Raw genomic sequence first — 54,651 nt, forward strand, 5'->3', positions numbered from 1 at the left:
GCGTGCGCTGACCCACCTCCCCTTTCCTCTTCTCTCCCTTTCCCCCGCAGCGGGAACGGAGAGGGCTTCCGGACGGGGATGAGCCGCCCACGAGGGAGAGTGACTCCCCGGGGGCCCGCGTGGTCCCGAAGCCCCGGGAGGTCCGGCAGCAGGACACGAGGGAGGTAGCGCCACCGCTGCCGGACGTTCAAGAGCCTGAGGGGGTGGCGGCTCCAGCGTTCGTGTGCGGGCCCCGGATCCCACACTCGTGTGACGCTGCTGGAGCCGCCCGCGATGGTCTGGTGCGTCAGCGGCTGCACCAAGGCCATCAGCGTTGGCCGACCGGGCTTCCAGGACGGTCAGCCAAGGGGTGTGGCTGCTCTCCGCAAAAGCGGGGCCCGAGCAGCCACCTCCCCTCCCCCCCCCCCCTTGGCGGGCACGGTTGCCTGCGCGCAACCGCCCGCCGGAGGGGTCCGGGTCCGGTAGCGGCACCCGCGATGATTGGGAGCGTGCCACTACCGGACGTTCTTTCAGTTCTCAAGAGTGGGCGGCCCCTTTCGCGCCTCGCGGCCTGTGCAGCCGTGCTCCGCACCCAGCGCAAATGGGAGGGCCGCCCACCGGTTGACCGGGCGGAAGGGGAACCGCCCGGTCGTTCCCGGAGGGTGGCTGACCGGACCTCCTCGGCTATCCGATCAGCCACCCCAGGGTGACCACGTCCGTGGTTGCCTGAGGCGCTCGCGGTCACCCGATTCTCGGGAGTGCGGCCGGGTGGGCCTGCGCGCCCGACCGACCGCATCACTCCCGAGAAGCCTTCAAATCTCGCGCGTCCCCTTATGGAGAAAGGGGGGCGGCCCCTCCCATCGCGGAGTCGGCGTGCGCGATGGTTTCCTCCCAGGTGAGGGACCGCCCCAGGCGGCGATCGACGCGAGCGGGGGACCCACGCGACACGCCACCCAGGCGGTGACCTGACCGGCAAGGACATCCGGCCAGCCACCACCGGTGACCACGCGCTGCACACCACGCGGCCACCCCGGACTCGAACAGGACACCGGCCACGGTCGCCCACCACCCGGTATCCCATCCGAGAAGCCACTACGAGTTGCCCTCACCCGCCCCGCCGCCCGGCCGGGATGCCACCGCCAGACACACCCAAATCGGAGGGAGCGCGGGTGAGGGCGCTGCCACCCACGGCCCCGCCCCACACGGACGGATCACGTCAGTGACAGGGCTTACGGCCGCCATTCCCCGGCCGCTGACGGCCACGACAGGCCGCGACACGGCGTCGACACCATCCGTGCCGGTCAGCGTGATCCCGTGCCGGTCAGGCGGTGTCCGGGGCCGCCACCGCCACCGACAACACCCGGCCCACACGATCGGCCGCCCGGTCCGGGTAGGCCACCTCAACGATCGGCTGCGCCCACGACCACCAGAACAACCACTCACCCTCCCGCGGCGAAGCCGAGACCACCTCGACCAGCGTGGTGGCCTCCGGATTGATCACCCGCAGACGCGGCAACCGCCCCGCATCGGTCAGCACCCGCGCGAGTAAGCCCCGCTCGTGCAGCACCCGTTGAAGGTCGGTCAGGTAGCGGGCGGCCTGCTCGGCTATCACCGAAGGAACGGGATCGGACATGGTCAACTCCGAGAACGGTCAGGAGAAGGGGGAAGGGATGGAGGGCCGCAGCGCGGTCGGCGGATGTACCGGGCGCGGGGATGACAGCTTCAGGCGGACGGCTGGTTCTGCTTGCGACGCCGCCACACCACGTAACCAGCCCACACCACCACCCCGACAACCCAGGCCACGATGAGACCGAGCACCATCAGAGCCACCGGCCGGACCACCCCAGCGGGAGCCACCACGGAGAAGACCGCGAAAGCGGCGGTGAAGGCCACCAGCAGCCCGTTGATCAGGTGACGACGGAACACGACGAACTCCAGTTCACGAAACGAAAGAGGGAAGGCGCGCAACCGGATGGGCTTGGGTGTGATTCAGGGGCCGAACAGCGAACGGCCGTGAAGCGCCTTGCGGCGCGACCGCCAGCGGCGCCCGAGCACGACCCCCGCGAACAGGCTCGGCCCGCCGATGAGCACCGCCACCGTCACCGGCATCGGGATGCTGCCGGGCGCGGCGGTGATCCAGCCGACGTGGGCGGCTGTTACCAGGGCCGGGGTAACCACGAGCAGGTGATGGCGACGCACGGTGCTTTTCCGCCCTTCTCGGTGGTTGGCTTGAGCGTGGAAGGTGGGAGACGAGGTCGGCCGGCTACACCGTGGCCGGGGCGAGGAACAGCTCTTCGATCTGGGCCGGGGTCGGCTCGACGTCGAGATGGCACCACACCACGCGCCCTCCGGATAACGGCAGCCGAAAGCTGCCCCACCGGTTACGCGACAGCGCCTGCACAATCGCCAGTCCCCGGCCCCGCTCCGCCTCCAAACTCGGCGCCTGCAGCGGGATAGCCGACGGCTTGGAGCAGGACGAGCCGGGATCGGTGACACCCAGCCGCAGGTAGTCGCTGCCCTGACACAGCTTGAGCGTGATCACGCCTTCTGGGTCATCAGCTGTTGTATCTGGGACGGAAGCCGTACCGCCGTTGGCGTCGGCGTACTTGACGGCGTTGGTCACCAGTTCCGAGGTAGCCAGTTGGGCGATCTCCGAGGCGGGATGCCCGATCCCTAGCCAGGCGTCGATCGCCTGACGGGCCAGATACGGCGCCCGCGCACTACACGCCAACTCAATCGCGCCGAGATTGTGAAGTTCAGAGGATGGGACGTGGAAGATCACCGCATTCGCCTCGCTAATCGTCGATCACCGCCCAAGCCGCTGCGTGAAAGCAATGATGGTGGTGTGGATAGAAGTTCATCCGATGGTGCGGTTGGCCGTGAACGTCAATCTGACCTGAAACGACGATCTCAGATAACCCCTGCGTGCGGGGTGTAAGGCCAAGCACTTCCCAGGCACGAACCAGGTGTGCTACTACACATGCCCCGTGCATTCTCGTGTGTCATGGAGACGGAGGCGTTTGGCCATGCCAAACATCGAGCAGGAGCCCGCGCTAATAGCACCCCGGGCAAAATTCGGCGTCCATCTCCGCGAATACCGCAAAATGGCAGGCATGCGGCAAAAGGCACTCGCCGCTGCGCTCGGCTGGTCGGTATCGAAGATCAGCATGGTCGAACGCGGCGAGCGCCCGGCCGACGAGGAATTCGCCCGCGCCGCCGACACCGCTCTGGGCGCGGGGGGTGGGTTGCTGGAGCGATGGCGCGAGACCGTGGAACACGCCGCCCATTGGCCGGTCTGGCTGGCCCAACTAGCCGAGATTGAACAGCAGGCGGACATCCTGTGTACCTGGCAGCCGCTTATCGTTCCGGGCCTGCTCCAGACCTCGGCCTACGCTCATGCCATCTTCAGCGGCAAGCCTTGCATCACCGACGAAGAAGTCGAGCAGAGCGTTGCTGCCCGCATGGAGCGCCAGCGCGTCCTGCATCGAGAAGGCAGCCCCACGCTATGGGCGATACTGGATGAGGGAGTCCTGACCAGACTGACAGGCGGCGAGGCGGTGATGGCCGAGCAGATGAGACAACTTCTCACATTGGACGAACACCCTCGCATCAACATCCGCGTGCTGCCACGAACTTCCTCGCTGACCACAGGCCTGCAGGGCGCCTTCATCTTGGCCGGCGGAACCGGGATGCCGGACATGGCATACCTGGAGTCGATCACAATGGGCCAGCTCACTGCCGACAGCGGACGAGTCCGAGAAGTCAGGTTGAAGTACGAGATGCTGCACGACGAGGCCCTGCCTCGAAAAGCCTCGATACAACTGATTAGGGAGATGGCGGAGAAATGGACGAACTGACCGAACAGCTTCTCAAGAGCGCCGATTGGCGCAAGGCCACCCGCTCAGGCGACAGCGGCGACTGCCTCGAAGTGGCCCCCCTGCCAGACGGCCGCGTCGGCTTGCGCGACTCCGAACGCCCAGACCAACCCGCCTACGTCGTCTCACCCTCCGTATGGGCCGCCTTCATCGACGGTGCCAAAAAGAACGAGTTCGACTTCTAGGCCCTGATACGACTGAAGCCACACATGCAGGGGTCCTCTGAACTCGACTGAGGACCCCCGCCCGTAATCGGCCGAGTTCACATTCACGCTGACCCGCCTAAACCAGCGCGCCCCGTTCACGCCTTTGCCAGCTCATGGACGCGCCTGCAATCAAACTGAGAGCAGACCTCCCTGCCCACCTTCCAGCCACACCCCGCCCACTACCCTTTAGTGATCCTGCCTTTACCCGGCGGGTTTGAGCGATCAGCAGCAGCCGAGTCGCAGCGAGGTGCACAGTCACAGAAGGGGCAAAAGGGTAAAAAGTGACAGGCTCAATCGGCTCCTACTTTGCCGCTGGTTGGTCGAGCCAGGAATCGCGCTAGAGCTAGAGCGCCCGCCCGTTCTTCCGCAAAGCCCTTCCCGTGAGCTTCTCTCGGGCCTGGCTTGACCTGAGGGGTCCTGGGGCCGCCCGCGCGCCCACCGTGGACCCGCCCGCATGCGCCGGACGCGTGCCGAAGAGCACTGTGCGGGCGCCGACTCGGCCATTTCCGGCCGCCAGAAGAAGATCGAGAATCGAGAAGCCCCAGGTCGGGCGCGGTTTCTGAGGGTGGGGTGCCCGGGGCTCGAGCTCGGAACCTGCGGATTAAGGTCCCCGGTTTGGTTCTCGTATGCCGGGGTGTGTCTGGCTGTGTCGCGGTGGGTTGGATAGTGATGCGCGAATCTATGGAAGTCGGGCATATGGGGAACTCGGGTGGGGTGATGGTTTGCCCTGGAATGTCTGGGTTTTGAGGTCGTGTGTGTGGTGGTTGCTCGGCTGACTCGGTGGTGTCTGTGCTTTCTGGGTTGACCGAGAGTTGGTTTGCCGCGTTGTCCTAACTCGGGTCTTCAGCTCGGTATTTAGATCAGTGAGGGGAGTTTTTCGCTGGCTGATCAAGGAGAGCCGTGGCCGGATCATTCCATGCTGGTGCCGCTGACTGTCTGAACGGCGTTCGTGCTGCTGCGTGCACAGCGCCAGGAGGCTGGGGTGCTGGGCGCTGTTGGTGTTCTTGCCGGCTGTGCCGGCTGAGGCGAGCATCGCCTCCTCATCTCGTCGGCATGTGTTTAGGGCGCGGGATTGTGACCAGCGGATATCGCTTGACACCGGGGATGGAGGTGGGCGTCGATACCGTCCGCCCCGGGTCGGGTGGTGCGCCTACGCGTTGCGCTGTGGGCCGCCTACGGCGGCGTGTGCCGGGGGTGTGGCCCGGTTGCGGGTGCTGGGGCGGTGACGCCCGTGGGGTGCCGCTGACGGTGTCCTTCGGGGCCGTCGGCGGGACCGATCACCCCCGCCGTGTGTTAGCCGGATCGCATCTGCCGGTGCGGCGATCAGCGTGCGGGGCGCTCGCCAGGGCGGCGACAGCAGACACCAGGAACGAGGAAAGGTCAGGCACCACGATGAACGGAACCATCTTCAAGACGTGTTCGTGCCGGGACGAGGCGACGGGCAAGAAGCTCGGCAAGGCCTGCCCCCGGTTGCGCCGAACCGGTGGGGGAGGAGAGCAGCGGAGTAGTAGCCATGGCCGGTGGGGCTATCAGTTGGAGTTGCCCGCTCATGCTGATGGGCGGCGGCGTAATCCGCTGCGCCGTCAGGGCTTCGCGACGCTGGTAGAGGTGGAGGCGGAGCTAGGGCAGGCTCGTGAGCTGCTGGCGTTGGATGAGGATCCGCACATCCGGCGCAGGGTGACGGAGTTGATGTTGTCGGTGCTGAAGGACACGCGGGCGCTGCCGGCGGTGGAGGAGGTGCGGCGTAAGGTCCGCACCCGACAAGACCTCAACCCGTCCGTCACGGTGGCGGCATGGATGGAGGAGTTCCTGCGCAGAAAGCGCAGGATCGACCCGACCACGCGCCGCTCGTATGAGGCGCACATCCGGCTCTACTTCATCCCCTACCTAGGCGAGATCCGGCTGGATCGGTTGCGGGTCTCCGACATCGCGGGGATGTTCGACGCGATCGAGGAGTTCAACGACGTCATCACCGCCGCCCGCGCCAGCAGCGACCCGATCCAGCGGGCGGAGGCGCGGCATCGGCGACCGGTCGGTCCGGCGACGATGCACCGCATCCGGGCCACGTTGCGGCACGCGTTGAACATCGCGATCAAGCAGGACCGGCTGATCGACTTCAACCCGGCCGCCGTGGTCGAACTGCCCGACGCCGCATCCCCGAAGGCGCTGGTATGGACCGACGAACGCGTCACCGACTGGAACCGCGGGTTGCAGCGGCGGCTCACGGCCGAGCAGGTGCGGCGCGGCGGCGCGCTCAGCCGGGCGGTGATGCTCAACATTTACGCCTCCACACCGCGTCCGTCTCCGGTGATGGTGTGGACGCCCTCGCACACCTATACCTTCCTCGCCCACGCCACCACACACCGGTTGTACGCGCTGTACCGCCTGATCGCGCTGCGGGGGTTGCGCCGGGGTGAAGCGGCAGGGCTGCGCTGGCGGGACGTCGACCTGAACGCCGGAACGGTGGGTGTGCACTGGCAGATCACCCAGCTCGGCTGGCAACCGGTCCAGGGCAAGCCCAAGACCGAGGCCAGCGACCGCACCATCGCGCTCGATGACGACACTGTCACGGCGCTGCGTGCTCATCGCAAGGCCCAAGCAGCCGAGCGCCTGGCCGCGGGGGAGGCGTGGGTGGACAGCGGATTCGTCTTCACCGACGAGATCGGCAGGCCGTTGCACCCGCAGCAGGTCAGCGACCAGTTCTACCTGCTGGCCTTCCACGTGGGGCTGCCGCCGGTGCGCCTGCACGATCTACGGCACGGGGCGGCAACCCTGATGCTGGCCGCCGGGGTCGATGTGAAGATCGTGCAGGAAACCCTCGGGCACGTCTCCTCCACCTTCACGCGTGACACCTACATCAGCGTCTACCCCGAGCTGGCCAAGACCGCCGCCGAATCCACCGCCGCCCTCGTCAACACCGCAGCACGAAACGGCCAGCGGGCGCGGTTGATCACCCTGCCAAGCAAGACCGGCGACACCATCTCCAGCTGAGCCATCCAGCAGGGGAAGCGGGCCCGCCGCACCTTGGGCGGGCCTGCTTCCACGTACGGCCGGCAACCGGAGCTACAAAGCAGATGCAGGCGCCGGCCAGACTCGCAGGCCGCTTTCCTCGGGGTGGTTGCTACCAGGGCCCGGTACCTTCAGGTACGGGCAAACGTCTTGCCGGACACGAAGTGCCGCGGCCCCGGCACGGGCGGCTTGGCGGATGCATGACCAAGCGGCAGGTCAATCATGACCGCCACACCTTCAACGGGCGTTCCGGCAGGGCGCTCGCGTGGTCGTCTTTGGGGTCTGAGATGACATTGGCGGTCTAGATGATCTACCGGGTGACGCGGTCCGTACACGCGAGCAATCGACGAGCGACCAATCATGATCAACATCGAGGTTCGAGGGGGCTGAACTTCGAGAAACCCCACGTCGAACGCGGTATGGGAGAGTAGGGCGGGTGGGACTTGAACCCACGACCCACGGATTATGAGTCCGATGCTCTGACCGGCTGAGCTACCGCCCCTGGATGGAGTTGTACGGCGGCGCCAGCAGCACCGCCTGGGACATCATTCCATGCCCCGCAGCCTAGATGGAGTCCAAGGCGATCACATTCGTGGCTTTCTCGGCGCTCGGCAGAGGTAGTTTCGGACTTATGGCGGTCAAGCTGATCTATGAGACGCATGCCATCACCGTGGACAACGAGACAGGGATCGCCACGGGCTGGCTGCCGGGGGAGTTGTCTGCGCGGGGGCGGGAGCTGGCGGTGGAGCTGGGGGTTCGGCGGGCGGGCGTCGATGTGGTGTACAGCTCTGACCTGCGGCGGGCCGTACAGACTGCGGAGGTTGCCTTTGGGGGTGGGCGGGAGATTTTGCGGGATGCTCGGTTGCGGGAATGTGACTACGGGATCTACAACGGGCGGCCGGTGGATGAGCTGGCGCGGCTCAGGCGGCGGCACATCGACGTGCCCTGGCCGGGTGGGCAGAGTTATCGGCAGGTCGTCGCGGAGACGGCCGCGTTTCTTGAAGAGGTGATGGAGCGCTGGCAGGGGCGGACGGTGCTGGTCATCGCGCATTCGGCCAATCGGTGGGCGTTGCAGAACCTGCTGCACGGGGTGCCGCTGGAGGAACTGGTGGATGCGCCGTTCGACTGGCGGCCGGGGTGGGAGTACTCGCTCGCCTGAGCCTTACGACCTGCGCTTATCGTGGCGCGGGCGAGCGAGTACTCGTATGGGGGACTATGGGCGGTTGAGGCCCATGGTGTACGCGCCGGAGCCGCTGTAGGCGTGGACGCGGTAGCGGTAGTAGCCGGCGGTGCCGTTGTAGCTCACGCTCTCATCGGGGTTGGCGCTGTCGCCGCGGGCCACGATGGACCAGGACGATCCGCTCCACTTCTCCAGGTACAGGTCGAAGTCGACGCCGTCGGGGCCGTCCAGGCAGCCGGCGTGGGTGCCGGAGACCGTGGACTGGTAGTAGGTGCCGTTCGGCTGGATCTGGTTCTGGTTCGAGGTGAGGGAGCCGGTGTACTTCTCCCGGTAGTTGGCGCAGCCGGTGGGCGGGTTCGGGTCGCCGCCTGCCGTGACCAGGGTCAGGCCGCCTACCGACAGCAGTTCGGCCAGGGGCTGGAAGTACGTGGTGCCGCCGCTGCTGCAGTTGCCGGAGCCGCCGGAGGTCATGCCCTGGGCCTGGTCGCCGGAGATGAAGGCGCCGCCGGAGTCGCCGCCCTCGGCGCAGACGTTCGTGCGGGTCAGCTGGTAGACGGTGCCCTCGGGGTAGTTGACGGTGGAGTTGAGTGCCTGGACGGTGCCGCAGTGCCATTGCGTGGTGGAGCCGGAGCGGCACACCGAGCCGCCGGGTTGCGTGACGGCGGAGCCGCGTACCGGGAGGATTCCGGCGCTGTAGCCGTTGACGACGCCGGGGGCGGTCCACTGGGAGTTCGTCTCCACCCACGCGTAGTCGTCGCTGGGGAAGGACGAGATGCGGAAGACGCCCTGGTCGACCCGGTTGTAGCCCTGGGTGGCGTCACCGACGTCGCCGCAGTGGCCGGCGGTGGTGAAGCCGAGGGTGGTGCCGCGGCGGGCTGCGAAGCCGACGGAGCAGCGGTAGCCCTTCGACGGGATGTAGTAGGCGTCGCCGCCGCGGATGTCGTAGAACGGCTTGGGCCGTTCGGCCGAGAGTTCTACGCGTACGGCGGCCGCGTCCACGCCGCTGGCGGTGATCCAGTCGCGGGCCTCCTGCTCGGAGGCGGCCTGGACCAGGACCGAGTTGTCGCGTGGCGACACTGCCCACGCGTGGACGGAGGCCGGTGGCCTGGCGCGGTCGAGGCCGTCCTTGACCGCGGTGAGCTGGGCCAGCGTCCTCGGAACCACCTTGACCTGGGCTCCGGCCGAGGTGATGGTCCTGGAGTCGGCCGCGTCGACGGTGGCCACGACGAGCGCGGCCTGCGGCCCCTCGTGCCAGGCGCCGGCGTAGCGCTCACCGAGCCGTTTCTGTAAGGACGGCATGGTACGGCTCGCGCGCGCCTCGCCGGCCAGGCGGTCGAGAGCCTGTTCCCTGGTGATGCCGAGGTCGCGCTGGAGGGCGCTGATCATGCCGTCGGACGGGGGTTTGGCGACGGCGGGCGTGGTCGTGACGACCAGGGCCCCGATCGCGATCGCGACCAGAGCCGGGGTGCGACGAAGCATGGTGTCTCCTCGCTGCTGGGGGTGCCGTCACGGTAGACGGGGCCCCAGGGAGCGAGGAGTATCAGCTTGCTCATATCACCGGGTTATGGCGCGGTACCGAAACCCGGATTTCTCACCAGCCAATCCTGGTAGACGGGGCTGCGCCGTACCGCGTCGGCGTGGGCGGCCTTGGCCTGGGCGAGGACCCACGCGGGGTCGGGGGCGGTGGGATGGCGGCCGAGGAGTTGCCGCCAGCGCAGGGGCGCGCCGGTCAGCGGCACCTTCACCAGGCCCGCGGCGGGCTGGTGGGTGGCCTGGCAGAGCACGACGGCGCGGCCGACCTGGGCGAGGTGCGCGCAGGTCGAGACGTCGGTCTCGTAGATGGTGCCGGGGGTGAAGCCGGCGCGGGCGCACGCCATGGCGAAGCAGTCGGCGAAGCAGCCGTCGCCGGGCGTGACCGACCACTGCTCGTCGGCCAGGTCGCCCAGTTCGAGCTCCTTCTCCTCCGACAGCCGGTGGCCGGCGCCGAGCAGGACGAAGACGGGATCGACGCTGATCGTCTCCCATTCGAGCGAACCGGTGGGCGCGCCGCTGTCACCGCAGGCGCCGATCAGCACGTAGTCGAGGCGGCCGAGGTCGGCCATGGTGGTCAGTTCGTGTTCCGACCAGGAGGTGTGGGTGGTGACGGGGCGCTCGGCGGCGAGGCGGTCGACGAGCCCGCCGAGGACGGGGCCGTTGGTGGCGCCGATGCGGTAGCGCACGGAGGGGGTGCTGGCGAATCGCAGGGCTTCATCCTGAAGTTCTTTGGCGGCGGGGAGCAGGACGCGGGCGCGTTCGAGTACCAGTTCGCCGAGGAGTGTTGGCCTGGCGCCGCGCCTGTCACGTTCGAACAGGGAGCCTCCGAGCACCCTTTCGATCCGTTTGAGCTGGGCGGTTAACGCGGGCTGCGCCAGGCCGAGCAGGTTCGCGGCCTTGCTCACACTGCCCGCGTCGGCGACGGCGCGGACGATTCTGAGGTGCCTGAGCTCGAGGTCCATAACGGGAAGGTAAGACGGCCTTTCTTGGGTCGCAATGGGGATAAGTCAGGAAATATGACAGATATTGTTGAGGCCTCCTAGGTTAGCCGGTTAAGCACGACTATACGGGGAGGATTTGCACATATGTGGGCATGACGTGCGGACCCGGTCCGACGTCGGCATTCATGTCCGCGTCACTTGCCATCGCCCCCGAAACTGGCGGCCACACCGCCGCTGACCAGAGCGGTGGTCTAGATGAGTCAGGGCCGCTGAAGAGCGCGCAGGACGGCCGCCTGCTCGGCGGTGACCCCCGCCGCCCGCTGGGCCGCCGCCTCCCGCGGCCCGAGCCCGGCGGCGCACCAGGCCGCCACCTCCTCCAGGGGCACCGCGCCCCACCAGCCGGCCAGCACCTCCATGGGCGGTCGTCCCAGACGTGCGGCTTCGGGCGCGGTGAACCCCATCGCCCGGAACACCTCCGCCTGCGCGGGCGGGATCCGGCGCTCGGCCCAGTCGCGGGCCGCGCCGCCGTCCCACCCGGCGTCGGTGTAGGCGCGCGCCACGTCCACCGGGACTCCCGCCCGGAGCAGGGTACGCAACGCCGCCGCCTGCCCGGGTTCGAGATCGCTCAGCCGTATCCCCGGAAACAGCCGGGCCATCAGCGGCACCCGGTGCGGGGGTTCGCCGGCCAGGTGGCGGGCGGCGGCCTCCCGGGGCTTCACCCCGTGCTCGTGCCAGCGCACCGCGTCCCCGGGCGTCAGCCCGCCGCGCTGCCAGGAGATGACGCTGGAGGGGGTGGCGCCGGTGGTGCGCCAGAGCCGCGCGTCGTCCGGATCCTCCACCCCGGCCTCCCGCCAGGCCGCCGCCTCCACCTCCGCGAACCCGGCCCGACGCCATCGGCGCGTCTCGCCCTGCGTGAACCCCTTCCAGGCGCTCACGACTCCACCCGCACGACGTGCGCCCACGCGGGGACCTCGACCGGATCGGGAGGGGTGATCAGGCAGATGACGACCGGGTGGCGGGGGCGGGAGACGGGCCAGGGGGTGTCTCCGTCGGTCAGGACGACGGTCAGGCCGGGGCGGACGGCTCCGGCCGCCTTCAGGCCTTCCCGCAGGTCGGTGCCGCCACCGCCGGTCAGGGTGACCTCGCTCGCCCGCCGTACCCGCTGAGGGGGGTGGGCGGCGGCGTCGCAGCAGATCACGTCCACCTGCGCGCCCGCCCGCAGCACGCCGTCCACCTCGGCCAGCACCCGGCGCAGTGCCTCCTCCCGGACGCTGCCGGAGGTGTCCACCACGACGGCCACGCGCGGGACGGGCTGGACCAGGGACGGCAGCACCACGGACGGGACGGATCGGCGTGACGGGCGGGCGTAGCTGTAGTCGACGCGGCCGGTGGCTCGGGCGAGGCCGTGGCGGACGAGGGTGGCCAGGAGGGCGCGCCAGTCCACTGCCGGGCGGAGCACCTGCTCTGCCCATCGCCGCCAGCCGCCGGGCGCCGTGCCGCGGTGGGCGTCGATGCCGGCGGCGACCGCGCGTACCAGCAGGGAGCGTTCGACGTCGGTCATGACGGCGGGGCCGGTGTACGGCGGCGCCGAGCACGCGACCAGCTCGGGCGGGACGTCGATCAGGTCGACCAGCTCCAGGTACCGCTCGGCGAGCAGCCCGGCGGGCAGGCCCAGGGTGTCGGGGGAGACGGCGGGAAAGGGCGGCGGCGGGAGGTCGTCGTTGACCTCGGCGTCGGAGGCCAGCGGCCAGGCCTCGCCGCGGGCACGGGCGGGATGGTCGCGCAGGAGGTGGCCCACGTGGTGGATCAGCCACCACCCGGCCTCCTCGGCGGGAAGGTCGCCGGAGAGGTGGACGTTCCAGTTGGGGTCCACGCTCAGGCCGGGCGGGCCGTCAGGGTGCTCGATGGGACGCAGGGCGAACAGGGCGGAGGCCAGGTACGGCGCCCGGGTGACGGCCCACAGGCGGGCGGCGGCGATGCTCATGGCATCAGGCCGGCGGCGCGCAGGATCGGGGCCAGCTCCAGCATCGCGGGCGGCAGCGGGGTGCCTTCCGGGCGGCGGGCGGCCAGCGAGCGGGCGGCCCCCGCGGCCACGTCCGGGGTACGGCGGGCCACCCGGGCGACCAGGTTCCAGGCACGTTGCCAGGAGTCGCCGCCACCGTCGGCGCGCACGTGGGCGACGACCGAGCCGAGTACCGCGTGCAGCCGGTCCACCCGGTCGGGCAGGGGCGCCGCCGGGTCGGACAGCAGGGTCTCGGGGTCGGGAAGGTCGAGGTCGCGTACCCACGACAGCAGTTCGAACCCGGCCGCCTCGCCCACCGCGCCCACCACCAGCTCGGCCCGCACCCGTTCCGCCCACTCGCCCGGCCGGGAGAAGGTGCAGGCGAGGGCGGTCGCGGCCAGTTCCCACGTGCGAGGGCTGGGCCACGCCCGCCCGCTCTCCTCCGGCACCGCGAGCACCAGCGACGGCCGCACCCGCAGAAACGCCCCCACCAGCGCTCGGGCCGCACCCACTTCCGCCGCGGTGGGCGCCCCGGCCCCCGCGAGATCCGGTACGGCGAAGCCCCCCATGAACCCGTCGGCCACCGAGGCCGCACTGATCGACCAGTCCAGATGAACCAGCCGGTTGGCCAAAGGAGCCGACAGATCCCACCCGTCGGCCGCCAGCGCCGGCGGATTGGCCGCGGCCACGATCCGCACCCCCTCGGGCAGCGCGAGATCCCCGACCACCCGTTCCAGTACGACCCGCAACATGGCCGCCTGTACGGCGGGCGGCGCCGTGGTCAGCTCGTCCAGGAACAGGATGCCGTGCCCGGCGGCGGCGAGTCGTTCGGCCCAGCGGGGCGGCGCGAACCAGGTGCCGCCGTCCCGTACGACGGGCAGCCCGGCGAAGTCGCTCGGCTCCCGGACCGACCCCACGACGACCTCGACGGGCAGCCCCAGCTGCTCGCCGAGGGCGAGCACCGACGAGGTCTTCCCGGTGCCGGGGGCGCCCCACAGGATCACGGGCAGGTTCGCGCTCACGGCCATGGCCAGCGCATGCATGCGGACTCCTCTCGCGTCAACCTTCATTGACGAGTCTAGGTCAACGTAGATTGACGCGAGGGCGGATGTCAAACCTCCAGGACGATCTTGCCGACGAAGTCCGAGCCCTGCGCCAGCTCGTGCGCCTTGGCCGCCTCCTCCAGCGGGAAGGTGCGGTCCACGTGCACGTTCAGCACCTTGGCGAGCTCGGCCAGCGCCGCGTGGTCCGGCTCCACCTGGAAGCGCCGCCACCGCACGCCCCGGGCCGCGTACCGGGCGCCGTCCTCGTCGGAGATGTCGGCCGCGCCGAGGTAGGCGCCGCCCTCCTTCACCAGCGGCAGCGAGCGCCGCGGGTAGTCGCCGCCGACGATGTCGAAGACCATGTCCACCGGCTCGACCGCCTGGGCGAAGTCCACGGCGCGGTAGTCGATCACCTCGTCGGCGCCCATGCGCCGGACGAAGTCGTGCTTGCCGGCGCTGGCCGTGCCGATCACGTACGCCCCGCGCCGCTTGGCCAGCTGGACCACCAGGTGGCCGACCCCGCCGGCCGCCCCGTGCACGAGCAGCCGCCCGCCGGGCCGTACGTCCCAGGAGTCCTCGAAGCCCTGCCAGGCGGTCAGGCCGGACATCGGCAGCGCCGCCGCCTCCACGTGGCTCAGGCCCGGCGGCTTGCGGGCGAACTGGCGGGGCCTGGCCACCACGTACTCGGAGTAGGCGCCGGCCGGGTTCGGGAACAGGATCATGCCGAAGACCTCGTCACCCGGCACGAACCTGCCCTGGTAGGCCCCGGACGCCTCCACCACGCCGGAGACGTCGAAGCCCGGGACCAGCGGCGGCGTCATCCAGTGCGGCGGGTACGGCCCGCGCCGCAACTTCCAGTCGGGCGGGTTGACCCCGGCGGCGTGCACCTTGACCAGCACTTCGTTCGCCTCGGGGACGGGCCGGTCGACGTCGGCGAGCTCCAGGACCTCGGGCCCGCCGAAGGAGCGGTAAACGATCGTTCTCATGGCTGCCATCGTGGCCGCGGGCGGTATCACTTGTGAAGAAGGCACCCTTTTGATATCCAGGTTCCTGATGGATACCACCTTTCCCGACCTCCGCGGGTACGGCGGCGCCGACGCGTTCCTGCGGGCCTGCAAGCCCCGCGCAATCCTCGACATGCTGACCGGCAAGTGGTCCACGCTGGTCATGGGCGCGCTCCTGGACGGCCCGCGCCGCTTCAACGAACTGCGGCGCATCCTCGACGGCATCACCCAGAAGATGCTCAGCCAGACCCTGCGCGCCCTCGAACGCGACGGCCTCGTCCGGCGCACCGTCTACCCGACGATCCCGCCGCGCGTCGACTACGAGCTGACCGAACTGGGCCGCAGCGCCGGCGGCCTGCTCGCGGCCATCGCGGAGTGGTCGGCCGAGCACGCCGACGAGGTCTTCGCCGCCCGCCGCGCCTACGACGAACGCGCCGCGGAGCCCGTCCAGCCCATCTGATCAAGACCCCGGCATCACCCGGGCAAGGATTGGCAAGCCGGCGCGCGCCGCTCTTCCGCCTGGGTACGGCTCGCCGTGTGAAAGCACAGGTTATCGGCGGTCTCCTGGCCGTCCTGGCGTTGGCGGCCTGCGGTACGGCGGGCCAGTCGGGCGGTGGCAGCACCGGCGGCCCCGCGCCGGGCGGCCCGAGCGCGATCGGCACCGTGGAACAGGGCTTCAAGATCGGCCTGCTGCTTCCCGAGTCGAAGACCGCCAGGTACGAGAAGTTCGACCGGCCGTACATCACCGCGGGCATCAAGGCCCTGTGCCCCAAGTGCGAGGTCGTCTACAACAACGCCAACCAGGACCCGAACCTGCAACAGCAGCAGGTCGACACCATGCTGACCAACGGCGTGAAGGTGCTGATCCTGGACGCCGTGGACGCCAAGGCCATCGCGGGCGCGGTCAAGAAGGCGACCGACCAGGGCGCCAAGGTGATCGCCTACGACCGGCTGGCCGGCGGGCCCGTCGACGCGTACACCTCCTTCGACAACATCCAGGTCGGCAAGATGCAGGGCCAGGCCCTGCTGGACGCCGTCAAGGCGGGCGGCGACCCCAAGCGCGGCCCGATCGTCATGATCAACGGCTCGCCCACCGACCCGAACGCCGGTGACTTCAAGAAGGGCGCCCACTCGGTGCTCGACGGCCAGGTGACCATCGGCAAGGAGTACGACACCCCCGACTGGAGCCCCGACCAGGCCAACACCGAGGCCAACGGCGCCTTCACCGCCCTCGGCGCGCAGAACGTCATCGGCGTCTACGCCGCCAACGACGGCATGGCCGGCGGCATCGCCAAGGCCATGCAGAACTCGGGCGTCAAGCCGGGCACCCCGCTGACCGGCCAGGACGCCGAACTCGCCGGCATCCAGCGCATCCTGCTCGGCACCCAGACCATGACGATCTACAAGCCGATCAAGCCGGAGGCGCGCAACGCCGCCGAGATGGCCATCGCGCTCGGCACCGGCGAGGACGTCAAGGGCACCGCCACCGTCAACAACGGCACGAACGACGCGATCCCCGCCCAGATCATCCCGCCGATCGTCGTCATCAAGCAGAACATCGACGACACCGTCGTCAAGGACGGGTTCTGGACCGTGAAGGAGATCTGCACCCCGCAGGTCCAGGCCGCCTGCAAGGCCGCCGGGCTGGAATGACGTGGCACCGGTCCTGGCCCTGGAGGGGGTCTCCAAGCGCTTCGGCGCCGTGCAGGCGCTGACGGAGGTCTCGCTGGAGGTCAACGCCGGCGAGGTCCTCGCGCTCGTCGGCGACAACGGCGCGGGCAAGTCCACGATGATCAAGGTCATCGCCGGCGTCGGCCCGGCCGACGAGGGGGAGATCCGCTGGCAGGGCCGCCCGGTCACCATCCACAGTCCGGGCGAGGCGCAGTCGCTCGGCATCGCCACCGTCTACCAGGACCTCGCGCTCTGCGACAACCTCGACGTCGTCGGCAACCTGTTCCTCGGCAACGAGATCCGGCGCTTCGGCGTGCTCGACGAGGTCGCCATGGAGAAGCGCTCGCGCGACCTGCTCAACACGCTGTCCATCAAGATCCCGAGCGTGCGGATCCCGGTCGCCTCGCTGTCCGGCGGCCAGCGCCAGACCGTGGCGATCTCCCGCTCGCTGCTCGGCGAGCCCAAGGTGGTCCTGCTGGACGAGCCCACCGCCGCCCTCGGCGTCGAGCAGACCGCGCAGGTACTCGACCTCGTCGAACGGCTGCGCGCCCAAGGACACGGCGTGATCCTGATCAGCCACAACATGGTCGACGTCAAGGCGGTCGCCGACCGAATCGCCGTCCTGCGGCTGGGCCGGAACAACGGCGTCTTCGACGCGCGGAGCACCACGCAGGAGGAGATCATCGCCGCGATCACCGGCGCCACGGACAACGCGGTCTCCCGCCGCCGGGCCCGTTCCGAGGAGGGCGAATGACGCAGGAGAAGCCGGCGGGCCCCGCGGCCGAGGCGCAGGTGGACCCCCGGCTGCTGGTGCGCGAGAAGGGTTTCGCCGGCTACCTCGGCGAGTTCAGGCGCCGGATCAAGGGCGGCGAGCTCGGCCCGCTCCCCGTGATCGTCGGGCTGGTCGTCATCTGGCTCGTCTTCCAGACGCTCAACGACCGCTTCCTGTCGCCGCAGAACCTGTCCAACCTCAGCGTCGACATCGTCGCCACCGGCCTGATCTCGGTCGGCATCGTCTTCGTGCTGCTCCTGGGCGAGATCGACCTGTCGGCGGGCGCGGTCAGCGGCGCCTGCGCGGCCGTGCTGGCCGTGCTCAGCGTCGGCCAGGGCTGGGACCCGCTGCCGTCGATGATCGTCGCGGTCGCGGTCGGCGCCGCGATGGGCCTGTTCCACGGCTTCTTCTTCGCCAAGATAGGCGTGCCCTCCTTCGTGGTCACGCTGGCCGGCATGCTCGCCTGGACCGGCTTCCAGCTCTGGGTACTCGGCCCGAACGGCACCATCAACCTGCCCGACGGCCTGATCTCCAGCCTCACCGACACCTACTTCGCCTACGTCATCGCCGCCTACGGCCTGGCCGCCGCCGCGACCGCCGGATTCCTGCTCGTCTCGCTCGTGGGCAACGCCCGCCGCCGCGCCGCCGGCGTCCCCTCCCGCACGGTCGGCGACATCGTCTTCCGTACGGCGGTGCTGGCCGTCGTGGCGTTCGGCGTGGCCTACGTCCTCAACCTCTACCGCGGCCTCCCGCTCGCCCTGCTGATCTTCCTGGCCGTCGTGATCGTCACCGACTTCGTCCAGCGGCGCACCAAGTACGGCCGCAGCATCTTCGCGGTCGGCGGCAACATCGAGGCCGCCCGGCGGGCCGGCATCAACGTGGCCTTCATCCGCATGTCCGTCTTCGCCATCTCCGGCGCCTTCGCCGCGCTGGGCGGCATCTTCGCCGCCTCCCGCATCTCCAGCGCCAGCCAGGCCACGGGGCAGAGCAACGTGCTCATGATGGCCATCGCCGCGGCCGTCATCGGCGGCACCTCCCTGTTCGGCGGCCGGGGCAGCGCCTACTCGGCGTTGCTCGGCATGCTGGTCATCCAGTCGATCGCCTCGGGCATGGCGCTGCAGGGGGTGAGCAACGCGATCCAGTTCATCGTGACCGGAGCGGTGCTGCTGGCCGCCGTGGTCATCGACTCGGTCAGCCGCCGCAGCCAGAAGGCCAGCGGCCGCGCCTGACCACCGCGCTCACGGCCGGGTCAGGGCGCGGGCGGCCGCGGCGGCGATGGTCGTCACCAGGGCCCACCCGGCCACGATCACCACCAGGCTGACCGCCTTGGCCAGGCCCAGCGGGTTCCAGACGCCGTCGTGGCCCAGGTTGGCGAGCGGGATCAGCAGGTCGAGGGTGTAGAGGAACGGGTCCCAGGCCGGATGCTCACCGGCCTTGATCGGGCACAGGGACGGGCAGCTGACCGTGGCGAAGTAGACCGTCCCCGCCGCCAGGATCGCCACGAACGCCACGACGGCCCGCCAGGGCTGGTAGCCGTACCCGAGCACGAGGTCCTGCAGCGCGCCCCACGCCCGCGCGAGACCACCCCGCGCCCGCGCGGTACGGCGCAGCTTCTCCCGCAGCACGCGCCCCGCCTCCCGGTGCAAACCGGCGGCGCGGTAGGCGGCGGCGAGCTGCTCGTAGGGCTGCGGCGTGCTCGGCGCCGCCCCGCGTTCCAGCCAGGCCAGGCGCTCGTCGGCGCACTCCGGCGACAGGGGGCCGAGCCGCTGGTAGGCGAAGCCGTCCAGGTCGGTCTCGTGGCCGGCGCCGGGCTGGTCGGCGTACGCGGTGATGCGGGCGTTGCGCAGCGAGACGCGGCCGGAGCTGCCGGGCGCGGGGGTGACGACGGCGGTGGCCACCTCCGCGTCCGCGAGGTCGATCATGGTGGGGTCGGACGAGGGGCGGATGAGGACGGCGTCGAGGTCGAGTTCCCCGGTGATCCGGGCGGCGCGCAGGCTGAGCGGGCCGCCGATCTCGGCCGTGGCGAGGCAGGCGTAGCCGATGACGGCGCCCCTGGCCCACACGCCGTCGCCGATCCTGGCGCCGTGCAGGTCGAGGCCGCCGAGCTGGGCGCCCACTAGGTCGAGCTCGCCGCCGATCGTGAGGCCGGGTCCGTCGTCGTCGTGGCGCGGGGAGGCGCGGCCGTTGAGCCAGCCGCCGGTGACGGCGAGGTTGGCGTTGAGGAACCCGGCGACGCGGGTGCGGTCCAGGTCGATGTCGATGTCGACCCGCGCGCCCTGGATCCAGAGGTTCCCGTCGAGCACCGCGTCGCGCATCATGAACGTCCGGGCCCTGAGCAGCTCCGCCGACAGTTCCGGGAGGTGGGAGTCGTTGAGGCAGATCGCGCCCGCGGTCGCCGTGGTCAGGTTCACGCCGTGCTCGAACGTGCAGCCCACCAGGGCCAGCGCGGGCTCGATGACGGCGCCCTCCAGGTCGAGGCGGCCCTGGATCTCGGCGCCGGTGAGCTTCAGCGCGGCGACCCTGCCGGGCAGCGCGTCCGGGCCGTGCAGGAGGAGTTCGGCGACGACGTCCGCGCGGACCTTGCGCTCGGCCTCGTCCAGGGCGCCGAGGTCGAGTTCGGCGCCCTGGCGGAAGGAGTGCCAGAGGCGGGTCTCGGCGGGGTTCCAGTCCGTTGGGGGCACGAGTCACTTTCTACTCGCGCCCGACCGAAAAGCCCAGGGGAGATGACATGCGGGAATCGGCGCTCGACCCGGCGCAGGCGCGGGCCAGGTTCAGGCAGGGGGAGCGGGTGCCCACGGCGGGCTGGTGCGCGGGCTGGACGCAGGCGAACCTCATCGCGCTGCCCGCCGCGTACGCCGCCGACTTCCGCCGGTTCGCCGAGCGCAACCCGAAGCCCTGCCCGATCCTGGACGCCGGTGAGCCCGGGGCCACCGCCACCCGGCTGTTCCCCGGTGACCTGCGTACCGACCTGCCCGGCTATCGGGTCTACCGAGGCGGCCGCCCGGTCAAGGACGCGACGGACGTGCTGGCCGACTGGCGCGAGGATCTGGTCGCGTTCCTGCTCGGCTGCAGCTTCACCTTCGAGGCGGCGCTCATGGCGGCGGGCGTCCCGGTCAGGCATGTGGAGCTGGGCGTGAACGTGCCGATGTACCGCACCGCCGTGGCCTGCGAGCCGGTCGGCGTCTTCGCGGGGCCGCTGGTCGTCTCGATGCGGCCCGTCCCCGAGGAGCTCGTGGAGGTCGCGCGGGAGGTCACCGGCCGCTACCCGGCGGTCCACGGCGCGCCCGTCCACGTGGGGGATCCGGCAGCTCTGGGTATCCAAGACCTGAAAAATCCGGACTTCGGGGATCGGGTGCCGGTTGGCCCGGGGGAGGTGCCGGTGTTCTGGGCGTGCGGGGTGACGCCTCAGCTCGCGATCGGCGCCGTGGACTTCGCCATCGGCCACCTCCCGGGGCACATGGCGATCATCGACGCCCGCGATGAGGACTTTCGAGTGACTTAGCGAGATATTTCGCCGTATGGGTGGAGGCGTCGGCCAGCTCGGCCGGCGTGCCCGTGAACACCACGCGGCCGCCGTGCTGGCCCGCCTCCGGCCCCATGTCGATCACCCAGTCGGCGTGCTTGACCACGTCCAGGTCGTGCTCGACCACGATCACCGTGTTGCCGCCGTCGACCAGCCGGTCGAGCAGCGCCAGCAGCGTGTCCACGTCGGCCATGTGCAGCCCGGTCGTCGGCTCGTCGAAGACGTACACGTTGCCGCTCTCGCGCAGCCTGTGGGCCAGCTTGAGCCGCTGCCGCTCGCCACCCGACAGCGTGCTCAGCGGCTGCCCGACGGTCAGGTACCCGAGGCCGAGCTCGCTCAGCGCGCCGAACATGCCGAACACGCCGTCGGCCTCCTCCGCCGTCATCGCCAGGACGTCGGCGATCGTGCGGCCCTCGTAGCGGTAGGACAGGGCCGCCGGGTTGTAGCGGCTGCCGCCGCAGGCGTCGCAGACCGACGTCACCGGGTCCATGAAGGCGAGGTCGGTCTTGATCAGGCCCTTGCCCTCGCAGGCCGGGCAGGCGCCCAGCGCGTTGAAGCTGAACCAGCCTGGCTCCACGCCGTTGGCGGCGGCGAAGAGCTTGCGGATGGAGTCCATGGCGTTGAGGTAGGTGGCGGGCGTGGAGCGGATCGAGCCGCCGATCTGCGACTGGTCGATCGCGATGCCGTCGGCGAAGGCCATGAGCGTGCTCTTGCCCGATCCGGCCACGCCGGTGACCGCGGTCAGCACGCCCAGCGGGACGCGTACCGAGACGTCGTGGAGGTTGTGGCGGGAGGCGCCCGCGATCGTCATCCAGTCCGACGGCGTGCGCACCTCCGCTTTGAGCCCGGTGGTGCGGCGCAGCATGCGGCCGGTGAGCGTCGTCGCGGCGCGCAGGCCCGGCACGCCGCCCTCGTAGACGACCTCGCCGCCGGACGCGCCGGCGCGCGGGCCCATGTCCACCACGTGGTCGGCCAGCTCGATGATGTCGCGGTCGTGCTCGACCACGATCACCGTGTTGCCGCTGTCGCGCAGCTCCAGCAGCAGCTCGCCGAGCAGGTGCACGTCGCGCGGGTGCAGGCCGACGCTCGGCTCGTCGAAGATGTAGGTGAGCCCGCTCAGCGAGCTGCCCAGGTGGCGCACGGTCTTCAGCCGCTGCGCCTCGCCGCCGCTCAGCGTGCTGGTCTGCCGGTCGAGGCTGAGGTAGCCGAGGCCGACCGTCTCGATGCGGCGCAGCGCCGCCACGGCCGGGCCCGCGACCGGGTTGCCGAGGCCCTCCAGCACGACGATCAGGTCGGCGACCTCCATCGCGCCGTAGTCGGCGATGTTGTGCGCGCCGATACGCGAGGCCAGCGCGGCCCGGTTGAGCCGGGCGCCGCCGCAGGTCCGGCACGGGCCCTCGGCCAGCATCTTCTTCGCCGACACCAGCTCCTTGTCGCGCTTGAGGTAGAGGCGGTCGAAGCGGTCGGCCACGCCCTCGTAGGTGCCGCGCTCCATCTTGAAGCTCTCGCCGTGGAGCAACTGGCGCGTCTCCTCGGGCGTGAACTCGCCGACCGGCTTGTCCATGTCGAACAGGCCGGACTGCTCATACAGCTTCCACGTCCACGAACCCACCGACCACAGCCGCAGCGCGCCCTCGTTGAGCGACAGGCTCTTGTCGATGGCCAGGTCCAGGTCGAGCTGGACGGTCTTGCCCAGGCCGTCGCACTCGGGGCACATGCCCTGGGGGTCGTTGAAGGAGTAGGCGCTCGCCGGGCCGGCGGAGGGCCGGCCGTACCGGGAGAAGAGCACGCGCAGGATGGGGTGGATCTCCGTCATGGTGCCGACGGTCGAGCGCGCGTTGCCGCCGACGGGCTTCTGGTCGACGACGACGGCGGGCGTCAGGTGGGCCAGCCGCTCGGCGCGCGGCCGCTCGAACTTGGGCAGCCGGTTGCGGATGAACGCGCTGTAGGTCGCGTTCATCTGCCGCTGCGACTCGGTGGCGATCGTGCCGAACACCACCGACGACTTGCCCGAGCCCGACACGCCGGTGAAGACGGTCAGGCGCTCCTTGGGCAGGCTCAGCGAGATGTCCTTGAGGTTGTTCTGCTTCAGTCCGGCCAGAATGATGTCCACGGGCACTCCTCATAGCTTTAGCTACTACCTATAGCTTATGCTATGGCTGTGACAGATCGTCGAGCCCGCCGCCGGACGGAGACCCAGGAGGAGATCCTGCGGATCTCCCTGGAGGTGATGGCCGCCGACGGCGTGGCCGCGCTGAGCATGACCACCGTCGCCCGACGGCTCGGCATCCAGCCGCCCTCGCTGTACAAGTACTTCCCATCGCGGGCCGCGGTCTACGACGCGCTCTTCGAGCGCGGTCAGAAGGGCTACCTCGACGCCGTACGGCAGGCCGCGGAAGGCCTGGAACCGGGCCTGGCCGCCATGGGCGCCTCCCTGGAGGCCGGAGCCCGCTGGATCATGGCCAACCAGATCCTCGCCCAGCTCCTGTTCTGGCGCCCGGTGCCCGGATTCACCCCTTCTGAGCGGGCCTACGCCCCGGCCCTCGCCATCCGCGGGCACTTCGCCACCCTGATCGAGGGCGCGGTCGCCCGCGGCGAGGTCGCCCCGGAGGCCGCGGGGGAGGAGGGCCTCGCCCTGGCCGCGAGCCTGATCGCCGGGGTCGTCTCCCAGCAGCTCGCCAACCAGCCCGGGGCCTCCTACGACGACGGCGTCTTCATGCGCCTGGTCCCGCGCCTGCCCGAGGTGTTCGCGGGGGCATACCCGCCGCGGTGAGCTGCTCGCCGACGCCGGGCGCGCCCCGCCGGTTGTCGATCTCCAGGTGGGGTACGGCCGGCGGCTCGTCCACCCGGATCGCCGCCAGGTAGTCCTCGAACGCGCCCAGCTTGCCGGCGTCCCGGTCAAGCCCCCGCGCCACCAGCCGCTCGCGCAGCGTCGGCCCGTCGGAGCGCACCCACACCAGCCGCGCCGGGCCGCCGCCGAGCTCCTCCACCCAGCGCTCCCACAACTCGGCCGAGTGCACCTGCGAGGTGAACGGGCCGTCCAGCATCACCGGGCAGCCGTGGCTCCTGATCGTCCGGGCCAGACCGGTCAGGCCGCCGTACTCGTGCCGTTTGACGTGCTCGTCGTACCAGGGGCCCTCGCGCTCGCCGGGCGGCCGGCCGTACGCCCGGAGGGTCTCGGTGACGAAGCCGCCGTAAACGGTGTCCTTGTCCAGCAGCGCCGGGACCGGCGTCAGGCGGGCCAGGAGCGCGGCGGCGACGGTGGACTTGCCCGCGCCCGGCGGGCCACTGATCACCCAGACAGGAACCACGAGGTCAGAGCCTACGCGGATCTGCGTATCCGACAGCCTCCTGCCGTCGGACGCCCTTCGCGCGGCGCATGGCCAGACTCGGCGCATGCTCACCCTGTTCGTGCGCGCGTTCCGCATCGCGGATCTGCGCCGGAAGCTGCTGTTCACGCTCGGCCTCATCGTCCTGTTCCGGCTGGGCCAGATCGTGCCCTCGCCGGGTGTGGACGTGGTCGCCGTGCAGCGGTGCCTCGGCAGCGTCAAAGGCGGGCTGGCCGAGATGGTGCAGTTGTTCAGCGGCGGGGCGATGCTGAAGCTGTCGGTGTTCGCGCTCGGCGTCATGCCGTACATCACGGCCAGCATCATCATGCAGCTCATGGCGGTGCTCATCCCGCGGCTGGACGCGCTGCGCAAGGAGGGCAAACAGCAGAAGATCACCCAGTACACCCGCTACCTCACGGTCGCGCTGGCCGTGCTCAACGCCACCACCGTGGTCGCGCTGGCCAGGAGCGGGCAGCTGTTCCCCGGCTGCCGGGAGCCGGTGCTGCGCGACGACGGCCTGCTGAGCATCGCGGTGCTGGTCAGCGTCATGGTCGCGGGCACCTGCGCGGTCATGTGGCTCGGTGAGCTGATCACCGATCGGGGAATCGGCAACGGCATGTCGATCCTGATGTTCACGCAGGTCGTCGCGGTCTTCCCGTCCTACATGTCGACGATCTTCACGATGAACGGCTTCGCCGCCGTCGTCATCCTCGTCTCCGGCGTCTTCCTGGTGGCGGCGGTCGTCTTCATGGAGCAGGCACAACGGCGCGTGCCCGTGCAGTACGCCAAGCGCATGGTCGGCCGCAGGACCTACGGCGGCACCAGCACCTACATCCCGCTGAAGGTCAACCAGGCGGGCATCGTGCCGGTCATCTTCACCTCCTCGCTGCTCTACATCCCGACGCTCTTCGCCGGCCAGGTGCCGTGGCTGGCGCCGTACCTCGAAGGCGACCATCCGCTCTACATGACCGGATACTTCGCGCTCATCGTGGCCTTCGCCTACTTCTACGTGTCGATCACCTTCAACGCCGTCGAGGTGGCCGACAACATGCGGCGCTTCGGGGGTTTCGTCCCGGGCATCCGGCCTGGCAAGCCGACCGCCGGATACCTGTCGTACGTGCTGTCGCGGCTCACCGCGCCCGGCGCCGCCTACCTCGGCGTGCTCGCCCTGCTGCCGCTGGTCGCCTTCGCGCTGCTGCGCGACCCGTCCACGCAGCAGAACTTCCCCTTCGGCGGCGCCAGTGTGCTCATCATGGTCGGCGTCGGCCTCGACACCGTGAAGCAGATCGAGGCCCAGCTGCAGCAGCGCAACTACGAGGGGCTGCTCAGGTAGGCAGGACCAGGCCCGCCCGCATCGCGAACACCACCAGCTGGGCGCGGTCGCGGGCGTGCAGCTTCACCATCGCCCGGCTCACGTGGGTACGGACCGTGTCCGGGCTGATCACCAGCTCCCCGGCGATCTCCTCGTTCGAGCGCCCGGTCGCCACCCACGCCACCAGTTCCCGCTCGCGCGGCGTCAGCGTCTCCACGCCCGCGACCGGCTCGGCGCCCGCGTGGCGGCCGAACAGGCCGATGACCTTGCGCGTGATGGACGGCGACAGCAGCGCCTCGCCGGCCGCCACCACCCGGATCGCGCTGACCAGCTCGTCGGGGGAGCTGTCCTTCAGCACGAAGCCGCTCGCGCCCGCCTGCAGGGCGGCGAAGACGTACTCGTCGACCGCGAACGTGGTCACCACCACGATCCGCGTGCCGCTCAGGCCCGGGTCGGCGGCGATGGCCCTGAGCGTCTCGACGCCGTCCATGCCGGGCATGCGGATGTCCAGCAGCAGCACGTCGGGGCGGGTGTCGCGGAGCAGTCTGAGCGCCTGCGCGCCGTCGGCGGCCTCACCCACGCACTCCAGGTCGCCCTCGCGCTCGATCAGCGCCCGCAGCCCCATCCGCACGACCGCCTGGTCGTCGGCCACGGCGACCCTGATCACGCGCCGCCTCTGTTCACGCGTCGTCTCGGTTCACGCGCTGTCGCCGGTGCGGGGGAAGTGGGCGATCACCCGGAAGCCGCCGCCCTCACGCGGGCCCGCGGCGAACCGGCCGCCCGCGGACTGCACCCGCGCGCGCATCCCGGTCAGCCCCCGGCCCTCCGCCGCGCCCGACCAGCCCGCGCCCCGGTCGGCCACCTCCACCACGTACACCCCCGGGTCCGCCGACAGCCGCACCAGCGCCCGGGTCGGGCCCGCGTGGCGCAGCACGTTCGTCAGCGACTCCCGCACCACCTTGTAGACGGCGCCGCTCAGGTCGGCGGGCACCTTCGGCTCCGCCGGCTCGACGTCCACCGGCAGCCCGGCCGCCCGCACGCCGTCGATCAGCCCCGGCAGGTCGCCTTCGGCCTCGATGCCGTCGAGGGCGGCCCGCAGATGGGCCAGCGCCTGGGTGCTGGTCTCCTTGATGGCCAGCAGTGAGGCGCGCGCCTGCTCGGGGTTCTCGTCGAGGGTGACCAGGGCCAGCCCCGCCTGCATGGCGATCGCCGCCAGGCCGTGGCCCGCCGCGTCGTGCACCTCTCCGGCGATCCTGGCCCGCTCCATCGCGACCGCGTCACGCCGCGCCGCCATGCCCCACGTCTTGTACGGCCCGGCCTGGCGGACCGTTTCGGCCGGCCGTACCGGATCGTCGGCAGGAGCGGCCCCGAGCGCCTCCACGACCGCGGCGCGCACCTCGGCGGCCGGGGCGCGGACCTCCGCGGTCAGGGCACGGACGTCGGCGGCCGGGGCGCGGACCTCGGCGGGAGCGGCGGCCTCGCGGATCTCGGCGGCGACGCGGGCGGGGTCGTGGGGGACGGTCTGGGCGGCGGCCTCCGCGGCGGCGGCCTGCGCCTGGGCGAGGCCGCTGAAGGACCACGGGACGGCCAGCCAGCCCGCCCACGCCAGCACGACGACCGCGGGCAGGTCGCTCAGCTTGGACAGGCGGGGGAGCTTGCTCACCCCACGATCCTAACCAGTCGTCAGCCGGTCCCGGTGAGCCAGCGCAGCGGGTTGGTGTGCGTGAGGAGGCGGCGCGTGTCGTCGGGCACGCCCGCCTCGCACAGCCGGGGCAGCAGCGCGTGGAACAGGTGCGCGTAGCCGGGACCCTCGTAGCGCTGGAGCTGGGCGACGCGGCTCATGCCGGAGCCGAGCAGGATGCGCTCGGCGTGGCCGTCCTCGATGAGGCCAAGGACGAGACGCGCGGCCTGCTCGGGGCCCTGGGCGAGGGAGGACAGGCCGACGTACGCGCCCGCCTCGGCGATCTTGCGGGCGGCGCCCAGGTCGGTGCCGGTGTAGCCGACGCTGACGCGCCGCGCGGGCAGGCCCTGGCCGAGCATGATCTCCAGGATGCCGGTGGGGTCCTGGCCGTGGGTGGCGACCGGCAGGCGCGAGGACTGCGAGGCTCGGGCGGCGGCGACCAGGCAGCGCTCCTCGACCGCGGTGGGCTCCTCGCCCCAGCAGCCGACCGCGCCGATGACGCCGGGGAAGACGCCGGTGCCGTCGAGACCGGAGGTGATCTCGCTCATCAGCCGGCCGGTCAGCTCCTCGACGCTCGCGTCACGGGCGTCGGCGAACGGCTCGGCGTACAGGCCGGTGGCGGCGATGACCGGGACCCGGCTGCCGGCGGCGATCCTGGCCAGGGAGGCGGCGTCGCGGCCCATGCCCATGCAGGTGAGTTCGACCACGAGGCCGAGCCCGTCCTGCTGGCGCAGCGAGCGCAGTTCCTCGGTGACGGGACGCTCCTCGTCGAGCCAGCGGTGCGGGTCGGAGTCGACGCCGACCGCCCAGCGCATGTCGTTGCGCAGGTGCTCATGGGGGAGAACGGCACCGGTGATCGCGGCCGCGCGTATGGGGCCGGTGACGGTGCGAAGCATGACCTCGGGCATGCCAGACATTAACCGATATTTGCCGCTCAATGCCTGTTTTGAGGCGAAGATCTACCTGCAAGGAGAATGAAAGCGGCACCGGTATCGTGGTTCGCACACCGACAGTCGCGGGGGGATCGTGCCTATCCAGAACTCCGAGACCGGCGACGCCGACAAGCTCAAGGACGAGGCGGCGCGCAGGTCCGGCATACACGGGTGGCTGGACGGAGTCAGGTCGACCCGATCCGGCGCGCTCACGCTGAAGATCGTCATCGGGGTCATCGGATCCGTCATGGTCATCGGCGGCCTCATCATGGTGCCCTTCCCCGGACCCGGCTGGCTGGTCGTCTTCGCCGGCCTCGCGGTGCTGGCCACCGAGTTCCACTGGGCGCACAAGGTGCTGGAGTTCGGCAAGCGCACGCTGCACGCCTGGACCCAGTGGTACAAGCGCCAGGGCTGGACCGTCCGCATACTGGTCGCCGTCGTGACCGTCGCGGCCGCCGGCGTGATCGTCTACCTCGGCCTCAGGACCCTCGGCGTCGACCTCCTGCAGATGGCCAAGGACTACCTCTAGACCCGTTCGGCATCACGCGGGACTTCGGTCCCAGGAGTGTCTAATCTGCGGGCGTGCTCGTCAAAAGCGTCCTCGCGGTGATCGCGCTGCTCGCCCCTGCGGGCGTGGCCGCCAACGTGCCCCTGCCCGGCACGGGCGTGACCGTCCAGGAGCAGGCAAACGATCCGGTACGTCTCAGCTCCTACGGATTCGGCACCAAGCGCACCTACCTGAGGGCGCTGACCGGCGACACCTTCGTCCGGCAGAAGGGCTTCTCCGAGGCGGCGCTCTCACCCGACGGCCGCAGGGTCGCCGCGGTGCCCGACGCCTACCGCTCCGGCTGGGACTCGGTGGTCGTCACCGATCGGGTCGCCGGCAAGCCCGCCCGCATCCGCACGGTCAGGAAGCCGCTCACCGCCTCCTACGCCTCGTGGTCGCGCGACGGCACCAAGGTCGTGCTGACCGTGGAGAAGAAGGTGAGCGGCAAGTGGCGCACGACCGGGTTCACCGTCGTCGACGCGCTCGCCTCCACCGCCCGCACGGTCACCGTGACCGGCACCGCGGCGCGCGCGGGCTTCTGGTGGACGCCCGACGGCAACCTCGTCGCCGAGTACGGCAGGGGCCTGCGCGTCTACAACCCGGCCGACGGCAAGGTGGTGCGGACGTTCCCCTCGATCGGGCTGCCGACCGGCCCCGAGGACGCCTTCTCACCGTCGGGCAGGCAACTGGCCATGTGGTGCCCGTCGTCGTTCACCGAGCAGCTGTGCGTCGTCGACCCGGCCAGCGGGAAGATCGTCCGGCGGGTGCGGGCCGAGCCGGAGGCGCTGTTCGGGTGGTGGGACGAGAGCCACGTGATCGCGGTCACGGCGTGGCAGGGCGCGTACCGGCTGGTGGTCCTGGATCTGACGGGCAAGACCAAGCGCGTGCTCGCCGGGGTCCCGGCCAAGACGTGGCGCGGGGGGCTCTGGCTGCACTTCGTGCGCGACCAGTGACGCGTGCCTACAGGTAGAGGCCGGTGCCGTGGTCGGTCTCCGTGGTGGCCACGGCGTGCAGGTCGCGCTCGCGCATGACCAGGTAGGTCTGGGCGTGCAGTTCGACCTCGAACTGCTCCTCCGGGTTGAGCAGGACCTTGTCGCCGACCTTGACCGTACGCGCGCTCGCGCCCACGCCGCAGACCTGGCCCCAGGACAGCCGGTTGGCGAGCTTGACCGTCGCCGGGATGACGATCCCCGCTCCGCTGCGCCGCTCTTCGGCCTCGCGCTCCAGCCGGATCAGCACCCGGTCGTGGAGCATCTGGATCTCGAACTTCGGTTCTGCCACATCCGCAGTTTACGTCCATCGGGAACCTCGGCCCGCCCGCGCGCCCCGGACGGCCGGGCGCTCTGACCGGGAGACATACGTCGCTTCAAGCCTTTCACGCGAAATTTGCGGAAATGTCGGTTGATGGTGTTAGCGCAGGTCAGGGCATTGTTTGCGGGAACTTCCGGCGAGCCTTCCCGCGGCTCGGCTATAACTTGCTCAGCCGCGGTGTCAAGGGGGGCACGTGGCTGTGGTGATATGGGGAGCGGCTCACGGTGATCGTGATGTTCGGCGCCGCCGGCTTCATCGGCCGGCACGTACGGGCCGCGCTGGGGGAGCGGAACGTCGTCGCCGTCCCGCGCGGCCGCATCGATCTGGCCGCCTCCGGGCACGCCGAGCTCACCGGGCTCATGTACGAGATCGCCCCCGACGTCGTGATCAACTGCGCCGGCGCCACCGGCGGCGACTCCGCCACCCTGGCCAAGGACAACGTCGTCGCCGTCGCCCGCCTGCTGGCCGCCCTCGCCGTCGCGGCCCCGCGGGCCAAGTACGTGCAGGTGGGCAGCGCCGCCGAGTACGGCCGGGTGCCCATGGGCCCACCCATCTCCGAGGACGACGCCTGCGACCCCCTCGGCGCCTACGGCCTGGCCAAGCTGGCCGGGACCGAACTCGTCCGCGCGGCCGCCGCCGACGGTCTCGACGCCTCCGTCCTGCGCGTCTTCAACGTCATCGGACCGGGCGCGCCGCCCGGCTCGCTGCCCACCAAACTCGCCCTCGCCCTGCGCGACGGCGGCGACCTGGTCGTCGGCGGGCAGGACGTCTACCGGGACTTCGTGGACGTACGCGACGTCGCCGAGGCGGTGGCGATGGCCGCCGGGGCCGGCGGGCCGCTGCCACCGGTGCTCAACATCGGCAGCGGGCGCGCCACCCCGGTTCACGACCTGGTCTCCACCCTCGTGGAGGTCGCCAGGCCCGGCGCGCGCGTGCTGCCCGGCGGGCAGGGCTCGCCCGCCATACCGTGGCAGTGCGCCGACATCACCCGCGCGGCCGACTCGCTGGGCTGGCGGCCGCGCACGACGCTGCGCGACTCGCTCCAGACCCTGTGGTCGGCCCTGAACGCGCCGGCCCGGCCGGTGGAGAGCGGCACACCATCATGAGCGGGAACGCGGCACGGGACTGGACGCCGGGCGGCACGCCGCCCGGCCACGAGCGGCCCAGGACACCGATGACACCTGCCGGCCCGGACGTGCACGTGCTGCCGGACGCGCGGATAACGGCGGGTGCCCGCGATCTGCCGGGCCCGCCCTGGTTGTCCGGTCAGGCCGAGCCCGGGGAGCCGTGGTCGCGCGGGCACGGGCGGGTCGAGACCTGGCCGGAGCCTCCCGGCCAGAGGAGAAGCGCGCCGGTTCTGGGGAGGGGTGGCGGAAGGGTGAGCGAGCAGGAGGAGGTGCGCTTGCTGGAGGTCGGGGAGGCACTGGTCGGGGCCTGTGTGCCGGCCTACTTCAGCCCTGGGGAGGCGGCGGACACGTGGCGTCGGCTGCTGGCCGTACCGCCGAGGCTGGTGGTGCTCGACCTCGGTGAGGAGCGCGAGGCCGCCTACGCGCCGATCGTGGGCCGGCTCGTCGCGGCGGGCAGCGAGGTGCTGGCGCGGGTGGACACCGACTTCGGGCTGCGCGCCGCCGCCGACGTCCGCGCCGACCTGCGCAGAATCAGGTCCTGGTACGGCCTGCGCGGCGTCTTCCTCGACCAGGTCGCCGCCGACGCCGACCGCCTGGAGCACTACCGCGAGATCGTCGACGGCGTCCGCGGCACGATCGTCCTCAACCCGGGCGTCTACCCCGACCCCGGCTACGCGGCGCTGGCGGACGTGCTGGTGACGTTCGAGGGCCCGCTGGCCGCCTACCGCGCGATCAGGGAGCCCGCCTGGGCGAGGGCGCTGGCGCGGGGCCGCTTCTGCCACCTGATCCACGGGGTGGGCGAACGCGTCCGCGTGGCGACGTTGCGGAAGGCGGCCAGGCTGGCGGGAACGGTCCACCTCAGCGACGGCCCCGGTTGGACAGACCTGCCCGCTTACTACGGTCGGAGGATCGTGGCAGGATAAATCCATGATCATGGCCTTCGGCGCCACGGGCTGGCGGTGGCTGAACCCTCCACGGGAGTGGACCGCCGACGACGGCCTGACCCTGTTCTGCGACGGCGGCACGGATCTGTGGCGGCGTACCCGCTACGGCTACACCTTCGACAACGCCCATGTGTTCGGCCGCACGCAGAGCGGCGACCTGCGGCTGTCGGTGACCTTTACCGGCGAGTACGCCGAGCAGCACGACCAGGCCGGCGCCGTCCTGCGGATCGACGAGACGACCTGGATCAAGGCGGGGGTGGAGTTCACCGACGGCGCGTTCTGCCTGGCCACGGTGGTGACGCGCGACTACTCCGACGCCTCGATGCTCCCGCTGCACGAGAGCCCGGACGGGGTCACCTTCGAGCTGGACCGGGTGGGCGACGCGGTCAGCGTCCGGTACGGCCTGGCCGGCGAACCCCCTGAGCACCTGTTACGCGTGGCCTACTTCCCGCCCGAGGCCCCCGTCCTGGCCGGCGCGATGGCGGCCGCCCCGGTGGGCAAGGGCTTCCCGCTCCGCTTCACCGACGTCCGCGTCGCCACCGCCTGATCCGCTGCGCGTCGCCGCCGGTCACGGGAGCCTGAGACCGGCGAAGACGGGCCGGTGGTCGGTGCCGGGCAGGTCGTGGATGCCGAACTCCGTCACCGCGATCTCCCGCGAGGCCAGGATGTGGTCGATCTGCACGCCCGGCAGATACTTCCACCCCACCACCGGCCACGTGTGCGTGAACCCCTGCCCGCTCACGTCGGCCGCGTCGCGGTAGCCGGAGGTGAGCAGTGTGCGCATGGGCGGATGGTCGAGGGTGGCGTTGAAGTCGCCGGCCAGCACCCGCAGCCCGCCGCCGCCCCGTGGCAGGGCGTCGAGACCCTGGCGCCAGCAGATGACCCGCCCGTCGTACCGGGGCGCGCACGGATGCACCGACACCACCTCGACCGGAACCCCCGACACGGTCAGCTTCGCCCGGGTCTGCCGGAAGTTCCCGTACGCGATCATCGGCAGCTCGGTCACCGGATACCGGGCGTACACGGCCGACCCGCTCGCCCCCGGCGCGGAACGGTCCACCCGGTGCGGCAGCAGCCGGCCGAGCCCCAGCGCGTCGACCCGCTCGCGGGCCGCCGCCGTGAACTCCTGCAGCGTCAGCACGTCGGGACGCAGCCGCCGTACCAGCGCGAGGAGGGCCTCGGGCTCGGCCTGGCCCACGCGGAGGTTGACCGACAGCACCCGCAACCGCGTCCCCGCGGCGGGCGGGTTGGCCTCGGGCAGCTGACGGGGCAGCACGCTCCCGGCCAGGGCAAGGCAGCTCACCGCGGCCACCCCGGCCGCCGCCCAACGCCGCCGCGCGGCGGCCAGTGCCAGCGGCACCACCGACGCGATCGCCACGTACGGGGTGAACGCCACCAGCGGCACCCACGGCCAGGCGGGCACCACTCCGGCCACCCGCAACACGGCCCACCCCGCGAACGGGACCACCAGAATCCACATCACATCGCTGTATCGCCAGACAAGCCGGATACGGTTCACGTATGCGTGATGTGGAAGCCCGCGTCCTGGACGCCATCGACGACGCGGACACCGTGAACCTGCTGGCCGAGGCGGTCAGGATCCCGAGCGTCACCGGCACCGACGCCGAGTCCGACCTGCAGCACCGCTTCGCCCGCCTGCTCACCGAAGCGGACATGGACGTCGACGTCTGGAAGCTCGATCTCGACGACCTGCGCGCCCGTGACGGCTTTCCCGGCACCGAGGCCCCGCGCGCCGAGGGCTACGGCGTCGTGGGCACCACCTCGGGCGAGGGCCCGCCCGCGCTGATCCTTCAGGGTCACGCGGACGTCGTCCCCACGGGCGACCTGGCCAAGTGGGCGGGCAGTGACCCCTTCGCCGCCCGCGTCACCGGCGACACCCTGCACGGCCGCGGCGCCTGCGACATGAAGGCGGGCGTGGCCGTCAACCTGGCCGTGGTCCGCGCGCTCCACCGCTCCGGGGTACGGCTGGCCAGGCCGCTGGCCGTCCACTGCGTGGTCAGCGAGGAGGACGGCGGCCTGGGCGCCTTCGCCACCCTGGCCAGAGGGCACACCGGCGAGGCCGCGGTGATCACCGAGCCGACCAGCGGCGCGGTGATCACGGCCAATGCCGGCGCGCTCACCTTCCGGCTGGAGCTCGCCGGTCGCGCCGCCCACGGGGCCACCCGGTACGAGGGGGTCAGCGCGATCGAGGTGTTCTGGCCGGTGTTCCAGGCGATCCGGCGCCTGGAGGCCGAGCGGAACCGGAACCTGCCGGTCATCTTCGACGGCAACCGCATGCCGTACCCGATCGAGGTCGGGACGGTGCGGGCCGGCGACTGGGCCAGCAGCGTGCCGGACCTGCTGGTGGCCGAAGGCCGGATGGGCGTGCGGCTGGACGAGGATCCGGCCGAGGCGCGCGAGGCGTTCGAGGAGGCGGTGCTGGCCGCGGCCGACCCGTGGCTGCGGGCCAACCCGCCCGTCGTCACCTGGCCCGGCGGGCAGTTCGCCAGCGGGCGGCTGCCGGCCGGTCACCCGCTACTGGCCGAGGTCTCCTCCGCCGTGGCCGCCGTGCGCGGGGCCGGGCCCCCGGAGACGGCGGCGCCGTACGGGAGCGATCTGCGCCTGTACAACGGCGGCGGGATCCCCTCGCTCCACTACGGGCCGGGCGACGTGGCCTTCGCGCACGCGCCGAGGGAGCAGGTCGAGCTGGCCGAGGTGCGCGAGGTGACGCGCGCGCTGGCCCTGCTCACCCTGCGCCGCTGCGGCGCGCTCTGAATCAGGCGTGCTGCCGAATCAGGCGAGCACCCCGGACTCGACCGGGAGGCCGGCCTCGACCCAGTCCTGGATGCCCTCGCGGTACTTGCGGACGTTGGTGTAGCCGAGCGCCTCCAGCCGGTTGGCGACGGCCTGGCTGTTGCCGCAGGCCGGGTTGGAGCAGTAGGTGACGATCGCGGCGTCGCGGTCGGGCAGCAGCCCGGCCGCGCGCTCGTTCACCTCGTCCTCGACCAGCGCGATCGCGCCGGGCAGGTGCTGCTGCTCGTAGTACTGCCCGCCCAGCGCGTCGAGCACGGTCACGGCGCCGTCCTCGATCGCGGCCTTGAGTTCCTCGCGGGAGATGAGCGCGGTCATTGCGACCTCCAATGTAAATGGACTACAGTCCGTTTTGTGGATGGCTCGAAAACTAGCGGACCGCAGTCCGCTTCGTCAAGTGAGACGCTGGAGATCCTGCGTACCCGCCCGGTCGCCGAGCGCGCCGACGCGGCCAGGAACAGGGAGAAGGTCCTCAAGGCCGCGGCCCGCCTGTTCGCGGAGAAGGGCGTCGAGGCGGTCTCCATGGACACGATCGCGGCGGAGGCGGGCGTCGGAAAGGGCACGTTGTTCCGCCGGTTCGGCGACAAGTCGGGCCTGGCCGTGGCGCTGCTCGACCGGCGGGAGCAGGAGTTGCAGGAGCGCATCCTGTCGGGCCCGCCGCCCCTGGGCCCCGGCGCGCCCGCCGCCGAGCGCCTGGCCGCCTTCATCGCCGCCTACCTGGACTACCTGTTCGCCCACCTCGACCTGGTACGCATGTCGGAGACCGCCAGCCCCGGCGCCCGCTACCGCATCGGCGCCTACCGCTTCTGGCACCGCCACGTCGTCATCCTGCTGACCGAGGCCCGTCCCGGCGCCGACGCCGAGGCCCTGTCCCACCTCATGCTCGCCGCCGTCGGCGGCGAACTGGCTCACGTGCTCCAGCAGGAGTACGGCGAGGCCCGCGCCCGCCAGGCGGCCATGGAACTGGCCCGATCCCTGGCTAGTACGTCGCCCTGACCTCGACGATCTCGGCCAGCGGGAACTCCAGGTAGTCGCCGGCCTCCTCGCACCACGCGTCGAGCGCGCTGCCGCGCAGTTCCCCGTGGCTGATCGTGGCGGTCAGCCCGTCGGTGAGCGTGATCCCTGCCCGCACCCCGCGGTCGACCACGAAGCCGAGCAGCGACTGCTGCGCGGTGGGCAGCCGCGAGGCCATCCGGCCGATGACCGCCCAGGTCCGCCCGGCCTGGCCGGTCTGCGCGGAGGAGGCGACCAGCCGCCTGGCGTGCTCGTGGGGGTCGGGCCCCGGCTCGGGGATGAGGTGCGCCGGGTCGTCCATCTCCGACAGTTCGGCGACCTGGCCGCCGGGCAGCAGGATGAGCTTGCCGCCCTGGCGCTCCTCGACGCGGGTACGCCGGATGGCGATCTCGCCGGTGTCGGCCACCGGCACGGGGGAGTAGCCGTGCTCGCGCAGTACCGCCAGCGTGCGCTCGGCCGGCTCGGAGCTGACCAGCACGGTGGGCGCGAGCAGCCGCAGCCCCAGCCTGGCCAGGCGGCGGTGCCCGGCGATCTCGGCCAGCAGCGCCGGATCGCCGGCCTGCACGATGCAGCCGACCGAGGTCACCGTCACCTCGCCGTGGCGTCTGGCCACGTCGCGGACCATGTACTCCAGCGGCTGCGGGATGGAGCCCACGCCGCTCAGCTCCTCCAGCAGTTCGTCGGCCTCGTAACCGTCGTCGAGCGCGCGGCGCACGCTCTCGGTGGTGAAGCGCCACACCGAGGCGGCGCCCCTGGACTCCCGCTCGGCCACCCGGTCGAGCAGCGCGGCCAGCTCCGAGGAAGGCGGCCCGGTCACCACCGCGGTGAGGTCGGGGCCGAACAGCGCGCTCCTGCGCACGCTGGCCAGGGCCCGCGTGGACGCGCCGACCAGCACCGGATCGTGCTCCACCAGCGGGACGGAGTCGTCGTTCTCGTCGCCCGCCTGGGCGGCCAGGCCGGCCAGGGCCCGGCCGAGGTCGGTCAGGCCGTCGTTGGCCAGCAGTCCGAGCAGCCGCGCCTCGTCGATCACGCCGGCCGCGCACTCGGCCAGCAGCGCCTGGTCGAGCAGGGGCGCGTGCCAGTGCACGTTGCGCACCAGGCTGCCCCGGTCGGCGAAGGCGGTGCCGGAAGGCAGGTGGGCCAGGCCGGTCAGCACGGCCCTGCGTACCCTGGCCACGGAGGAGCCGGACTGGTCGTCGCCGAGCACCGTGCCGTACTTGCCGTCGATCTTCCGCAGCGACGAGCGTTCCATCCGCCACCAGGCCGACAGCAGCACCCGCAGCCGGGCCGAGCCCTCGTCGAGGCGCCAGCGGTCGAAGCGGTCGGTGGGCACCATGCCGCCCGACTGCTCGTCCCAGGCCAGCAGCCTGGAGACCGCGCAGACCTCCAGCAGCAGCCGGGTCTCGTCCTCGTCGCAGCCGGTCTCCTTGGCCACCCTGCGCACCTCGCGTACCCCGACGCCGCCGGTCTTCAGCAACGGCAGCGGCGTCTTGGAGGTGTTGTCGAGGATGGCGGCGCAGCGCTCGACCACGTGGGGAGCGGCCAGCGTCATCAGGTGGTCGACCTCGGCCGGGTCGATCGGGATCGTGGCCACTTCCGGCGGGTGCGGGGTGAAGGGCGGGTGGTAGTCGGGGCCGCGCAGGCACAGGGCCACCTCGCGGGGCATCTCGGCCAGGTCCCAGCGGGGGCGGTAGAGCAGGCCGTGGTCGGCGGCCCACTTCTCCGGGGTGCCGGGCAGCACGAAGCGGCCGCCCTCGACGCCGCGGACGGGCCCGTCCCAGGCGAACGACTCCAGCAGCTGCCTGGTGCCCTCGGGTGCGTTGGCCAGCATGGCCTCCATGCGGGCCGGGTCGGCCAGGACCTCGGTGGCCCGCACGATCGTGCGGCGCTTGTTGCCGTGGGGCGGCACGCCCAGGTTGCGGGCCATGGCGCGCAGCGCGTCGTTGCTGATCGTCCAGGAGTTGAGGTAGTGGTCGAGCGGCTCGCCCAGGCCGAGCGGGGCGGCCCACCAGCGCGAGACCGCCTCCGACAGATGGATGACGCCCTCGCCGTCGGGCCAGGCCAGCGCGTGGTCGTAGAGGCAGTCGAGCCAGGGGGTGGTCTCCTCGACGGGGACGCCGAGCAGCGCGGAGACGGTGCCGGGCGTGGGCGCGTGGACCACCAGGCAGGCCTGGGCGAGTTCGAGGCAGGGCAGGGGCAGGCCGCGCATCGACTCCATGACGGCGAAGCCGTTGCCGAGGCGCTGCGCCAGCAGGTCGAGGCGGCGCGGCCATGGGGGAGCGATGGCGTCGGGCCGGTTGGCCAGGACGCGGCCGAGCCTGTCTTCGTCGAGTGTTCGCAGCCAGCCGAGCAGGTGATCATCCATCTGTCAGCACTCTCATGGGGGTCGCGCGGGACTCACCGTGAGCCATGACCAACCACGGTAGTGCAGATGACCCGCCGGGATGGGGCTGTCAGGACAGGACTGCCCAGACGATCTTCCCGTGCGGGGCCAGGGCCGACCATCCCCAGCGCAGGCTGAGCGAGTCGACGATGTGCAGGCCCAGGCCGCCGGCGTCGAGGGGGCCCGGGTAGCGCAGGACCGGGACCGACGAACCCGGGTCGGTGAAGGCGCAGGTGACCAGGGGGCCGCGCCGTACCAGGGACATGTGGACGGGGCGCCGGCCCTGGGGCTCGTTGAGCCGCAGGCCGTGGCGCAGGGCGTTGGTCGCCAGCTCGGAGACGACCAGCTCCATGTTCTCGGCCAGCTCCGGCAGGCCCCAGCCGCTCAGCGAGCCGGAGGTGAAGACGCGGGCGGAGTGCACGGAGGGTGCGGCGGGCGGGAGTACGAAGGTGGCGCTCGCGTGGGGGCCGGACACCAGCAGATCACGCGCCGCCTCTGGCCACCAGCCGACCGGGGGCCACCAGTCGAACGTGGTCCATTGGCCGTGCGCCAAGGTGGATTGCACGTTGATCATTCTGGGGCAAACTATCGTGCAGGTGCAAGAGCGAATGCACGTGCAGAAGCACGCGCTGCGCGCTACGGTTGGCCATCAAATGGTCAATCGGCGGGAAAGGGGATCTTGTCCGCGGCCCATGATCTTTCGGCCGTGAAGTGACAGACTGTGTGACAAGGAATCGACCAAGGAGCAGCACGTGTCCATCGATCCGCCGGGTTCAGCTTCGACAGTTCGGCGCATCATGCTCGGGGCGAGCCTGAGGCGCCTGCGCGAGGATTGCGGACTTGACCGCGGCCAGGCCGGCTTCCACATCCGGGCGTCCGAGTCCAAGATCAGCCGGATGGAGCTCGGCCGCGTCGGGTTCAAGACACGTGACGTTGAAGACCTGCTCACGCTGTACGGCGTCAGCGACGACGCCGAGCGGCGAGCGCTGCTGGAGATGGTCCGCGAGGCCAACACCCCGGGATGGTGGCACAAGTACTCCTCCGTCCTGCCCGGTTGGTTCACCACATATGTGGGGCTGGAGGAGGCCGCGAGCGTGATTCGCACCTACGAGGTGCAGCACGTGCCCGGTCTGCTGCAGACGGCCAACTACGCGCGGTCCGTCTACCGGCTCGGCAACCCCGATGCAACCTCCGAAGAGATAGAAAGCCGCGTGCATCTGCGCTTACAGCGGCAAGAGCGCTTCACCCAGAAGGACGGCCCGCGTCTGTGGGCGGTCATCGACGAAGCGACGCTCATGAGGACCATCGGCGGGAGAGACATCATGGCCGAGCAGCTCCAGCACCTGCTGGAGGTCGCCGCCCTCCCCAACATCACCATTCAGGTGATGCCCTTCAGGTACGGCATGCACGCCGCTGAAGGTGGCGCGTTCAGCATCTTGCGGTTTCCCGAGTCCGATTTGTCGGACGTCGTATACGTCGAACAGCTCTGGGGTGCCCTGTACCTCGACAAGCGTGAGGACGTCGACCCGTACCTCACCGCTATGGAGCAGTTGTGCGTGGAGAGCACCACGCCAGGGGGCACCGTGGAGCTCATCGGCGGTCTTCTCAGAAAGATCTAGATGAAGCACACGTATAACGGCATGCCCGCGGCCGACCTCAAGCAGGTGGCCTGGCGCAAGAGCCGCTACAGCAACTCGCAGGGCAACTGCGTGGAGCTCGCCGAGCTCCCCGACGGGGGTATCGCCATGCGCAACTCGCGTTTCCCCGACGGGCCGGCCCTGATCTACACCCGCGATGAGATCCGGGCGCTCATGCTCGGGGTGAAGGACGGAGAGTTCGACGGCCTCCTGGTTTAACGTCATTTTTACCTCCGGCGCCGCCGCGTAACGGCGGCGCGCCGGGGGTGTAATGGGCCGGACCTCGCGCGCTGTGAGGATCGCTCCATGCTCGACCAGCTGACCCTTTACCCGATCGCCGACGACGTGCTCTTCGCGCCCGGCGGCAAGGTCGTCGTCCGCACGTACGGCGTGGCCCCGGCCCACGGTTCCGTCTCCTATCGCACGTGGGTGACCGGCATCCGCGACCAGCCGCGCTACTGGCACTGGGGGCACTTCGAGGACGCGGCCTCGGGTCACCGGCGTGTCCTGGAATGGCTCACCGGGCGCGGCCCGCAGCCGGTCCCGGCCTGATAGCGTGTCTGCCAAGCAAACGCTTGGCAGAGGCGAGGTGGCGTGGTGCGGCGTGGCATCTACCTGCTCGAAGAGGTCGACTTCCGGCCCATGAACTCCCGCAGGCCGATGGAGTACCTCACCTGGCTGACCCGCTACAAGCGCGAGGACCAGAGCAGGCGCGAGCCATCCCTGACCGAGGGCATGTCGATCCGGTCACGCGAGATCGACCTGGTCGGCGCGTTCTACGCGGTCGGCATCACCGGCCACCCGCAGTTCAAGGCCGTCACGCTCTGGGACTGCCACGGCGGCTGGGACGGCGGCTGGCGGCAGATGATGGAGATCTACCAGGGCGTCGACGACCGGCTCTTCCTGTCCGACATCGACGACCTGCGCTTCTCCGCCTTCTCCCGCCCGCTCGGCGCCGCGCCCGGCTCGCCCGCCCTGTCCGACCTGGTGGCGGAGGGCTACGGGGCGGAGTTCTACCTGTTCGAGAGCGCCCGCGTACGCCCCGGCGCCGCCCTGGACTACCTGGAGGCTGTTCGCGCCGAGCGCGCCCCGATCCTCGCCGACCACGGCCACCGGCTGGTCGGGCTCTACGAGGTGCTGTTCTGCGACACCGAGGCGGTCACCGTCTGGGGCATGTCGCTCGACGCCCACCTGGCCGCGCAGCGCGCCCACGACGCCGCGCTGGGCCTGGACGACGAGGCCGAGGCCGACGACCGGCTGCCCGGCTGGCGTAAGCGCGCCCGCGACTTCCTGGAGGGGCCCTGGCGGGAGACCGTGCTCTCGCCCTTCCCCGGTAGCAAGCTGGCACTCGACGCGGAGCGCCCGCGGACGTAGCGTCGGGCTGCGGAGGTGTCCCCAATGACGGACCCGTACCTCTTCAACGGTCGCAGTCCCGACGAGCACGTGGCCGAGTGCGCCGAGTGCACGGCGGCGATCGCGCTCGTGGAGCGGCCCGGCCACGCGCAGGCGCCGCCGGCCAGGTTGCGCGAACGCGTGCTGTCCAGGGCGCGGGGGCGCAGGCAGCCGGCGACGGCGGAGGTGGCGGCGGTAGCCGTACCGTACGCCACGCAGGTGGCGCTCATGGACGAGCTGCTCGCCGAGCTGAGCGTGCCCCAGTGGGACGCGCCGGTGCCCAAGCACGGCACCGTGCGCGCGATGGTCGAGCACCTGGCCGCCAACGACGCGCGGGTGGCGCAGTTCATGGGCGTGCGGGCGCGGGAGGCGCCGGTGCACCGGCGCTGGCGCGAGCAGGCGGGCGCGCTGCTCGAACGGGTCGCCGGGGGCGCGCACGCGCTGCTCGGCGTCGAGGTCGCGCTGGCCGGGACGCGTCCCGCGCGCGGGTCGCTGCGCCAGGCGATGGTGCAGCGGGCGTTCGAGACCTGGACGCACGCCGAGGACATCAGGGCCGCCGTCGGCCGCCCCCGCGGCGCGCCGCCCGCCGGCGAGCACCTGCGGCAGATCGTGGAGTTCGGGCTGGGCATGCTGCCGAGGGCGCTGAAGGGGCCGCGCCGGCACGTCTCGGCCACGTTCGTGCTGACCGGTCCCGGCGGCGGCACCTGGACGGTGCCGCTGGCCGAGCCGTCCGAGCGGGTCGCGGTCCTGCTGTCGGCCGAGGCCGCCGGGTTCTGCACGCTGCTGGCGGGGCGGGCGCGCGAGTTCCCCTACGCCGCCGAGGGCGACCCCGGGCTCGCCCGCGACCTCGTCGCCGCCGCGGCCACGCTGGGCTGCGACTGATGGCCGAGGACGAGGATCTGCGCGCCCGGCTCCTGTGCGGGGACCTGCGCGCGCTTGAGGCCGCCTACGACCTGCACGCCCCTTCCGTGTACGGCGTCGCCGTCCGGGTCACCGGCAGCGCGGCGACCGCGGAGGAGATCACCGAGGAGGTGTTCGCCGCCCTGTGGGAGCGGCCGGGCTCCTACGACCCGCGGCACGGCACCCTGCGGGCCTGGCTGGTCACCAGGAGCCTGCACGAGTCGGCCCTGCGCAGCACGGTCAGCTGAGTGCCGCCCTGGGCGGCGCGGTCGGTTGAGCGCGGCGCGTCGGCCCTGGCGGCGCGGTCAGCTGAGCACCGGTGCGTTCCAGTTGAGCACCACCGGCTCGGCGTGTTCGAAGCCGAGCTTGGAGTAGGTGCCGGTGTCCAGGCGGAACAGGCGCCCGTCCTCGGGCGGGAGCCCGAGCCAGCGCGCGGCCAGCACGCGCAGGAAATGACCGTGCGCCACCAGGGCCACCTCGCCGTCGGCCGCCCTGGCGCGCGCGATCACCCGGTCGGCGCGGGCGCCCACCTGGGCGGCGCTCTCGCCGGGATGCTCGGCGTCGCCGGGGATCACGCCGTCACGCCACAGGTACCAGCCGGGCCGGGTCTCGCGGATCGTGGCCGTGGTGATGCCCTCGTAGCCGCCGTAGTCCCACTCCCACAGATCCGGATCCACCTCGTAGTCGGTCAAACCGGCGAGCTCGGCCGTACGTCTGGCCCGTTGCGCCGGGCTCACCAGCGCCAGGTCGAAACCGTTGCCCTTCACCAGCGGCGCCAGGGCCGCGGCCTGGCCCTCGCCGTGCGTGGTCAGCGGCAGGTCGGTGCGGCCGGTGTGCCTGCCGTTCTTGCTCCACTCGGTCTCGCCGTGCCTGAGCAGCAGTAGTTCCCTCATGCACCCATCAAACCAGGACGCCATCGGCTGACTTCCCGCCAGGTCAGGCCAGGTCCTCCACCACGGGGGCGAACGTGTCGAGGTCCCGCTCGTGGTGGAGGACGAAGTAGGTGAGGCCGTGCTCGTCGCGCCAGTGGCGTAGTTTGTCGCGGATGTCGTGGCGGGTCCCGCGCAGCACCTGCGGGGTCTCCGCCATGGCCGAGGTGTCGGCGTGGCTCCACGACTCCGGCCCGCCCTCGCCGAGCTCCAGGATGCTCGTGCCCAGCTCGACCGGGCGCGACGCGGCGGCCTCCCGGACGGCGGCGATCTTGGCCAGGAAGGCGTCCAGGCCGCCGTCGGCGGGATCGGGTCCCGAGCCGTCGGCGCGCACGCGGGTCGCCAGGTTGATCGAGTCGGCCTCGCGCGCGGCCAGGCGCAGCAGGCGCGGCCCGCCGCCGGCCAGCAGCAGCGGCGGGTGCGGGCGCTGGACCGGCTTCGGGTGCAGGTCGAGGGCGTCCACGCGGTAGTGGGCGCCCTCGTGGCTGAACGGCTCCTCACCCCACAGCCCCTTCAGTACGGCCAGCGCCTCCGCCAGCCGTTCCACCCGCACCCCCGGCGGATCCAGGACCCGCCCGGCCGCCGTGTAGTCGGCGGCCAGCCAGCCCGTCCCGATGCCCGGCTCGGCCCGGCCGTCGGAGAGCACGTCGAGCGTGGCCAGTTCCTTGGCCAGCGCCGCCGGGTGGCGGAAGTCGTTGGCCAGGACCATCGTGCCGAGCCGCAGCCGGGTGGTGGCCGTGGCCGCCGCCGCGAGGGCGGGCAGCGGGGCGAAGCGCGCGCCGACGAGGTGGTCCGGGACGAGCATCACGTCGAAGCCCGAGGACTCCAGCCTCCTGGCCTGCTCGGCCCACGCCTTGGCCGAGTCCGCGTGCCGTACGACCGCACCGAACCTGAAGGGACGCATGCGGCAATCCAAACAAGCGCTTGGCTGAGAATCAAGAGTGGCTAGACTTACCAAGCGCTTGCTACCAATATCGGTACATGGACATCCAGGTACGGCAGGCGACCGCCGACGAGATCACCGCCTTCCAGGACCAGGGGTGGGTACGGCTGGCGCGCCTGGTGGACCCGGCCGGCGCGGCCGAGCTGCGCGAACGCGCCCAAGCCCACCTGGCCGCCCGCCCGAAGGACGGAACCACCGCCGTCGACCAGGCCTTCGGCCAGTCCCGCGACATCGCCGAGCGCGACGCCGCCTTCGGCGCGCTGGCCAGGAGCCCCGCCATCGCGGCGAGCGCCGCCGCCATGCTCCACGGCGTCGCCGCCGTGCGCGTGCAGGTCACGAACCTGCTGGTCAAAGAGCCGGGCGAGCACGGCTCCACCGTGTTCCACCAGGACTTCCCGTGGATGCCGATGGACCGCTCGGCCATGCTCACCGTCTGGCTCGCGCTCGCGGACGTGCCCGCCGACATGGGCGCGCTGCGCTTCTACACCGGCTCCCACCGGCACGGCCTGCTCGGGCGCAGTTTCGTCGGCGCCGGCGACGACCAGCTCAGCCAGCACCCCTGGCTGAAGGAGCTGGAGCTGTCGCCGCCGCTCGACCTCAAGGCCGGCGACGCGACCGTGCACCACGCGCTGACCGTGCACGGCGCGCCGGCCAACCGGCGCGAGGCGGCCCGCCTGTCGTTCACCGCCACCTACTTCGACGCCGACGCCCTCTACACCGGCGCGCCGTACGGGCAGACCGACGGGCTCGGCCTGACCGTCAACCGGCCCTTCGACCACCCGAGGTTCCCGTGCCTGAGACCGTGAGAGGTTCCCGTGCCTGAGACCGTCAGAGGGCCGGTCGCCGATCTCGGGGCGACGCTGATGCACGAGCACGTCTTCGGCCTCAGCCCGGAGATCCTCTGGAACTGGCCCGACATCCCCGAAGGCTGGGACCTGGAGGCCCGCGCCCGCGAGGCCGCGGCCAAGCTCGACGCGCTGAAGGCCGAAGGCATCAACTCGATCGTCGACCTGACCGTGCTCGGCCTGGGCCGCTATGTGCCGGCCGTCCAGCGGGTGGCCGAGCTGACCTCGGTCAACATCGTGGCCGCCACCGGGCTCTACACCTACGACGCGCTGCCGCCGTACTTCGGCAACCGGGGCCCCGGCTCGTTGTTCGGCGGGCCCGACCGGCTGGCGGAGTTCTTCGTGCGCGACATCGCCGAGGGCATCGGGCGTACCGGCGTGAAGGCCGCCATGCTCAAGTGCGCGACCGACCGGCCGGGCATGACCGCGGGCTGCGAGCGAGTCTTCCGCGCGGTCGCCGAGGCGCACGTGGAGACCGGCGCGCCCATCACCACCCACAGCCACGAGCCGGGCGGCCTGGACCAGCAGCGCCTGCTGGCCGCCTGCGGCGTGGACCTCACGCGCGTGGTCATCGGGCACGCCGGCGACTCCACCGACCTGCGCTACCTCGAAGAGCTCCTCGCCGCGGGCTCCTACCTGGGCATGGACCGCTTCGGCATCGCGACCATCAGCACGTTCGAGGACCGCGTGGCGGTCGTGGCCGCGCTCTGTGAGCGGGGCCACGCCGGGCGGATGGTCCTGTCCCACGACTCCTACTGCTTCAACGACCGCTTCGACGCCGACGTCGTACGGCGCCGCCACCCCGACTACCACCTCCTGCACATCTCCCGCGACGTCCTGCCCGAGCTGCGCAAGCGCGGCGTCACCGAGGACCAGATCCGCCAGATGCTGGTCGACAACCCGCGAAGGATCTTTGCGTGACTCCTCCGTTCCCAGAAGGGAGCGGCTTCTCGCTAGGCCGCTCGTGCAGCATGGCGAAGGGCAAGCCCTGCCCTGAGGATGTTCGTGGCCGCGTTCACGTCGGCGTGTGCGGTGTGCCCGCACGTCGTGCATCGGAACGTGGCTTGGGTGAGGCGGTTCTCCTTCGCGCTGTGCCCGCAATGTGGGCAGGTGCGGGAGGTGTTGCGGGGATCGACTGCGATCAGCTCTCGACCGGCGCTTTCAGCCTTGTGCGCGAGGATCGTCAGGAACACCCCCCAACCCGCGTCCAGGATCGAACGGTTGAGGCCGGACTTCTGGGCCACCTTGCGGCCGGGCGCCTGGATCGTGCCCGAGGCGCAACGGGTCATGTTCGCGATCCGCAGGTTCTCGTGCACGATCACGTCGTAGGCGCGGACCAGCGCGAGCGCCGTCTTGTGCGCGCCGTCGAGCCGTTGACGACGGACCTTGAGGTGCAGCGCTGCGACACGGGCCACGGTCTTGCGCCGCCGTTTGGACCCGCGCCTTTTGCGAGCCAGGTCCTGCTGTGCGGCGGCGAGTCGGCCGGCGGTCGCCGCGAGGTGGCGCGGGTTGGTGACGTGCTCGCCGTCCGACGTCGTGATCAGCGACGCCACGCCCATGTCGAGGCCTGCGGCCGCGCCGGTTGCGGGCAGTGGTGCGGCAGGTACGTCGTCGCACGACAGCACCACATACCAGCGCGGGCCCTCCCGCTTCACGCTGATCGTCTTCACCGTGCCCAGGACGCGGCGGTGCCGATGGACCCGCACCTGCCCGATGCCCCGCAACCGCACGTAGGTCGCGGCCGGGTGCTCGGGCTGGGAGTCCCACCGGCAGCCATCGCCGTCCTTGGGCCACTCCACCGAGTTGAACCAGCCCTTGCCTTTGAAGCGTGGGAGACCCGGCGTCCGGCCCTTGCCGACCCGGGTGAAGAACGCGCGGAACGCCTTGTCCAGACGTCGCAGAGTGGACTGCTGGGAGGAGAACGACCAACGTGCCTGCCCGTCGGGGTCGTCGGCGCGGATGTGCGTCAACTCACCCGACTGCTCGCCGTAGCGGATCGAGACACCCGCCCTGCGGAAGGCGATGCGGCGGTGTTCCAAGGCCGCGTTGTAGAGCTGCCGGTGGTCCTCCAGGCACGCGGCCAGTGCCGCGGCCTGCTTGGCGGTGGGACGCAGCAGGAACTTAAACGACCTGCGCACATCCACCTCCCCCGCCCGGCCTCGTCCACGTCACGCTATCGCCACGCACCGACAAAACCGGAAAGAGATCTGCGATGCGCAGACCAGGCAGGCCAAAGCATTGGCCTCTCACTCACGATTCCCCGACGGCCAGAGCCTTCACTCCCCTCAGGAGGATCTGATGGACTTCGACGTCAGCTCCGACTGGCACGTCGCCGACCCCTACGGCTTCCTGAGACGGCTGCGCCGCGAGCACCCCGTCTTCCGCAGCGAGCACCTGGGCGCGTACGTGCTGACCAGGCACGCCGACGTGCGCGCCGCCTACGGCGACCCCAGGCGTTTCTCCTCCGAGGGGTCGCTGACGATCTCGCGCAGCCTCACCGAGCGCACGCGCGAGAAGCTGGGCGAGCACGGCTCGTTCCTGTCCAGCTTCGTGGCCAACGTGGACCCGCCGGACCACACCCGGCTGCGCAGGTCGGTCTCGCGGGCGTTCACGCCACGCGCGGTCGCCGCGCTGGAGCGGCGCTTCCGCGAGCTCAACGAGGACCTGCTGGACCGGATCGAGGCCAGGGGCGAGGCGGACTTCGTGCGCGATCTCGGCCACGAGCCGTCGGTCAAGCTGACCGCCCGCTTCATCGGGGTGCCGGAGGCGGACGAGGGGTTCGTGCGGGCGCATGTCAAGGACTGGTTCCAGCTCTTCCTGTCGCCGCAGCCGCCGGAGCGCCAGCTCGTGCTGGCCGACAGCTTCCTGGAGTACCTGGACTACGTGGACCGCCTCGTCGCCGCCCGCGCCCGCGAGCCGCGCGACGACTTCACCTCGCTGATGACCGGGCTGATCGGGAAGGAGCTGTCGCACCGCGAGGTGGTCGAGCTGATCTCCACGATCCTGCTCGGGGGCAACGACACCGTCCCCAACCAGCTCGGCAACAGCGTGCTGCGGCTGCTGCGCGAGGGGATCTGGCCGGTGCCGCCGGAGAAGCTGACCGCCGCGGTCGAGGAGTGCATGCGCATCGACGGGGCCTCGCTGGGTTCCTTCCGGTACGCCACGTCCGACATCACGCTGCACGGGGTGACGATCCCGGCCGGGTCGCTCGTGCTGCTGTCCACCGACTCGGCCGCCCACGACGAGGCCGTCTTCGCCCATCCCGACACCTTCGACCTCGCCCGGCCCAACGCCGACGCGCACATGGTCTTCGGCTACGGCATCCACTTCTGCGTGGGGGCGGCGCTGGGGCGGCTGCAACTGCGTACCGCGCTGGAGGTGCTGGGACGGCGGCTGCCCGGCCTGCGCCTGGTTCCGGGGCCCGTGGTCTACCGGACGTCGATCGTCGGTCGAGGGCTGACCGAATTGCCGGTTAAATGGTGACATGGAACCGGTGAGGGTCGGGTTGGTCGGGGCAGGTCCGTGGGCGGAGATGGCGCACGCGCCGATGCTGGCCCAGAGCCCGGAGATCGAGTTCGCCGGGGTCTGGGCCCGCCGGCCGGAGGCCGCCGCCCGGCTCGGGGCGCCGGTGTTCGAGCGGATCGAGGACCTGTTCGACGCGTGTGAGGCGGTGTGTTTCTGCGTGCCGCCGGCCGTACAGGCCGAGCTGGGGGTGAAGGCGGCGCGGGCGGGCAAGGCGCTGCTGCTGGAGAAGCCCCTCGCCGACTCCCTGGATGGCGCCCAGCGGCTGGCCGACGCGGTCGCCGAGACGGGCGTGGCCTCCCAGATGCTGCTCACCCTGCGGTACGCCCCGCAGGCCCGCGAGTTCCTGGCCCGGTGCGCCGAGATCGAGCCGTTCGGCGGGCACGCCGTCAACGTCAGCGACGTGCTGAACGGCGAGCATGCGTTCGGCACCCCGTGGCGGCTTCAGCGCGGCGCGCTGCTCGACGTCGGCCCGCACGTCATCGACCTGCTCGACGCCGCGCTCGGCCGGGTGACCGGCGTGCGCGCGCACGGCGACCCGCTCGGCTGGGTCGGGCTGCTGCTCGACCACGAGGGCGGCGCCGTGAGCGAGATCTCCCTGTGCATGGCCGGCGCCGGCGACCTGCCGCCCTCGACGTTCGCCGTCTACGGGCGCAAGGGCAACGTGACGCTCCCGCACTTCGACGACGACCCCCTGGACGTGGTGGCCGCCGAGTTCGCCCAGACCGTACGGCAGGGCGGCGGGCACCCCCTGGACGCCGCCCACGGACTGCGGCTGCAGCGCATCATCTCCGAGGCGGAGAATCAAGTCACCACCCCTTGACTCCGACCAGCTTCGGAGAATTGATAGCGTTTGTCCGACGCGCAGTGTCGCAGCGAAGTCCGGTGTGAGTCCGGCGCTGTCCCGCAACTGTCAAAGCCAGGTCGCCTGCCACCGCGCCGACGTCATCAACCCTCGTGGAAAAGGGTGATCCGTCGCTTTACCGCGGGTCTCTCGGTTCCGATCTGAAAGGACTCCTCGTGAGGCCCGTACGCACGGCCTTCGCGGGCGCGCTGCTGGGAACGCTCGTCCTGACCGCCTGCGGTCAGACCGGCACGACCACCACCTCGTCCGCCCCGCCCACCAGCTCGTCGGCCACGCCCGCCCCCGCCGCCGCGGCCGGCTTCCCCGTCACGATCGAGGCGGGCAACGGCTCCGTCACGCTGGCGAAGAAGCCCGAGCGGATCATCTCGCTGTCCGCCGCCCACACCGAGACGCTCTTCGCGATCGGCGCCGGCCCGCAGGTGATCGCCGCCGACGACCAGTCGAACTATCCGCCCGAGGCCCCCAAGAGCGACCTGTCCGGGTTCAAGCCCAACGTCGAGGCCATCGTCGCCAAGAAGCCCGACCTCGTCGTGCTGTCCAACGACCAGGACAAGATCGTCGCCGAGCTGGGCAAGCTGAACGTGCCCGTCCTGCTCGAACCGGCTCCCACGAAGATCGACGAGGCCTACGACGAGATCGCCGACCTCGGCGCCGCCACCGGCAACAAGGACAAGGCCGACCAGGTCGTGACCGGCATGAAGGCCGAGCTGGACAAGCTCGCCGCCGCCGCGCCCAAGGACAAGAAGCTCACCTACTACCACGAGCTCGACCAGACCCCCTACGCCGCGACGTCCAGCACCTTCATCGGCCAGATCTACTCGATCTTCGGCATGACCAACATCGCCGACAAGGCCCCCGGCGCCGCCGGCGGCTACCCCAAGCTCTCGGCCGAGTTCGTCGCCCAGTCCGACCCCGACCTGATCTTCCTGGCCGACGTCAAGTGCTGCCAGCAGAACAAGGACACGCTGGCCAAGCGCCCCGGCTGGAAGGGCCTGTCGGCCATCAAGAACGACCAGGTCGTCCTGCTCGACGACGACATCGCCTCCCGCTGGGGCCCGCGCGTCGTCGACCTGGCCAAGGCCATCGGCGACGCGGTGAACAAGGCGGCCGCGAAGTAGTGCTCGACACGCAGCTCAGGCCCGCACGGGCGCGGCCGCTCTGGGTGGCGGGCGCGCTCGCCGTGCTCGCCGCCAGCATGGTCGCCGGCCTGCTCGGCGGCGCCGCCGGCATCTCGCCGTGGCAGGTCGTGCTCCAGGCGCTGGACTGGCTGCCGTTCGTCGAGATCGACTCCGGCCTCGCGCCGATCGAGAAGGGCCTGCTGTACGAGCTGCGCCTGCCCAGAGTCCTGGTCGCGGCCGTGGTCGGCGGCCTGCTCGCCATGGCGGGCGCCGGGTACCAGGGCGTCTTCCGCAACCCGCTGGCCGACCCGTACCTGCTCGGCGCGGCCGCGGGCGCCGGGCTCACCACGACCCTGGTGATCGTGATGGTTCCGGCGCCGGTCCTGACCATCCCCGTCGCCGCGTTCGTCGGCGCGATCGGCGGCGTCATGCTGGCCTTCGCGCTCGGCAACACCGCCGGGCGCTCCGGCGGCACCGCCACCCTGGTGCTGGCCGGGGTCGCCGTCACCTCCTTCCTCACCGCCATCCAGACGTTCGTGCAGCAGTTCAAGGTCGAGGAACTGCAGCGCATCTACTCCTGGATCCTCGGCGACGTCGGCGGCGGCTGGGACCAGTTCTGGCTCGTTCTGCCCTACGCCGCCGTCTCGTCGGCCGCGCTGCTCGTGCACGGGCGCATGCTCGACGTGCTGTCCGTGGGCGACGACGAGGCGACCGCGCTCGGGGTGCGCGCCTCCCGCGTACGGCTGGCCGTCCTGCTGGCCGCCTCCCTCGCCACCGCCGCGGCCGTCGCGGTCAGCGGCCTGATCGGCTTCGTCGGCATCGTCGTCCCGCACGTCGTGCGCAGGCTCGCCGGCGGCTCCTACCGGATCGTGCTGCCGCTCTCGCTCATCGGCGGCGCCGCCTTCCTCGTCCTGGCCGACCTGCTCGCCCGCACCGTCATCGCCCCCGCGGAACTCCCCATCGGCGTGGTGACCATGTTCATCGGCGCGCCGTTCTTCGTGGCCGTGCTCCGCATGACCCGCAGGACCTCGACATGATCGGCGTCTGCGGCCTGTCGGTCACGCTCGGCGAGCGCGAGGTGCTCTCCGACGTCACCCTCCAGGTACGGCGCGGCGAATGGCTGGCCGTCATCGGCCCCAACGGCGCCGGCAAGTCGACGCTGCTCAAGGCCGTCATGGGCATCGTCGGCCACCGCGGCGAGGTGTCGATCGACGAGCGTCCCGCCGCCTCGCTCAAGCCCAGGGCCAGGGCCCGCCTGGTCGCCTACGCACCCCAGACGCCGGCCCTGCCGCCCGACATGACCGTCTTGGAGTACGCGCTGCTGGGCCGCACGCCGTACATCCCCTATCTGGGGCGGGAGAGCCGCCACGACCGGGAGGTCACCGCGTCCGTCCTGCAACGGCTCGACCTGGGCGCCTTCGCCGGCCGGCGGCTGGGCGAACTGTCCGGCGGCGAGCGCCAGCGCGTCGTGCTGGCCAGAGCCCTGGCCCAGCAGGCGCCCATCCTGCTGCTCGACGAGCCGACCACCGCCCTCGACCTCGGCCACCAGCAGCAGGTACTCGAACTCGTCGACCGCCTGCGCCTGGCCGACGGCCTCACCGTCGTCTCCACCCTGCACGACCTCACCGTCGCCGGCCAGTACGCCGACACCCTCCTCCTGCTCGCCGAGGGCCGCGCCGCCGCGCACGGCAAGCCCGTCCAGGTGCTCACCGAGGCGCTCGTGGGGCGGCACTTCGACGCTCATGTCAAGATCGAACCGGGCCCGGACGGGCGCCCCGTCGTCCACCTGATCCGAGGAGGACCGTGAACCTCTCCTACCGCGCCGAGGACGGCGTCCGTCTCGGGTCGCTGCTGTGGGAGCTGGGGCCCGGCTGGCGGACGATCTCCTCGGCCATGCTCGGCGGCGGCATCGGCCCCCGCTCCTGGATCCTGAACGCCCAGGTCGTGGCCGGGTACTCACGCATGGACCCGGTCGACCACCTCACGGCGCTCGGCCCCGGCGGCTCGGGGGTCGGCATGATGACCGCCGCCTCCGTCGACCGCGTCGAGACCGCCGCCGACGGCGGCGCGACCGCCTGGGCCACGGTCGGCCTGCGCGTCCCCACCTGGGCCGCCGCGCCCCCCGACGTCGTGGACCCGGAACTCGCCCCGATCCGCGTGGGCACGATCAACATCGTCGTGGTGGCGCCGGTGGCGATGACCGACGCCGCCCTGGTCAACACCGTGATGACGGTAACGGAGGCCAAGGCGCAGGCACTGGCCGAAGCCGGCTTCCCCTGCACCGGAACCGCCTCGGACGCGGTCTGCGTGGCCGTCCGCTCCTCGGGCCCGGAGGAACTCTTCGGCGGCCCCCGCTCCGACTGGGGCTCCCGCATGGCCCGCGCCGTCCACACCGCCGTCCGCACCGGCGCCGAAAAGTGGCGACCCCATGACGGAAAGTGACGGAAGCCCGGATACTGAGTAGATGACCACTAGGGCAGTTCCCGAACCGACCGAGACGAGTACGGTTCTTCCGGGAAGACCGCCGTTCACCGTCGATGACCTGCTGCGCTTCCCCGACGACGGGAACCGCTACGAGCTCTTCGACGGGAGCCTACTGGTAAGCCCTCCCCCCACTCCCCTCCACCAGTTCTCCATCCTCCGGCTGGTGCGCTTGCTCGAAGAAGCCGCGCCGCCGGCGCTGGAGCCATTGTCGACGGTGAATCTCAGGGTGACTGAGAGGGATTGCTTCATCCCTGACGTCGTGGTTGTGCCGATGGCTGCGGTGGAAGCCAATGAGCTGATGTTCGCCCCGGCGGACATCCTGCTCGCCGTGGAGGTCGTCAGCCCGAGCACGAGGGCACGTGACCGCTCCACCAAGCCCACGGTGTATGCCGAGGCGGGTATCCCCACCTACTGGCGGATCGAGCCAGAAGCTCTCTACGTCTACACCCTCGACGACGGCAGCTACGCGGGCCCCGAGGTCTACAAGGCGGGAGAGGTCGCGCGGCTCAGCGCTCCCTACGAGGTCGCCTTCGATCCCGGCGATCTGGTCAGGCTGCGCGGGGCGTAGTCCTGGTGGGCGCCGTGTTCGGTGATGTGGCCCGAACGGAGGTCGGCCTCCACCTCCTCGCGGGGCCGGTCGGCGGGCGGGCCCAGGCCGCCGCCGCCCGTGGTCTCGACGATGAACGCCTCGCCCTCGGCGAAGCGGACGTTGTTCACCTTTGACGCCAGGCGTTCGACCGTTCCGTCCAGGTTCCGTCTGAAGAAGCCGCCCAGACGGCCCGGCCTGCCGCCTTCGCGGCCCGGGGGCGGGATGCGCAGGCGGTCGCCGCGGGTGGTGACGTGGCAGGCCGTAAGGAAGCGGTAGACGGTGCGGGTGCCCAGGCCGCCTCGCCAGCGTCCCGGGCCGCCGGAGTCCGGGATGGTCTCCACCGACTCCACCACCAGCGGGCACCGGCTCTCCACCGGCTCGGCCTGCGGCACCGAGTTGCGGCCGATGCCGAAGTGCACGCCGGTCGCGTCCGGGCCGTCCAGGCCGCGCCGCGCGCCCACGCCGCCGAAGTCGTAGGAAAGGTGGATCCAGTACGGCGCGCCCACCGCGGCGATCGAGAACGGCTGCAGAATCCCGCTGGCCGCGATCGCTCGTTCCGGCACCGCCTCGGACAACGCCTGGATGACCGCCTCCATCGCCGCGTAGATCGGTACGAACCGGCCGCCGCACGGGTAGGGGGAGCGGGCGTTCAGCAGGGAGCCCTCGGGCAGGCGGATGTCCAGGGCGCGCAGGCAGCCCTCGTTCATGGGGATGGACGGGTCCAGGAAGCAGCGCAGCGCGAACACCGCCGCGGCCAGCGACTGCGACGCCGAGGCGTTGATGGCCGCGGGCACCTGCGGGCCGGTGCCCGCGAAGTCGAGCACGGCACCGCGGCCCGTCAGCGTGACCGCGACCCGGACGTGGTGCGGGGTGTCAGGGTCCAGGCCGTCGTCGTCGATGGGGTACGCGGCGGTGAAGCGGCCACGCGGCAGCGCGGCCAGGGCTGCCCGGGTCCTTTCCTCGGTGTAGTCCAGATAGCCGGCTATGCCACTGGCCAGGCCGGCTTCGCCGTACTCCTGGATGAGGGCGCGCAGGCGGGTCGCGGCGACGGCGGTTCCGGCCACGAGCGCGCGGACGTCGCCCATGACCTTGTCCGGGGTACGGCTGTTCGCGCGCAGCACCGCCTCCACCGCCGGCACCACGCCCTCGTCGGTGGCCAGGAGGATCGGGGGGAGTTGCAGGCCCTCCAGGAAGATGTCGGTGGCCAGCGGCGCCATGCCGCCCGCCGACAGCCCGCCCAGGTCGGAGACGTGGATCATGGTGGCGGTGAAGTAACGCGGGACGCCGCCGACGAAGAC

The 54,651-nt window shown here is 71.3% G+C and carries 58 protein-coding genes and 1 tRNA gene (1 of these 59 only partly in view); 33 read left to right on the forward strand and 26 right to left on the reverse strand.

The genetic code is table 11. The features are described from left to right. Nucleotides 1-1,300: 1,300 nt before the first annotated feature. The 4 genes from ACFWYW_RS52130 to ACFWYW_RS52145 form a co-directional block, all read right to left on the reverse strand. Nucleotides 1,301-1,612 carry a hypothetical protein gene (locus ACFWYW_RS52130; protein WP_379625687.1) on the reverse strand — a complete coding sequence of 104 codons (312 nt, stop codon included), beginning with the start codon at nucleotides 1,610-1,612 and terminating at the stop codon, nucleotides 1,301-1,303. Between the two features lie 89 nt (nucleotides 1,613-1,701). Then, a complete protein-coding gene (locus ACFWYW_RS52135; RefSeq protein ID WP_379625685.1) occupies nucleotides 1,702-1,905 on the reverse strand; it encodes a hypothetical protein in 204 nt (67 codons plus the stop codon). A gap of 63 nt (nucleotides 1,906-1,968) precedes the next feature. Further along, a complete protein-coding gene (locus tag ACFWYW_RS52140) occupies nucleotides 1,969-2,178 on the reverse strand; it encodes a hypothetical protein (protein ID WP_379625683.1) in 210 nt (69 codons plus the stop codon). 64 nt (nucleotides 2,179-2,242) lie between these two features. Then, nucleotides 2,243-2,761: an ATP-binding protein gene (locus tag ACFWYW_RS52145; protein WP_379625681.1), complete on the reverse strand. Its 519-nt coding sequence runs from the start codon at nucleotides 2,759-2,761 to the stop codon at nucleotides 2,243-2,245. A gap of 244 nt (nucleotides 2,762-3,005) precedes the next feature. Between ACFWYW_RS52145 and ACFWYW_RS52150 the strand changes: the two genes are divergently transcribed. From ACFWYW_RS52150 to xerC, 3 genes are all read left to right on the forward strand, one after another. Further along, entirely contained in the window at nucleotides 3,006-3,836 is an 831-nt protein-coding gene (locus ACFWYW_RS52150; RefSeq protein WP_379625679.1) for a helix-turn-helix domain-containing protein, read from the forward strand. Further along, nucleotides 3,824-4,039 (forward strand): DUF397 domain-containing protein, encoded by a 216-nt coding sequence (locus tag ACFWYW_RS52155; RefSeq protein ID WP_379625676.1) that lies wholly within the window; start codon nucleotides 3,824-3,826, stop codon nucleotides 4,037-4,039. Before ACFWYW_RS52150 ends, ACFWYW_RS52155 begins: the two co-directional genes overlap by 13 nt. A gap of 1,413 nt (nucleotides 4,040-5,452) precedes the next feature. After that, nucleotides 5,453-7,051 (forward strand): tyrosine recombinase XerC, encoded by a 1,599-nt coding sequence (gene xerC, locus ACFWYW_RS52160; protein ID WP_379625674.1) that lies wholly within the window; start codon nucleotides 5,453-5,455, stop codon nucleotides 7,049-7,051. A 446-nt stretch (nucleotides 7,052-7,497) separates the two neighbouring features. Here xerC and ACFWYW_RS52165 read toward each other — a convergent pair. Continuing rightward, nucleotides 7,498-7,571, reverse strand: a tRNA-Ile gene (locus tag ACFWYW_RS52165). 129 nt (nucleotides 7,572-7,700) lie between these two features. On the opposite strand from ACFWYW_RS52165, the gene ACFWYW_RS52170 reads away from it, so the two are divergent. Next, entirely contained in the window at nucleotides 7,701-8,228 is a 528-nt protein-coding gene (locus tag ACFWYW_RS52170; protein ID WP_379625672.1) for a histidine phosphatase family protein, read from the forward strand. Nucleotides 8,229-8,282: 54 nt separating this feature from the next. Here ACFWYW_RS52170 and ACFWYW_RS52175 read toward each other — a convergent pair whose 3' ends face one another. The 6 genes from ACFWYW_RS52175 to ACFWYW_RS52200 form a co-directional block, all read right to left on the reverse strand. Beyond that, nucleotides 8,283-9,728 (reverse strand): alpha-lytic protease prodomain-containing protein, encoded by a 1,446-nt coding sequence (locus ACFWYW_RS52175; RefSeq protein ID WP_379625669.1) that lies wholly within the window; start codon nucleotides 9,726-9,728, stop codon nucleotides 8,283-8,285. Nucleotides 9,729-9,811: 83 nt separating this feature from the next. Continuing rightward, nucleotides 9,812-10,744: a LysR family transcriptional regulator gene (locus tag ACFWYW_RS52180; RefSeq protein ID WP_379625667.1), complete on the reverse strand. Its 933-nt coding sequence runs from the start codon at nucleotides 10,742-10,744 to the stop codon at nucleotides 9,812-9,814. Between the two features lie 239 nt (nucleotides 10,745-10,983). Then, entirely contained in the window at nucleotides 10,984-11,658 is a 675-nt protein-coding gene (locus tag ACFWYW_RS52185; RefSeq protein ID WP_379625665.1) for a hypothetical protein, read from the reverse strand. Next, nucleotides 11,655-12,707, reverse strand: coding sequence for a VWA-like domain-containing protein (locus ACFWYW_RS52190; protein ID WP_379625662.1), 1,053 nt, complete (start codon nucleotides 12,705-12,707; stop codon nucleotides 11,655-11,657). The genes ACFWYW_RS52185 and ACFWYW_RS52190 overlap by 4 nt, the downstream gene beginning before the upstream one ends. Continuing rightward, on the reverse strand, nucleotides 12,704-13,768 hold the full coding sequence (locus ACFWYW_RS52195) for an ATP-binding protein (RefSeq protein WP_379625660.1): 1,065 nt from the start codon (nucleotides 13,766-13,768) through the stop codon (nucleotides 12,704-12,706). The genes ACFWYW_RS52190 and ACFWYW_RS52195 overlap by 4 nt, the downstream gene beginning before the upstream one ends. A gap of 68 nt (nucleotides 13,769-13,836) precedes the next feature. Then, nucleotides 13,837-14,754, reverse strand: coding sequence for an NADP-dependent oxidoreductase (locus ACFWYW_RS52200; RefSeq protein WP_379625658.1), 918 nt, complete (start codon nucleotides 14,752-14,754; stop codon nucleotides 13,837-13,839). A gap of 67 nt (nucleotides 14,755-14,821) precedes the next feature. On the opposite strand from ACFWYW_RS52200, the gene ACFWYW_RS52205 reads away from it, so the two are divergent. From ACFWYW_RS52205 to ACFWYW_RS52220, 4 genes are all read left to right on the forward strand, one after another. Further along, nucleotides 14,822-15,232: a winged helix-turn-helix transcriptional regulator gene (locus ACFWYW_RS52205; RefSeq protein ID WP_379625656.1), complete on the forward strand. Its 411-nt coding sequence runs from the start codon at nucleotides 14,822-14,824 to the stop codon at nucleotides 15,230-15,232. Nucleotides 15,233-15,309: 77 nt separating this feature from the next. Continuing rightward, nucleotides 15,310-16,425, forward strand: coding sequence for a sugar ABC transporter substrate-binding protein (locus ACFWYW_RS52210; protein WP_379625654.1), 1,116 nt, complete (start codon nucleotides 15,310-15,312; stop codon nucleotides 16,423-16,425). A gap of 1 nt (nucleotide 16,426) precedes the next feature. Beyond that, the gene (locus tag ACFWYW_RS52215) at nucleotides 16,427-17,197 is read left to right on the forward strand and encodes an ATP-binding cassette domain-containing protein (RefSeq protein WP_379625652.1); all 771 of its coding nucleotides are present in this window, start codon (nucleotides 16,427-16,429) and stop codon (nucleotides 17,195-17,197) included. Beyond that, nucleotides 17,194-18,444 carry a sugar ABC transporter permease gene (locus ACFWYW_RS52220; protein ID WP_379625650.1) on the forward strand — a complete coding sequence of 417 codons (1,251 nt, stop codon included), beginning with the start codon at nucleotides 17,194-17,196 and terminating at the stop codon, nucleotides 18,442-18,444. Before ACFWYW_RS52215 ends, ACFWYW_RS52220 begins: the two co-directional genes overlap by 4 nt. Nucleotides 18,445-18,453: 9 nt before the next feature. Here ACFWYW_RS52220 and ACFWYW_RS52225 read toward each other — a convergent pair whose 3' ends face one another. Continuing rightward, nucleotides 18,454-19,896: a hypothetical protein gene (locus ACFWYW_RS52225; RefSeq protein ID WP_379625648.1), complete on the reverse strand. Its 1,443-nt coding sequence runs from the start codon at nucleotides 19,894-19,896 to the stop codon at nucleotides 18,454-18,456. 47 nt (nucleotides 19,897-19,943) lie between these two features. Here ACFWYW_RS52225 and ACFWYW_RS52230 point away from each other — a divergent pair, with 47 nt between their 5' ends. Next, nucleotides 19,944-20,717 (forward strand): putative hydro-lyase, encoded by a 774-nt coding sequence (locus ACFWYW_RS52230; RefSeq protein WP_379625646.1) that lies wholly within the window; start codon nucleotides 19,944-19,946, stop codon nucleotides 20,715-20,717. Here the strand turns inward: ACFWYW_RS52230 and ACFWYW_RS52235 are convergent. Beyond that, nucleotides 20,680-22,851: an excinuclease ABC subunit UvrA gene (locus ACFWYW_RS52235; RefSeq protein WP_379625644.1), complete on the reverse strand. Its 2,172-nt coding sequence runs from the start codon at nucleotides 22,849-22,851 to the stop codon at nucleotides 20,680-20,682. The two genes, ACFWYW_RS52230 and ACFWYW_RS52235, sit on opposite strands and share 38 nt — an antisense overlap. A 48-nt stretch (nucleotides 22,852-22,899) precedes the next feature. Here ACFWYW_RS52235 and ACFWYW_RS52240 point away from each other — a divergent pair, with 48 nt between their 5' ends. Beyond that, nucleotides 22,900-23,511: a TetR/AcrR family transcriptional regulator gene (locus ACFWYW_RS52240; protein ID WP_379625642.1), complete on the forward strand. Its 612-nt coding sequence runs from the start codon at nucleotides 22,900-22,902 to the stop codon at nucleotides 23,509-23,511. Here ACFWYW_RS52240 and ACFWYW_RS52245 read toward each other — a convergent pair. Further along, on the reverse strand, nucleotides 23,453-24,049 hold the full coding sequence (locus ACFWYW_RS52245) for an AAA family ATPase (RefSeq protein WP_379625640.1): 597 nt from the start codon (nucleotides 24,047-24,049) through the stop codon (nucleotides 23,453-23,455). The two genes, ACFWYW_RS52240 and ACFWYW_RS52245, sit on opposite strands and share 59 nt — an antisense overlap. An 85-nt stretch (nucleotides 24,050-24,134) precedes the next feature. On the opposite strand from ACFWYW_RS52245, the gene secY reads away from it, so the two are divergent. Then, nucleotides 24,135-25,400 (forward strand): preprotein translocase subunit SecY, encoded by a 1,266-nt coding sequence (gene secY / locus ACFWYW_RS52250; RefSeq protein WP_379625638.1) that lies wholly within the window; start codon nucleotides 24,135-24,137, stop codon nucleotides 25,398-25,400. On the opposite strand, the gene ACFWYW_RS52255 is transcribed toward secY, so the two are convergent. The 3 genes from ACFWYW_RS52255 to ACFWYW_RS52265 are packed head-to-tail and all read right to left on the reverse strand — an operon-like array spanning nucleotide 25,393 to nucleotide 27,956. Continuing rightward, complete coding sequence (locus tag ACFWYW_RS52255; protein WP_379625636.1) at nucleotides 25,393-26,046, reverse strand: response regulator; 654 nt, start codon at nucleotides 26,044-26,046, stop codon at nucleotides 25,393-25,395. The two genes, secY and ACFWYW_RS52255, sit on opposite strands and share 8 nt — an antisense overlap. A 30-nt stretch (nucleotides 26,047-26,076) precedes the next feature. Beyond that, nucleotides 26,077-27,042: a sensor histidine kinase gene (locus tag ACFWYW_RS52260; protein WP_379625634.1), complete on the reverse strand. Its 966-nt coding sequence runs from the start codon at nucleotides 27,040-27,042 to the stop codon at nucleotides 26,077-26,079. Between the two features lie 20 nt (nucleotides 27,043-27,062). After that, complete coding sequence (locus tag ACFWYW_RS52265; protein WP_379625632.1) at nucleotides 27,063-27,956, reverse strand: phosphotriesterase; 894 nt, start codon at nucleotides 27,954-27,956, stop codon at nucleotides 27,063-27,065. 130 nt (nucleotides 27,957-28,086) lie between these two features. Here ACFWYW_RS52265 and ACFWYW_RS52270 point away from each other — a divergent pair, with 130 nt between their 5' ends. Then, on the forward strand, nucleotides 28,087-28,521 hold the full coding sequence (locus ACFWYW_RS52270) for a TIGR02611 family protein (RefSeq protein ID WP_379625630.1): 435 nt from the start codon (nucleotides 28,087-28,089) through the stop codon (nucleotides 28,519-28,521). 53 nt (nucleotides 28,522-28,574) lie between these two features. Then, a complete protein-coding gene (locus ACFWYW_RS52275) occupies nucleotides 28,575-29,492 on the forward strand; it encodes a hypothetical protein (RefSeq protein WP_379625628.1) in 918 nt (305 codons plus the stop codon). Between the two features lie 7 nt (nucleotides 29,493-29,499). Here ACFWYW_RS52275 and ACFWYW_RS52280 read toward each other — a convergent pair whose 3' ends face one another. Then, nucleotides 29,500-29,820, reverse strand: a complete 321-nt coding sequence (locus ACFWYW_RS52280) for a GroES family chaperonin (protein WP_379625626.1) — start codon at nucleotides 29,818-29,820, stop codon at nucleotides 29,500-29,502. Nucleotides 29,821-30,083: 263 nt separating this feature from the next. On the opposite strand from ACFWYW_RS52280, the gene ACFWYW_RS52285 reads away from it, so the two are divergent. Genes ACFWYW_RS52285 through ACFWYW_RS52295 form a run of 3 tightly spaced genes read left to right on the forward strand, consistent with a single transcriptional unit; the run spans nucleotide 30,084 to nucleotide 32,468 of the window. Continuing rightward, nucleotides 30,084-30,956, forward strand: a complete 873-nt coding sequence (locus tag ACFWYW_RS52285; protein ID WP_379625697.1) for an NAD-dependent epimerase/dehydratase family protein — start codon at nucleotides 30,084-30,086, stop codon at nucleotides 30,954-30,956. Next, on the forward strand, nucleotides 30,953-31,900 hold the full coding sequence (locus ACFWYW_RS52290; protein WP_379625624.1) for a spherulation-specific family 4 protein: 948 nt from the start codon (nucleotides 30,953-30,955) through the stop codon (nucleotides 31,898-31,900). The genes ACFWYW_RS52285 and ACFWYW_RS52290 overlap by 4 nt, the downstream gene beginning before the upstream one ends. A 4-nt stretch (nucleotides 31,901-31,904) precedes the next feature. Next, nucleotides 31,905-32,468 (forward strand): DUF1349 domain-containing protein, encoded by a 564-nt coding sequence (locus ACFWYW_RS52295; protein ID WP_379625621.1) that lies wholly within the window; start codon nucleotides 31,905-31,907, stop codon nucleotides 32,466-32,468. Between the two features lie 21 nt (nucleotides 32,469-32,489). On the opposite strand, the gene ACFWYW_RS52300 is transcribed toward ACFWYW_RS52295, so the two are convergent. Then, entirely contained in the window at nucleotides 32,490-33,401 is a 912-nt protein-coding gene (locus ACFWYW_RS52300; protein ID WP_379625619.1) for an endonuclease/exonuclease/phosphatase family protein, read from the reverse strand. A gap of 41 nt (nucleotides 33,402-33,442) precedes the next feature. Between ACFWYW_RS52300 and ACFWYW_RS52305 the strand changes: the two genes are divergently transcribed. After that, a complete protein-coding gene (locus tag ACFWYW_RS52305) occupies nucleotides 33,443-34,696 on the forward strand; it encodes an ArgE/DapE family deacylase (protein ID WP_379641346.1) in 1,254 nt (417 codons plus the stop codon). 18 nt (nucleotides 34,697-34,714) lie between these two features. Here ACFWYW_RS52305 and ACFWYW_RS52310 read toward each other — a convergent pair whose 3' ends face one another. Then, nucleotides 34,715-35,050: a rhodanese-like domain-containing protein gene (locus ACFWYW_RS52310; protein ID WP_379626770.1), complete on the reverse strand. Its 336-nt coding sequence runs from the start codon at nucleotides 35,048-35,050 to the stop codon at nucleotides 34,715-34,717. 36 nt (nucleotides 35,051-35,086) lie between these two features. On the opposite strand from ACFWYW_RS52310, the gene ACFWYW_RS52315 reads away from it, so the two are divergent. Next, the gene (locus ACFWYW_RS52315) at nucleotides 35,087-35,728 is read left to right on the forward strand and encodes a TetR/AcrR family transcriptional regulator (protein ID WP_379626768.1); all 642 of its coding nucleotides are present in this window, start codon (nucleotides 35,087-35,089) and stop codon (nucleotides 35,726-35,728) included. Here the strand turns inward: ACFWYW_RS52315 and ACFWYW_RS52320 are convergent. Next, nucleotides 35,712-38,111: a helicase-associated domain-containing protein gene (locus tag ACFWYW_RS52320; protein WP_379626766.1), complete on the reverse strand. Its 2,400-nt coding sequence runs from the start codon at nucleotides 38,109-38,111 to the stop codon at nucleotides 35,712-35,714. The genes ACFWYW_RS52315 and ACFWYW_RS52320 overlap by 17 nt on opposite strands. Before the next feature lie 88 nt (nucleotides 38,112-38,199). Beyond that, nucleotides 38,200-38,703 carry an ATP-binding protein gene (locus tag ACFWYW_RS52325; protein ID WP_379626764.1) on the reverse strand — a complete coding sequence of 168 codons (504 nt, stop codon included), beginning with the start codon at nucleotides 38,701-38,703 and terminating at the stop codon, nucleotides 38,200-38,202. A 223-nt stretch (nucleotides 38,704-38,926) separates the two neighbouring features. On the opposite strand from ACFWYW_RS52325, the gene ACFWYW_RS52330 reads away from it, so the two are divergent. From ACFWYW_RS52330 to ACFWYW_RS52355, 6 genes are all read left to right on the forward strand, one after another. After that, nucleotides 38,927-39,748 (forward strand): helix-turn-helix transcriptional regulator, encoded by an 822-nt coding sequence (locus ACFWYW_RS52330; protein ID WP_184970964.1) that lies wholly within the window; start codon nucleotides 38,927-38,929, stop codon nucleotides 39,746-39,748. Next, nucleotides 39,749-39,985 carry a DUF397 domain-containing protein gene (locus tag ACFWYW_RS52335; protein WP_184970552.1) on the forward strand — a complete coding sequence of 79 codons (237 nt, stop codon included), beginning with the start codon at nucleotides 39,749-39,751 and terminating at the stop codon, nucleotides 39,983-39,985. Between the two features lie 87 nt (nucleotides 39,986-40,072). After that, a complete protein-coding gene (locus ACFWYW_RS52340) occupies nucleotides 40,073-40,318 on the forward strand; it encodes a hypothetical protein (RefSeq protein ID WP_379626762.1) in 246 nt (81 codons plus the stop codon). A gap of 45 nt (nucleotides 40,319-40,363) precedes the next feature. Further along, nucleotides 40,364-41,140: a hypothetical protein gene (locus ACFWYW_RS52345; protein WP_379626760.1), complete on the forward strand. Its 777-nt coding sequence runs from the start codon at nucleotides 40,364-40,366 to the stop codon at nucleotides 41,138-41,140. A 24-nt stretch (nucleotides 41,141-41,164) separates the two neighbouring features. Beyond that, nucleotides 41,165-42,040, forward strand: a complete 876-nt coding sequence (locus ACFWYW_RS52350; RefSeq protein WP_379626758.1) for a maleylpyruvate isomerase family mycothiol-dependent enzyme — start codon at nucleotides 41,165-41,167, stop codon at nucleotides 42,038-42,040. Then, complete coding sequence (locus ACFWYW_RS52355; RefSeq protein ID WP_379626756.1) at nucleotides 42,040-42,306, forward strand: sigma factor; 267 nt, start codon at nucleotides 42,040-42,042, stop codon at nucleotides 42,304-42,306. Before ACFWYW_RS52350 ends, ACFWYW_RS52355 begins: the two co-directional genes overlap by 1 nt. Before the next feature lie 57 nt (nucleotides 42,307-42,363). Here the strand turns inward: ACFWYW_RS52355 and ACFWYW_RS52360 are convergent, their stop codons facing one another. Together ACFWYW_RS52360 and ACFWYW_RS52365 are read right to left on the reverse strand one after the other, a co-directional pair. Further along, a complete protein-coding gene (locus ACFWYW_RS52360) occupies nucleotides 42,364-42,951 on the reverse strand; it encodes a histidine phosphatase family protein (protein WP_379626755.1) in 588 nt (195 codons plus the stop codon). Nucleotides 42,952-42,994: 43 nt separating this feature from the next. Next, on the reverse strand, nucleotides 42,995-43,891 hold the full coding sequence (locus ACFWYW_RS52365; RefSeq protein ID WP_379626753.1) for a TIGR03621 family F420-dependent LLM class oxidoreductase: 897 nt from the start codon (nucleotides 43,889-43,891) through the stop codon (nucleotides 42,995-42,997). Nucleotides 43,892-43,968: 77 nt separating this feature from the next. Here ACFWYW_RS52365 and ACFWYW_RS52370 point away from each other — a divergent pair, with 77 nt between their 5' ends. Together ACFWYW_RS52370 and ACFWYW_RS52375 are read left to right on the forward strand one after the other, a co-directional pair. Further along, nucleotides 43,969-44,736: a phytanoyl-CoA dioxygenase family protein gene (locus ACFWYW_RS52370; protein WP_379626751.1), complete on the forward strand. Its 768-nt coding sequence runs from the start codon at nucleotides 43,969-43,971 to the stop codon at nucleotides 44,734-44,736. A gap of 9 nt (nucleotides 44,737-44,745) precedes the next feature. Further along, a complete protein-coding gene (locus ACFWYW_RS52375; RefSeq protein ID WP_379626749.1) occupies nucleotides 44,746-45,696 on the forward strand; it encodes a phosphotriesterase in 951 nt (316 codons plus the stop codon). A 32-nt stretch (nucleotides 45,697-45,728) separates the two neighbouring features. Here the strand turns inward: ACFWYW_RS52375 and ACFWYW_RS52380 are convergent, their stop codons facing one another. Continuing rightward, entirely contained in the window at nucleotides 45,729-46,919 is a 1,191-nt protein-coding gene (locus tag ACFWYW_RS52380; protein ID WP_379626747.1) for an RNA-guided endonuclease InsQ/TnpB family protein, read from the reverse strand. 154 nt (nucleotides 46,920-47,073) lie between these two features. Here ACFWYW_RS52380 and ACFWYW_RS52385 point away from each other — a divergent pair, with 154 nt between their 5' ends. The 7 genes from ACFWYW_RS52385 to ACFWYW_RS52415 all read left to right on the forward strand — a co-directional run bounded on the left by ACFWYW_RS52385 (nucleotide 47,074) and on the right by ACFWYW_RS52415 (nucleotide 53,332). After that, a complete protein-coding gene (locus tag ACFWYW_RS52385; RefSeq protein WP_379626745.1) occupies nucleotides 47,074-48,258 on the forward strand; it encodes a cytochrome P450 in 1,185 nt (394 codons plus the stop codon). A 1-nt stretch (nucleotide 48,259) separates the two neighbouring features. After that, nucleotides 48,260-49,120: a Gfo/Idh/MocA family protein gene (locus tag ACFWYW_RS52390; RefSeq protein ID WP_379626743.1), complete on the forward strand. Its 861-nt coding sequence runs from the start codon at nucleotides 48,260-48,262 to the stop codon at nucleotides 49,118-49,120. Between the two features lie 197 nt (nucleotides 49,121-49,317). Further along, the gene (locus tag ACFWYW_RS52395; protein ID WP_379626741.1) at nucleotides 49,318-50,280 is read left to right on the forward strand and encodes an ABC transporter substrate-binding protein; all 963 of its coding nucleotides are present in this window, start codon (nucleotides 49,318-49,320) and stop codon (nucleotides 50,278-50,280) included. Further along, nucleotides 50,280-51,317, forward strand: a complete 1,038-nt coding sequence (locus ACFWYW_RS52400) for a FecCD family ABC transporter permease (RefSeq protein ID WP_379626739.1) — start codon at nucleotides 50,280-50,282, stop codon at nucleotides 51,315-51,317. Before ACFWYW_RS52395 ends, ACFWYW_RS52400 begins: the two co-directional genes overlap by 1 nt. Next, nucleotides 51,314-52,087, forward strand: coding sequence for an ABC transporter ATP-binding protein (locus ACFWYW_RS52405; RefSeq protein ID WP_379626737.1), 774 nt, complete (start codon nucleotides 51,314-51,316; stop codon nucleotides 52,085-52,087). Before ACFWYW_RS52400 ends, ACFWYW_RS52405 begins: the two co-directional genes overlap by 4 nt. Continuing rightward, nucleotides 52,084-52,722: an adenosylcobinamide amidohydrolase gene (locus ACFWYW_RS52410; RefSeq protein ID WP_379626735.1), complete on the forward strand. Its 639-nt coding sequence runs from the start codon at nucleotides 52,084-52,086 to the stop codon at nucleotides 52,720-52,722. Before ACFWYW_RS52405 ends, ACFWYW_RS52410 begins: the two co-directional genes overlap by 4 nt. 22 nt (nucleotides 52,723-52,744) lie before the next feature. After that, on the forward strand, nucleotides 52,745-53,332 hold the full coding sequence (locus ACFWYW_RS52415; protein WP_379626733.1) for a Uma2 family endonuclease: 588 nt from the start codon (nucleotides 52,745-52,747) through the stop codon (nucleotides 53,330-53,332). Here the strand turns inward: ACFWYW_RS52415 and ACFWYW_RS52420 are convergent. After that, nucleotides 53,281-54,651, reverse strand: partial view of a hydantoinase B/oxoprolinase family protein gene (locus ACFWYW_RS52420; RefSeq protein ID WP_379626731.1) — the 3' portion only. The gene runs 312 nt beyond the window's last position; the window shows 1,371 of its 1,683 coding nt (coding positions 313-1,683); the start codon falls outside the window, past its right edge; the stop codon is at nucleotides 53,281-53,283. The two genes, ACFWYW_RS52415 and ACFWYW_RS52420, sit on opposite strands and share 52 nt — an antisense overlap.

It is taken from the genome of Nonomuraea sp. NPDC059023, from assembly GCF_042740095.1.
Classification (GTDB): domain Bacteria; phylum Actinomycetota; class Actinomycetes; order Streptosporangiales; family Streptosporangiaceae; genus Nonomuraea.

Bases quoted from the DNA above. Each gene is read 5' to 3' on its own strand.
- ACFWYW_RS52130 (WP_379625687.1), bottom strand. From the start codon at position 1,612: ATGTCCGATCCCGTTCCTTCGGTGATAGCCGAGCAGGCCGCCCGCTAC.
- ACFWYW_RS52150 (WP_379625679.1), top strand. From the start codon at position 3,006: ATGCCAAACATCGAGCAGGAGCCCGCGCTAATAGCACCCCGGGCAAAA.
- ACFWYW_RS52155 (WP_379625676.1), top strand. From the start codon at position 3,824: ATGGACGAACTGACCGAACAGCTTCTCAAGAGCGCCGATTGGCGCAAG.
- xerC (WP_379625674.1), top strand. From the start codon at position 5,453: ATGAACGGAACCATCTTCAAGACGTGTTCGTGCCGGGACGAGGCGACG.
- ACFWYW_RS52170 (WP_379625672.1), top strand. From the start codon at position 7,701: ATGGCGGTCAAGCTGATCTATGAGACGCATGCCATCACCGTGGACAAC.
- ACFWYW_RS52175 (WP_379625669.1), bottom strand. From the start codon at position 9,728: ATGCTTCGTCGCACCCCGGCTCTGGTCGCGATCGCGATCGGGGCCCTG.
- ACFWYW_RS52180 (WP_379625667.1), bottom strand. From the start codon at position 10,744: ATGGACCTCGAGCTCAGGCACCTCAGAATCGTCCGCGCCGTCGCCGAC.
- ACFWYW_RS52190 (WP_379625662.1), bottom strand. From the start codon at position 12,707: ATGAGCATCGCCGCCGCCCGCCTGTGGGCCGTCACCCGGGCGCCGTAC.
- ACFWYW_RS52195 (WP_379625660.1), bottom strand. From the start codon at position 13,768: ATGCATGCGCTGGCCATGGCCGTGAGCGCGAACCTGCCCGTGATCCTG.
- ACFWYW_RS52200 (WP_379625658.1), bottom strand. From the start codon at position 14,754: ATGAGAACGATCGTTTACCGCTCCTTCGGCGGGCCCGAGGTCCTGGAG.
- ACFWYW_RS52205 (WP_379625656.1), top strand. From the start codon at position 14,822: ATGGATACCACCTTTCCCGACCTCCGCGGGTACGGCGGCGCCGACGCG.
- ACFWYW_RS52220 (WP_379625650.1), top strand. From the start codon at position 17,194: ATGACGCAGGAGAAGCCGGCGGGCCCCGCGGCCGAGGCGCAGGTGGAC.
- ACFWYW_RS52230 (WP_379625646.1), top strand. From the start codon at position 19,944: ATGCGGGAATCGGCGCTCGACCCGGCGCAGGCGCGGGCCAGGTTCAGG.
- secY (WP_379625638.1), top strand. From the start codon at position 24,135: ATGCTCACCCTGTTCGTGCGCGCGTTCCGCATCGCGGATCTGCGCCGG.
- ACFWYW_RS52265 (WP_379625632.1), bottom strand. From the start codon at position 27,956: ATGCTTCGCACCGTCACCGGCCCCATACGCGCGGCCGCGATCACCGGT.
- ACFWYW_RS52285 (WP_379625697.1), top strand. From the start codon at position 30,084: ATGTTCGGCGCCGCCGGCTTCATCGGCCGGCACGTACGGGCCGCGCTG.
- ACFWYW_RS52290 (WP_379625624.1), top strand. From the start codon at position 30,953: ATGAGCGGGAACGCGGCACGGGACTGGACGCCGGGCGGCACGCCGCCC.
- ACFWYW_RS52295 (WP_379625621.1), top strand. From the start codon at position 31,905: ATGATCATGGCCTTCGGCGCCACGGGCTGGCGGTGGCTGAACCCTCCA.
- ACFWYW_RS52300 (WP_379625619.1), bottom strand. From the start codon at position 33,401: ATGTGGATTCTGGTGGTCCCGTTCGCGGGGTGGGCCGTGTTGCGGGTG.
- ACFWYW_RS52305 (WP_379641346.1), top strand. From the start codon at position 33,443: ATGCGTGATGTGGAAGCCCGCGTCCTGGACGCCATCGACGACGCGGAC.
- ACFWYW_RS52310 (WP_379626770.1), bottom strand. From the start codon at position 35,050: ATGACCGCGCTCATCTCCCGCGAGGAACTCAAGGCCGCGATCGAGGAC.
- ACFWYW_RS52320 (WP_379626766.1), bottom strand. From the start codon at position 38,111: ATGGATGATCACCTGCTCGGCTGGCTGCGAACACTCGACGAAGACAGG.
- ACFWYW_RS52325 (WP_379626764.1), bottom strand. From the start codon at position 38,703: ATGATCAACGTGCAATCCACCTTGGCGCACGGCCAATGGACCACGTTC.
- ACFWYW_RS52330 (WP_184970964.1), top strand. From the start codon at position 38,927: ATGCTCGGGGCGAGCCTGAGGCGCCTGCGCGAGGATTGCGGACTTGAC.
- ACFWYW_RS52335 (WP_184970552.1), top strand. From the start codon at position 39,749: ATGAAGCACACGTATAACGGCATGCCCGCGGCCGACCTCAAGCAGGTG.
- ACFWYW_RS52340 (WP_379626762.1), top strand. From the start codon at position 40,073: ATGCTCGACCAGCTGACCCTTTACCCGATCGCCGACGACGTGCTCTTC.
- ACFWYW_RS52350 (WP_379626758.1), top strand. From the start codon at position 41,165: ATGACGGACCCGTACCTCTTCAACGGTCGCAGTCCCGACGAGCACGTG.
- ACFWYW_RS52355 (WP_379626756.1), top strand. From the start codon at position 42,040: ATGGCCGAGGACGAGGATCTGCGCGCCCGGCTCCTGTGCGGGGACCTG.
- ACFWYW_RS52360 (WP_379626755.1), bottom strand. From the start codon at position 42,951: ATGAGGGAACTACTGCTGCTCAGGCACGGCGAGACCGAGTGGAGCAAG.
- ACFWYW_RS52365 (WP_379626753.1), bottom strand. From the start codon at position 43,891: ATGCGTCCCTTCAGGTTCGGTGCGGTCGTACGGCACGCGGACTCGGCC.
- ACFWYW_RS52370 (WP_379626751.1), top strand. From the start codon at position 43,969: ATGGACATCCAGGTACGGCAGGCGACCGCCGACGAGATCACCGCCTTC.
- ACFWYW_RS52385 (WP_379626745.1), top strand. From the start codon at position 47,074: ATGGACTTCGACGTCAGCTCCGACTGGCACGTCGCCGACCCCTACGGC.
- ACFWYW_RS52390 (WP_379626743.1), top strand. From the start codon at position 48,260: ATGGAACCGGTGAGGGTCGGGTTGGTCGGGGCAGGTCCGTGGGCGGAG.
- ACFWYW_RS52405 (WP_379626737.1), top strand. From the start codon at position 51,314: ATGATCGGCGTCTGCGGCCTGTCGGTCACGCTCGGCGAGCGCGAGGTG.
- ACFWYW_RS52415 (WP_379626733.1), top strand. From the start codon at position 52,745: ATGACCACTAGGGCAGTTCCCGAACCGACCGAGACGAGTACGGTTCTT.